This window comes from Klebsiella michiganensis (assembly GCF_002925905.1).
Taxonomy (GTDB): domain Bacteria; phylum Pseudomonadota; class Gammaproteobacteria; order Enterobacterales; family Enterobacteriaceae; genus Klebsiella; species Klebsiella michiganensis.
This window is the reverse complement of the sequence record NZ_PRDB01000006.1, coordinates 1-56887: the sequence shown is the minus strand read 5'-3', so window position 1 is coordinate 56887 and position 56887 is coordinate 1. Positions and strand designations below refer to the sequence as shown.

At 56.0% G+C, this 56887-nt stretch carries 58 protein-coding genes and 3 tRNA genes (1 of these 61 cut by a window edge); 43 read left to right on the top strand and 18 right to left on the bottom strand.

The annotated features are described in order from the left end of the window. Window positions 1-61, top strand: partial view of an FUSC family protein gene (locus CDA56_RS14500; protein WP_103814333.1) — the 3' end only. It extends 1964 nt beyond the left edge of the window; 61 of the gene's 2025 nt are visible here — the last part of the coding sequence; the start codon falls outside the window, past its left edge; it ends in the stop codon at window positions 59-61. Here CDA56_RS14500 and sodC read toward each other — a convergent pair. The 3 genes from sodC to CDA56_RS14485 are packed head-to-tail and all read right to left on the bottom strand — an operon-like array spanning window position 54 to window position 1840. Continuing rightward, the gene (gene sodC / locus CDA56_RS14495; protein ID WP_004119475.1) at window positions 54-575 is read right to left on the bottom strand and encodes a superoxide dismutase [Cu-Zn] SodC; all 522 of its coding nucleotides are present in this window, start codon (window positions 573-575) and stop codon (window positions 54-56) included. The genes CDA56_RS14500 and sodC overlap by 8 nt on opposite strands. A 59-nt stretch (window positions 576-634) precedes the next feature. Beyond that, window positions 635-1531, bottom strand: coding sequence for an aldo/keto reductase (locus CDA56_RS14490; protein WP_032748921.1), 897 nt, complete (start codon window positions 1529-1531; stop codon window positions 635-637). Window positions 1532-1579: 48 nt separating this feature from the next. After that, entirely contained in the window at window positions 1580-1840 is a 261-nt protein-coding gene (locus tag CDA56_RS14485) for a DUF1289 domain-containing protein (RefSeq protein WP_162140793.1), read from the bottom strand. A gap of 121 nt (window positions 1841-1961) precedes the next feature. Here CDA56_RS14485 and CDA56_RS14480 point away from each other — a divergent pair, with 121 nt between their 5' ends. From CDA56_RS14480 to rnt, 4 genes are all read left to right on the top strand, one after another. Further along, window positions 1962-2561 (top strand): TetR/AcrR family transcriptional regulator, encoded by a 600-nt coding sequence (locus CDA56_RS14480; RefSeq protein ID WP_014229601.1) that lies wholly within the window; start codon window positions 1962-1964, stop codon window positions 2559-2561. A 53-nt stretch (window positions 2562-2614) separates the two neighbouring features. Then, window positions 2615-3712, top strand: coding sequence for an alkene reductase (gene nemA, locus CDA56_RS14475; protein ID WP_004851469.1), 1098 nt, complete (start codon window positions 2615-2617; stop codon window positions 3710-3712). A 79-nt stretch (window positions 3713-3791) separates the two neighbouring features. Next, window positions 3792-4199: a lactoylglutathione lyase gene (gloA, locus tag CDA56_RS14470; RefSeq protein WP_004119471.1), complete on the top strand. Its 408-nt coding sequence runs from the start codon at window positions 3792-3794 to the stop codon at window positions 4197-4199. Between the two features lie 106 nt (window positions 4200-4305). Beyond that, window positions 4306-4950, top strand: a complete 645-nt coding sequence (rnt, locus tag CDA56_RS14465; protein WP_014229602.1) for a ribonuclease T — start codon at window positions 4306-4308, stop codon at window positions 4948-4950. 51 nt (window positions 4951-5001) lie between these two features. Here rnt and grxD read toward each other — a convergent pair whose 3' ends face one another. After that, window positions 5002-5349 (bottom strand): monothiol glutaredoxin 4, encoded by a 348-nt coding sequence (gene grxD, locus CDA56_RS14460; protein WP_004102692.1) that lies wholly within the window; start codon window positions 5347-5349, stop codon window positions 5002-5004. A gap of 339 nt (window positions 5350-5688) precedes the next feature. On the opposite strand from grxD, the gene CDA56_RS14455 reads away from it, so the two are divergent. Both CDA56_RS14455 and sodB read left to right on the top strand, forming a co-directional pair. Next, window positions 5689-6543, top strand: a complete 855-nt coding sequence (locus tag CDA56_RS14455) for a C40 family peptidase (RefSeq protein WP_049082853.1) — start codon at window positions 5689-5691, stop codon at window positions 6541-6543. Window positions 6544-6667: 124 nt separating this feature from the next. After that, a complete protein-coding gene (gene sodB / locus CDA56_RS14450) occupies window positions 6668-7249 on the top strand; it encodes a superoxide dismutase [Fe] (protein WP_004851476.1) in 582 nt (193 codons plus the stop codon). Window positions 7250-7305: 56 nt separating this feature from the next. Here the strand turns inward: sodB and CDA56_RS14445 are convergent, their stop codons facing one another. Together CDA56_RS14445 and cydH are read right to left on the bottom strand one after the other, a co-directional pair. Continuing rightward, on the bottom strand, window positions 7306-8472 hold the full coding sequence (locus tag CDA56_RS14445) for an MFS transporter (RefSeq protein WP_004851479.1): 1167 nt from the start codon (window positions 8470-8472) through the stop codon (window positions 7306-7308). Window positions 8473-8636: 164 nt separating this feature from the next. Further along, window positions 8637-8726, bottom strand: a complete 90-nt coding sequence (gene cydH / locus CDA56_RS14440; protein ID WP_049082851.1) for a cytochrome bd-I oxidase subunit CydH — start codon at window positions 8724-8726, stop codon at window positions 8637-8639. Window positions 8727-9022: 296 nt separating this feature from the next. Between cydH and purR the strand changes: the two genes are divergently transcribed. Continuing rightward, window positions 9023-10048: an HTH-type transcriptional repressor PurR gene (gene purR / locus CDA56_RS14435; protein WP_004851481.1), complete on the top strand. Its 1026-nt coding sequence runs from the start codon at window positions 9023-9025 to the stop codon at window positions 10046-10048. An 18-nt stretch (window positions 10049-10066) separates the two neighbouring features. On the opposite strand, the gene punR is transcribed toward purR, so the two are convergent. After that, window positions 10067-10978 carry a DNA-binding transcriptional activator PunR gene (punR, locus tag CDA56_RS14430; RefSeq protein ID WP_004851483.1) on the bottom strand — a complete coding sequence of 304 codons (912 nt, stop codon included), beginning with the start codon at window positions 10976-10978 and terminating at the stop codon, window positions 10067-10069. Between the two features lie 112 nt (window positions 10979-11090). On the opposite strand from punR, the gene punC reads away from it, so the two are divergent. Together punC and cfa are read left to right on the top strand one after the other, a co-directional pair. Beyond that, window positions 11091-12275 carry a purine nucleoside transporter PunC gene (punC, locus tag CDA56_RS14425; RefSeq protein ID WP_104011376.1) on the top strand — a complete coding sequence of 395 codons (1185 nt, stop codon included), beginning with the start codon at window positions 11091-11093 and terminating at the stop codon, window positions 12273-12275. 298 nt (window positions 12276-12573) lie between these two features. Then, on the top strand, window positions 12574-13722 hold the full coding sequence (cfa, locus tag CDA56_RS14420; RefSeq protein ID WP_102803290.1) for a cyclopropane fatty acyl phospholipid synthase: 1149 nt from the start codon (window positions 12574-12576) through the stop codon (window positions 13720-13722). 30 nt (window positions 13723-13752) lie between these two features. Here the strand turns inward: cfa and CDA56_RS14415 are convergent, their stop codons facing one another. Continuing rightward, entirely contained in the window at window positions 13753-14388 is a 636-nt protein-coding gene (locus tag CDA56_RS14415; RefSeq protein ID WP_004851490.1) for a riboflavin synthase, read from the bottom strand. A gap of 229 nt (window positions 14389-14617) precedes the next feature. On the opposite strand from CDA56_RS14415, the gene mdtK reads away from it, so the two are divergent. From mdtK to CDA56_RS14360, 11 genes are all read left to right on the top strand, one after another. Further along, entirely contained in the window at window positions 14618-15991 is a 1374-nt protein-coding gene (gene mdtK, locus CDA56_RS14410; RefSeq protein WP_049080104.1) for an MdtK family multidrug efflux MATE transporter, read from the top strand. A gap of 210 nt (window positions 15992-16201) precedes the next feature. Then, window positions 16202-16278 (top strand) — tRNA-Val (locus tag CDA56_RS14405). 4 nt (window positions 16279-16282) lie between these two features. Further along, window positions 16283-16359 (top strand) — tRNA-Val (locus CDA56_RS14400). Between the two features lie 4 nt (window positions 16360-16363). Continuing rightward, window positions 16364-16440: transfer RNA gene (locus CDA56_RS14395), tRNA-Val, on the top strand. A gap of 444 nt (window positions 16441-16884) precedes the next feature. After that, the gene (locus tag CDA56_RS14390) at window positions 16885-17070 is read left to right on the top strand and encodes a con-10 family general stress protein (protein ID WP_004136767.1); all 186 of its coding nucleotides are present in this window, start codon (window positions 16885-16887) and stop codon (window positions 17068-17070) included. An 88-nt stretch (window positions 17071-17158) separates the two neighbouring features. Continuing rightward, window positions 17159-17656, top strand: a complete 498-nt coding sequence (locus tag CDA56_RS14385; RefSeq protein WP_014229611.1) for a YciE/YciF ferroxidase family protein — start codon at window positions 17159-17161, stop codon at window positions 17654-17656. Window positions 17657-17688: 32 nt separating this feature from the next. Continuing rightward, entirely contained in the window at window positions 17689-18195 is a 507-nt protein-coding gene (locus tag CDA56_RS14380; protein WP_009653688.1) for a ferritin-like domain-containing protein, read from the top strand. 19 nt (window positions 18196-18214) lie between these two features. Then, a complete protein-coding gene (locus CDA56_RS14375; protein WP_075594675.1) occupies window positions 18215-19096 on the top strand; it encodes a manganese catalase family protein in 882 nt (293 codons plus the stop codon). 61 nt (window positions 19097-19157) lie between these two features. After that, complete coding sequence (locus CDA56_RS14370) at window positions 19158-20561, top strand: cytochrome ubiquinol oxidase subunit I (RefSeq protein WP_025105843.1); 1404 nt, start codon at window positions 19158-19160, stop codon at window positions 20559-20561. Continuing rightward, window positions 20561-21571, top strand: coding sequence for a cytochrome d ubiquinol oxidase subunit II (cydB, locus tag CDA56_RS14365; RefSeq protein WP_103814335.1), 1011 nt, complete (start codon window positions 20561-20563; stop codon window positions 21569-21571). Before CDA56_RS14370 ends, cydB begins: the two co-directional genes overlap by 1 nt. Before the next feature lie 8 nt (window positions 21572-21579). Further along, entirely contained in the window at window positions 21580-23205 is a 1626-nt protein-coding gene (locus tag CDA56_RS14360; RefSeq protein WP_103814337.1) for an alpha-amylase family protein, read from the top strand. Here CDA56_RS14360 and CDA56_RS14355 read toward each other — a convergent pair. Genes CDA56_RS14355 through CDA56_RS14340 form a run of 4 tightly spaced genes read right to left on the bottom strand, consistent with a single transcriptional unit; the run spans window position 23202 to window position 25707 of the window. Then, window positions 23202-24194, bottom strand: a complete 993-nt coding sequence (locus CDA56_RS14355; RefSeq protein WP_103814339.1) for an SDR family oxidoreductase — start codon at window positions 24192-24194, stop codon at window positions 23202-23204. The two genes, CDA56_RS14360 and CDA56_RS14355, sit on opposite strands and share 4 nt — an antisense overlap. Window positions 24195-24216: 22 nt before the next feature. Further along, entirely contained in the window at window positions 24217-24735 is a 519-nt protein-coding gene (locus CDA56_RS14350; protein WP_009653693.1) for a 2-oxo-tetronate isomerase, read from the bottom strand. A gap of 12 nt (window positions 24736-24747) precedes the next feature. Further along, window positions 24748-25194, bottom strand: coding sequence for a DUF421 domain-containing protein (locus CDA56_RS14345; protein ID WP_103814341.1), 447 nt, complete (start codon window positions 25192-25194; stop codon window positions 24748-24750). A gap of 9 nt (window positions 25195-25203) precedes the next feature. Beyond that, window positions 25204-25707, bottom strand: coding sequence for a hypothetical protein (locus CDA56_RS14340; RefSeq protein ID WP_032749758.1), 504 nt, complete (start codon window positions 25705-25707; stop codon window positions 25204-25206). A gap of 354 nt (window positions 25708-26061) precedes the next feature. Between CDA56_RS14340 and CDA56_RS14335 the strand changes: the two genes are divergently transcribed. The 5 genes from CDA56_RS14335 (at window position 26062) to CDA56_RS14315 (ending at window position 33661) form a co-directional block, all read left to right on the top strand. Further along, window positions 26062-27060 (top strand): LacI family DNA-binding transcriptional regulator, encoded by a 999-nt coding sequence (locus CDA56_RS14335; protein WP_004851570.1) that lies wholly within the window; start codon window positions 26062-26064, stop codon window positions 27058-27060. A 43-nt stretch (window positions 27061-27103) separates the two neighbouring features. Then, window positions 27104-28771 carry an alpha-glucosidase gene (locus CDA56_RS14330; RefSeq protein WP_227632993.1) on the top strand — a complete coding sequence of 556 codons (1668 nt, stop codon included), beginning with the start codon at window positions 27104-27106 and terminating at the stop codon, window positions 28769-28771. A 7-nt stretch (window positions 28772-28778) separates the two neighbouring features. Continuing rightward, window positions 28779-30176: a PTS transporter subunit EIIC gene (locus CDA56_RS14325; protein WP_025105851.1), complete on the top strand. Its 1398-nt coding sequence runs from the start codon at window positions 28779-28781 to the stop codon at window positions 30174-30176. 117 nt (window positions 30177-30293) lie between these two features. After that, window positions 30294-31868: a carbohydrate porin gene (locus CDA56_RS14320; protein ID WP_103814345.1), complete on the top strand. Its 1575-nt coding sequence runs from the start codon at window positions 30294-30296 to the stop codon at window positions 31866-31868. A 182-nt stretch (window positions 31869-32050) separates the two neighbouring features. Then, window positions 32051-33661: an FAD-NAD(P)-binding protein gene (locus CDA56_RS14315; protein ID WP_139536122.1), complete on the top strand. Its 1611-nt coding sequence runs from the start codon at window positions 32051-32053 to the stop codon at window positions 33659-33661. 37 nt (window positions 33662-33698) lie between these two features. On the opposite strand, the gene CDA56_RS30935 is transcribed toward CDA56_RS14315, so the two are convergent. Both CDA56_RS30935 and CDA56_RS14310 read right to left on the bottom strand, forming a co-directional pair. Then, on the bottom strand, window positions 33699-33848 hold the full coding sequence (locus CDA56_RS30935) for a hypothetical protein (protein ID WP_004851580.1): 150 nt from the start codon (window positions 33846-33848) through the stop codon (window positions 33699-33701). A 21-nt stretch (window positions 33849-33869) separates the two neighbouring features. Beyond that, window positions 33870-34262, bottom strand: a complete 393-nt coding sequence (locus CDA56_RS14310; protein ID WP_014229620.1) for a YdeI family stress tolerance OB fold protein — start codon at window positions 34260-34262, stop codon at window positions 33870-33872. A gap of 373 nt (window positions 34263-34635) precedes the next feature. On the opposite strand from CDA56_RS14310, the gene CDA56_RS14305 reads away from it, so the two are divergent. Continuing rightward, window positions 34636-35520, top strand: coding sequence for an SDR family oxidoreductase (locus tag CDA56_RS14305; RefSeq protein WP_032719241.1), 885 nt, complete (start codon window positions 34636-34638; stop codon window positions 35518-35520). Between the two features lie 21 nt (window positions 35521-35541). Here CDA56_RS14305 and CDA56_RS14300 read toward each other — a convergent pair whose 3' ends face one another. Together CDA56_RS14300 and CDA56_RS14295 are read right to left on the bottom strand one after the other, a co-directional pair. Next, the gene (locus tag CDA56_RS14300; RefSeq protein WP_014838678.1) at window positions 35542-36348 is read right to left on the bottom strand and encodes an MBL fold metallo-hydrolase; all 807 of its coding nucleotides are present in this window, start codon (window positions 36346-36348) and stop codon (window positions 35542-35544) included. 106 nt (window positions 36349-36454) lie between these two features. Next, window positions 36455-37090: a carbonic anhydrase gene (locus CDA56_RS14295; protein ID WP_004119381.1), complete on the bottom strand. Its 636-nt coding sequence runs from the start codon at window positions 37088-37090 to the stop codon at window positions 36455-36457. Between the two features lie 224 nt (window positions 37091-37314). Here CDA56_RS14295 and CDA56_RS14290 point away from each other — a divergent pair, with 224 nt between their 5' ends. Further along, complete coding sequence (locus CDA56_RS14290) at window positions 37315-37944, top strand: LysE family translocator (protein ID WP_032692917.1); 630 nt, start codon at window positions 37315-37317, stop codon at window positions 37942-37944. Between the two features lie 13 nt (window positions 37945-37957). Here the strand turns inward: CDA56_RS14290 and CDA56_RS14285 are convergent, their stop codons facing one another. Continuing rightward, window positions 37958-38728: a DeoR/GlpR family DNA-binding transcription regulator gene (locus tag CDA56_RS14285; RefSeq protein ID WP_004851588.1), complete on the bottom strand. Its 771-nt coding sequence runs from the start codon at window positions 38726-38728 to the stop codon at window positions 37958-37960. Window positions 38729-38821: 93 nt separating this feature from the next. Here CDA56_RS14285 and CDA56_RS14280 point away from each other — a divergent pair, with 93 nt between their 5' ends. From CDA56_RS14280 to CDA56_RS14230, 11 genes are all read left to right on the top strand, one after another. Then, the gene (locus tag CDA56_RS14280; protein ID WP_025105857.1) at window positions 38822-39205 is read left to right on the top strand and encodes a VOC family protein; all 384 of its coding nucleotides are present in this window, start codon (window positions 38822-38824) and stop codon (window positions 39203-39205) included. A gap of 30 nt (window positions 39206-39235) precedes the next feature. Then, window positions 39236-39874 (top strand): CatA-like O-acetyltransferase, family 1, encoded by a 639-nt coding sequence (locus CDA56_RS14275; protein WP_102803295.1) that lies wholly within the window; start codon window positions 39236-39238, stop codon window positions 39872-39874. Window positions 39875-40146: 272 nt separating this feature from the next. Beyond that, window positions 40147-41370: an SfnB family sulfur acquisition oxidoreductase gene (locus CDA56_RS14270; RefSeq protein ID WP_102803296.1), complete on the top strand. Its 1224-nt coding sequence runs from the start codon at window positions 40147-40149 to the stop codon at window positions 41368-41370. A gap of 1 nt (window position 41371) precedes the next feature. Further along, window positions 41372-42046, top strand: coding sequence for a methionine ABC transporter permease (locus CDA56_RS14265; RefSeq protein ID WP_102803297.1), 675 nt, complete (start codon window positions 41372-41374; stop codon window positions 42044-42046). Between the two features lie 22 nt (window positions 42047-42068). Continuing rightward, window positions 42069-42845 (top strand): MetQ/NlpA family ABC transporter substrate-binding protein, encoded by a 777-nt coding sequence (locus CDA56_RS14260; RefSeq protein ID WP_102803298.1) that lies wholly within the window; start codon window positions 42069-42071, stop codon window positions 42843-42845. Between the two features lie 62 nt (window positions 42846-42907). Further along, on the top strand, window positions 42908-43954 hold the full coding sequence (locus CDA56_RS14255; protein WP_048262240.1) for a methionine ABC transporter ATP-binding protein: 1047 nt from the start codon (window positions 42908-42910) through the stop codon (window positions 43952-43954). A gap of 149 nt (window positions 43955-44103) precedes the next feature. Continuing rightward, window positions 44104-45807, top strand: a complete 1704-nt coding sequence (locus CDA56_RS14250; RefSeq protein WP_103814350.1) for an ABC transporter substrate-binding protein — start codon at window positions 44104-44106, stop codon at window positions 45805-45807. Between the two features lie 43 nt (window positions 45808-45850). Next, a complete protein-coding gene (locus CDA56_RS14245) occupies window positions 45851-46810 on the top strand; it encodes an ABC transporter permease (RefSeq protein ID WP_032749772.1) in 960 nt (319 codons plus the stop codon). Beyond that, complete coding sequence (gene opp4C, locus CDA56_RS14240; RefSeq protein ID WP_004851599.1) at window positions 46810-47757, top strand: oligopeptide ABC transporter permease; 948 nt, start codon at window positions 46810-46812, stop codon at window positions 47755-47757. Before CDA56_RS14245 ends, opp4C begins: the two co-directional genes overlap by 1 nt. Next, complete coding sequence (locus CDA56_RS14235; RefSeq protein WP_032719243.1) at window positions 47754-48734, top strand: ABC transporter ATP-binding protein; 981 nt, start codon at window positions 47754-47756, stop codon at window positions 48732-48734. The genes opp4C and CDA56_RS14235 overlap by 4 nt, the downstream gene beginning before the upstream one ends. Further along, the gene (locus CDA56_RS14230; RefSeq protein WP_025105867.1) at window positions 48731-49696 is read left to right on the top strand and encodes an ABC transporter ATP-binding protein; all 966 of its coding nucleotides are present in this window, start codon (window positions 48731-48733) and stop codon (window positions 49694-49696) included. The genes CDA56_RS14235 and CDA56_RS14230 overlap by 4 nt, the downstream gene beginning before the upstream one ends. A gap of 75 nt (window positions 49697-49771) precedes the next feature. On the opposite strand, the gene CDA56_RS14225 is transcribed toward CDA56_RS14230, so the two are convergent. Continuing rightward, entirely contained in the window at window positions 49772-52177 is a 2406-nt protein-coding gene (locus CDA56_RS14225) for a membrane-bound PQQ-dependent dehydrogenase, glucose/quinate/shikimate family (RefSeq protein WP_102803300.1), read from the bottom strand. Between the two features lie 424 nt (window positions 52178-52601). Between CDA56_RS14225 and CDA56_RS14220 the strand changes: the two genes are divergently transcribed. The 4 genes from CDA56_RS14220 to CDA56_RS14205 form a co-directional block, all read left to right on the top strand. Then, window positions 52602-53150: a tyrosine-type DNA invertase gene (locus tag CDA56_RS14220; RefSeq protein ID WP_032749775.1), complete on the top strand. Its 549-nt coding sequence runs from the start codon at window positions 52602-52604 to the stop codon at window positions 53148-53150. Between the two features lie 456 nt (window positions 53151-53606). Beyond that, a complete protein-coding gene (locus CDA56_RS14215) occupies window positions 53607-54125 on the top strand; it encodes a fimbrial protein (RefSeq protein WP_025105870.1) in 519 nt (172 codons plus the stop codon). A gap of 100 nt (window positions 54126-54225) precedes the next feature. Beyond that, complete coding sequence (locus tag CDA56_RS14210) at window positions 54226-54915, top strand: fimbrial biogenesis chaperone (RefSeq protein ID WP_103814352.1); 690 nt, start codon at window positions 54226-54228, stop codon at window positions 54913-54915. Between the two features lie 60 nt (window positions 54916-54975). Beyond that, on the top strand, window positions 54976-56887 hold a 1912-nt coding region (locus CDA56_RS14205; RefSeq protein WP_104011375.1), incomplete at its 3' end, for a fimbria/pilus outer membrane usher protein.

Here is a 56887-nt window from a genome sequence, read left to right as displayed (position 1 = left end):
CGCGCTGTCGCAGCTGGAGCAGGCGCCCATTGCCGGCACCTTAACGGAAAGAACTACTTAATCACGCCGCAGGCGAACCGCTCGCCGCCGCCGCCAAGGGGCTGCGGGCTATCGGACATATTGTCGCCCCCCACATGAATCATCAGCGCCTTCCCTTTAACCTCATCCAGCGTTTTTAAGCGCGGCGCGACCACCGGCTGGGTTGCTTTACCATCGTTATTGACCACCAGGAACGGCAGATCGCCGAGGTGACCGGCGCCGTCGGGACCTTCATGCTTACCGGTTTTTTGCGGATCGTAGTGCCCGCCTGCTGCGCCAGCGGCGACGGCTTTACCCTCTTTAATCGCGGGCTGGCAGCTGCCGTTGGCGTGGATATGGAAGCCGTGCTCGCCGGGAGGCAGCGCCTTCAGGTCTGGCGTAAATTCCAGGCCTTTCGCGGTTTCGCTGATTTTAACGCTACCGATAGCCTGACCGACGCTCTGGCTGGTGACAAGATTGATATCGACGCTTTCACTGGCCGCCTGCGCGCCTGCGCACGCGGCCAGGGTAAGTATGGCGAGAATACATCGTTGCATAACACCTCCTTAATGGCTCTGTCGCTACTAAGTGTAGGCCATTGCGGAGGTGATGGGGTTTACGGAACGTCGTAGCCTAACGCCGCTTTGCGGATACGGAACCACTGCTGGCGGGACATCTTCAGCTTTTCGGCCACCACCGCGGAACGCACGCGCTCCATTTTCCCTGAGCCAATAATCGGCAACGGCTGCGACGGCAGGCGCAGGATCCAGGCATACACCACCTGCTCAATGCTCTCCGCATTCAGCTCCTGAGCAACGCGCGCCAGCTCATCGCGCAGCGGCTGGAAGCTGTCGTCGTTAAACAAACGACCGCCGCCGAGGCAGGACCAGGCCATCGGGCGAATACGCAGCTGCTGAAGCTGATCCAGCGTACCGTCAAGCAGCAGCGGCTGATGAACCGGAGAAATTTCCACCTGGTTGGTCGCCAGGGTAAACGGCAGGCGCGACTGCAGCAGGGTAAACTGGGCGGGGGTAAAGTTCGATACGCCGAAGTGACGAACCTTGCCGCTATGGTGAAGGGCCAGGAAGGCTTCCGCCACTTCATCCGCATCCATCAGCGGGTCCGGACGATGAATCAGCAGCAGGTCAATATGGTCGGTGGCAAGGTTACGCAGCGACTGCTCCGCGCTGAGAACAATATGGTCGCGGTCGGTAATATAGTGGCCGATGGTGTTTTCCGCCCGCGCTTTCGTGGCAATCCCGCACTTGGTGACAATTTCCATCCTGCTGCGCAGATGCGGCGCCAGCTTTAGCGCTTCGCCAAACGCAGCCTCGCAGCGATAGTCACCGTAAATATCGGCATGATCGATGGTGGTAATGCCCAGATCCAGGTGTTGCTCAACAAAGCCCACCAGCGCCTGAGCGGACATATTCCAGTCCATCAGACGCCAGTAGCCCATCACAAAACGAGAGAATTCCGGCCCCTGCGGAGCCATAGCAATACGCTGAACCATAACAGCTTCCTCAATAAAAAAGTGCCCTGAGTATACGCAATTTTAGGCTTAAAACAGTGAGGGTTGCTGCGGTTCTTCCGCACTATCCTGCTTAGCTGCGCGTAATTTGCGCAGTAGCCGCTGACGGCACAGACGCAAAACATCCTGCTTTTGCGCATCGCTCATTTTCTGCCAGTTGAAACGCTCGTCGCGGCTACGCATACACCCCCGACAGTAGCCGCGTTCATCAGACTGACAAATCCCCCGGCACGGACTCTGTACCGGGAAGAATTCCAGTTGTTCAGCCACTTCGCCTCTCCTGCCGCTCATCTCTTTCTTTATTGAAGACGTTTCATCCGCCGTACGCAAATTTTGTTCATCAGCCTCTGCGCCAGGCGGCATTTTTAATTATGACTTGCATTAGACCAATCGGTCTATTACAGTGAACGCCATGAACAAGCACAGTGAATGTAACACCCGCGAACATATCCTGGCCACCGGCGAGCAGCTCTGCATGCATCGGGGGTTTACCGGTATGGGTCTGAGCGAACTGCTGAAAACAGCGGAGGTGCCGAAAGGCTCTTTCTATCACTACTTTCGCTCTAAAGAAGCCTTTGGCGTTGCGCTGCTCGACCATCACTACGCCGGATATCTTCAGCGCCTGGTCGATCATTTTGACCACGGCGAGGGGAACTATCGCGACCGCCTCCTGGCCTACTATCAGCATACGCTGACGCAGTTTTGCCAGCAGGGCATCATCAGCGGCTGTCTGACGGTGAAGCTGTCGGCAGAGGTCTGCGATCTGTCGGAAGATATGCGCACCGCGATGGATAAAGGCGCCAGCCAGATCATCGTTCTCCTCGGCGACGCGCTGGAGAAAGGCCGTCAGGAGGGCAGCCTTGCGTTTGACGGAGACGCCTTAACGCTCTCGCAGGTGCTTTACTCCCTGTGGCTGGGGGCGAATCTGCAGGCTAAAATTACGCGTAGCGCAACGCCGCTGGAAAGCGCCCTTGCCCACGCCAAACGTATTATTGCTGCGCCTGCCGTTTAACAGGCGTTTTTATTTACCCCGTTTCAAGACGACCGGTCTACTCAGGAGTCATTATGTCAGAATCAAAGTTGTTTACCCCATTGAAAGTGGGTGCGGTAACCGTACCGAATCGCGTGTTTATGGCTCCGCTGACGCGTCTGCGCAGCATTGAACCGGGCGATATTCCTACCCCGCTGATGGGCGAATACTACCGCCAGCGTGCCAGCTCCGGCCTGATTATTTCCGAAGCCACCCAGATCTCCGCTCAGGCTAAAGGCTACGCGGGCGCACCGGGCCTGCACAGCCCGGAGCAGATTGCCGCTTGGAAAAAAATCACCGCCGGCGTACACGCCGAAAACGGGCGTATTGCCGTTCAGCTGTGGCACACCGGGCGCATTTCCCACAGCAGCATTCAGCCGGGTGGCGCCGCGCCGGTTGCGCCATCGGCCATTAGTGCGGGCACCCGTACCTCGCTGCGTGATGAAAACGGCCACGCTATTCGCGTAGACACCTCGATGCCGCGCGCGCTCGAAACCGCCGAGATCCCGGGGATCGTTGATGATTTCCGCCAGGCGGTAGGCAACGCCCGCGATGCCGGTTTTGACCTTGTCGAACTGCACTCCGCGCACGGCTACCTGCTGCACCAGTTCCTTTCCCCTTCTTCCAACCATCGTACTGACCAGTACGGCGGCAGCGTGGAAAATCGCGCTCGCCTGGTGCTGGAAGTGGTTGATGCGGCGAGTAAAGAGTGGAGCGCCGACCGTATCGGGATTCGCGTCTCGCCTATCGGCAGCTTCCAGAACGTCGATAATGGCCCGAATGAAGAAGCCGACGCGCTCTATCTCATCGAAGCGCTGGCCAAACGCGGTATTGCTTACCTGCATATGTCCGAGCCGGACTGGGCTGGCGGCCAACCGTACAGCGATGAATTCCGTCAGAAAGTCCGCGACCGCTTCCCGGGCGCTATTATCGGCGCTGGCGCCTACACGGTGGAAAAGGCAAACGATCTGATCGGTAAAGGCCTGATCGATGCCGTGGCCTTCGGTCGCGACTATATTGCCAACCCGGATCTGGTCGCGCGCCTGCAGAAGAAGGCCGCGCTGAATCCGCAGCGTCCGGAAAGCTTCTACGGCGGCGGCGCGGAAGGTTATACCGATTACCCTACCCTGTAATCCCTCCATTGATAGCGGCGGGTTATCGCCGCTATACTCAACGCTCTGATGTATCAAAATAAACTGCATAGGGGACATTATGCGCTTACTTCACACCATGCTGCGCGTTGGCGACCTGCAACGTTCTATTGAGTTTTACACCAACGTGCTGGGCATGAAACTGCTGCGCACCAGCGAAAACACTGAGTATAAATACTCGCTGGCATTCGTGGGTTACGGCGAAGAGAGCGATACCGCCGTGATTGAGCTGACCTATAACTGGGGCGTTGATAAGTACGATCTCGGCAGCGCTTATGGCCATATCGCGCTCAGCGTTGAAAACGCGGCCGAAGCCTGCGAGCGTATCCGCCAGAACGGCGGCAACGTGACCCGTGAAGCCGGCCCGGTCAAAGGCGGCACCACCGTCATCGCCTTCGTCGAAGATCCGGATGGCTATAAAATTGAACTGATTGAAGAGAAAGACGCCGGAAAAGGCCTCGGCAACTGATCGGCTGCGGGCACCCGCGGTGCCTGCTGTTTTATCCCCTTCCTGCTGCAAGCCGCGGCAAAATTTGCCATAATGCGCGCTACTTTTTTCCAGCTAAGAGAATCTGATGTCCGAGAACGTTCAACTTAATGGTCTGTGCGACCGTTTTCGCGGTTTTTATCCTGTGGTAATCGATGTTGAAACCGCCGGGTTTAATGCCAAAACCGACGCCCTGCTGGAGATCGCCGCTATTACGTTGAAAATGGATGAGGAAGGCTGGCTGATGCCGGACGAAACGCTGCATTTTCATGTTGAGCCTTTTGAAGGCGCCAACCTGCAGCCCGAAGCGCTGGCTTTTAATGGTATTAACCCTAACGATCCCGAGCGCGGCGCGGTGAGCGAATACGATGCGCTGCACGCGATTTTTAAAATGGTCCGCAAGGGAATGAAAGAGAGCGACTGCAGCCGCGCGATTATGGTCGCGCATAACGCCACGTTCGATCACAGCTTTACCATGGCGGCGGCAGAGCGGGCTGGCCTGAAACGTAACCCCTTTCATCCGTTCGTGACCTTCGATACCGCGGCTCTGAGCGGCCTGGCTCTGGGTCAAACGGTGCTGTCGAAAGCCTGTATTGCCGCGGGAATGGCATTTGATGGTACCCAGGCACACTCGGCGCTTTACGATACCCAGCAAACCGCCCAGCTATTCTGCGAAATCGTCAACCGCTGGAAGCGCCTTGGCGGCTGGCCATTACCCGTGGCCGAAGAGTAAGCGATAAAAAAAGCGACTTCACCGGAAGTCGCTTTTTTATTGGCAGCCGAATTACTCGGCTTTCGGTTCGTCAGTCTTGTACTTCGCGGCCGTTTCTTTGATCAGCTGCTGCAGTTCGCCGCGCTGATACATTTCAATCACGATGTCACAGCCGCCGACCAGTTCACCGTCAACCCACAGCTGCGGGAAGGTCGGCCAGTTAGCGTATTTCGGCAGCTCTGCGCGGATGTCCGGATTTTGCAGGATATCGACGTAGGCAAAACGTTCGCCACAGGCGGAGAGCGCCTGAACGGCCTGAGCGGAGAAACCGCAGCTTGGCAGCTTCGGCGACCCTTTCATGTACAGCAGGATCGGGTTTTCAGCGATTTGACGTTGGATTTTTTCTAAAGTCGTGCTCATTGTCGTGCTTCCTTAAACTTCTTTACGGCAGTAATTTGTCATTGTAGCGCCCTGGGCGCAGGACCGATAATAACATTTTTTTCACTTGCCACATTTTATCTTCTGTCGGCATAAGTTGCCTTAAAAATATCATTTTATTGCTATACGCGGCAACGCGTTGCGCGTTTTTCACGCGCGGGTACCGCTGACGGAAGCATTTTTTTGCAAATGTTAACCAAACGAGACGTTAGATACAAAAGAGTAGTAACTCTCCACGATTTTATGCTTTAGAATCGATGCGGTTTGTCATTCATCGTCAGGCATCTGTATATGTCTGTAATTTAATCAGGGGATTGCTCAGTGGCGCGTCTTAACAAAATCGCGATTTCGCTCTGTGCATTACTTTTCACATCTATTTCACTTACGCCGCTGGCGCATGCTTCCGGGCATACGCACGCTTCGGCCACGCCAAAAGCGCATCCGGCCAAGGGCACGACCGCAGAGCGTAAGAAAAAAGCAGCCAGTTCTAAAAGTAAAACCACCGCCAAAACCCCCAGCAAGAAAACGTCGACCGCCAGCCGCAGCAAATCAACCGCGTCACGCCAGACTGCCAGCGCCACAAAAAAATGCGTTCTGCGCAAAGGCTATAAAAAACTGTGCGCCAGCTCGACAAGGTCGATAGCGGAAAGCAAGCTGGCAACCGCAAGCGTGCAGAAAAAGTGCGCGGTGCGTAAAGGCTATAAAACCCGCTGCAAACCGGTTGCCGACGAGCCGCAGCTGACCATCGCCGACGCGCATAAAGCTCGGGTACAAAAGGCGCAAAGCACCGCCATGTCCAAGCTGATGGATCAGATTGGCAAACCCTATCGCTGGGGCGGCACCTCTCCGCGTACCGGGTTTGATTGTAGCGGTCTGGTCTATTACGCCTATAAGGACCTGGTTAAAATTCACATTCCGCGCACCGCCAATGAGATGTATCACCTGCGCGACGCCCGTCCGGTGGATCGCGGCGAGCTGCAAAGCGGGGATCTCGTCTTCTTCCGCACCCGCGGGCGCGGCACTGCCGATCACGTCGGGGTTTACGTTGGCAACGGCAAATTTATCCAGTCTCCGCGTACCGGCCGCGATATTCAGATCACCTCATTAAGCGACGATTACTGGGTACGCCACTACGTTGGCGCGCGTCGCGTCATGACGCCGAAAACCATTCGCTAATTGTGCCTTGTCGCTGCGGCGGCAGGGTAACTCTCTCTTTTGCCACATCTTTTAATTTGCTACTATTATTACCCTGCGTAATACATGGTTATTACGCAGGCAAACTATAAAAAGGAGAGTAGCAATGTCGTTCGAATTACCTGCATTACCATATGCAAAAGACGCCCTGGCGCCGCACATTTCCGCAGAAACCCTGGAATACCACTACGGTAAACACCACCAGGCCTACGTCACCAACCTGAATAACCTGATCAAAGGCACCCCGTTTGAAGGCAAAACCCTGGAAGAGATCGTGCGTTCTTCCGATGGCGGCGTTTTTAACAACGCAGCTCAGGTCTGGAACCACACCTTCTACTGGAACTGCCTCGCGCCGAACGCCGGCGGCGAACCGCAAGGCGAACTGGCGGCGGCTATCGCTAAGTCCTTCGGCAGCTTCGCTGATTTCAAAGCCAAATTCACCGACGCAGCGGTAAAAAACTTCGGCGCAGGCTGGACCTGGCTGGTGAAAAACGCCGACGGTAGCCTGGCCATTGTCTCCACCAGCAACGCCGGTACGCCGCTGACCAGCGACGCGACTCCGCTGCTGACCGTGGATGTCTGGGAACACGCTTATTACATCGACTACCGTAACGCCCGTCCGAACTATCTGGAGCACTTCTGGGCGCTGGTAAACTGGAAGTTTGTTGCTGCTAATCTGGCTGCATAAAAGCAAACCGCAGAAGCCTTTCAGCTTCTGCGGTTATTGTATGACTTCACGCAATATTAACGGTTGGCGAACGCCTCTTCCGGCTGCGCCCGGCCGCTGAACAGCACCAGCAGTAGCGCCACGCCTGCGATAATCGCCCCCATCACCGGGACAAAGGCATAGCCCAGGCCGCCAGAGATGACCGCGCCGCCCGCCGCCGCGCCCAGCGCGTTTCCGAGGTTAAAAGCCCCAATATTGACCGATGATGACAGCCCCGGCGCTTCGTGGGCGACGCGCATCACGCGCATCTGCAAAGGCGGCACCACCGCAAAGGTCGCCGCGCCCCAGACCACCATACTGATTGCCGCGCCCACCTGCGATTGCGCCAGCAGCGGGATCGCCAGCATGATAACCATCAGCAGCAGCAGAAAGCCCTTCAGCGTCCCGCTAACGGAACGGTCGGCAAACTTACCGCCAAGGTAGTTACCCAGCGAGAAGCCGACGCCAATCAGCACCAGCATGGCGGTCACAAACAGCGGAGAGGCGTGGGTGATGGTATGCAAAACGGGAGAAATATAGGTATAAAGCGTGAACATCGCCCCTGCCCCCAGTACCGTCGTCAGCAGCGCCGACAGCACCTGCGGACGCATCAGCACGGAAAGCTCCTGCTTGACGTCAGGGCGCTCGCCGGCGCTGCCCTTCGGTAGAGAAAACCACAGACCGATAATCGCAATCACGCCCAGCCCCGCCGTGGCAAGAAACGACATCCGCCAGCCGATGGTTTCGCCCAGCCAGGTCGCCGCGGGAACGCCGCCGATATTCGCTATCGTCAGCCCCATAAACATCGTCGCCACGGCGCTGGCCTGTTTGTGTTTTGGCACAACGCTCGCCGCCACCACCGAACCCAGGCCGAAGAAGGCGCCGTGGTTAAGGCTGGTAATAATGCGCGACAGCAGCAGCGTGGTGTAATCCGGAGCGATGGAAGAGAGTACGTTACCGAGGGTAAAAATCGCCATCAGGAAGATCAGCGCATTTCTGCGCGCGCGGTGGGAGAGCAGCAGAGTCATCAGCGGCGCGCCGACCATCACGCCGATGGCATAGGCGCTAATCAGCATTCCCGCCGCCGGAATCGAAACGTCCACGCCTTTAGCGATAACCGGTAATAGCCCCATCGGGGAGAACTCGGTTGTGCCGATACCAAAGGCACCGATCGCCAGCGCGAGCAGGGGAAAATTGATTTTCATGCAGGGACTCCATCAGGCCGCCTTCCGCGACGGCATCTCATCAGAAGTCAAAAGCATGACATCAATCACAGAAAAACAAAAGTGAACGAAATGGCAAAAGATTTTTGCGAAAATGATAATAATGGCGGAGAGAAAGGGAGAGCGGCCCCTCCCTTATCGCATAATTAGTGCAGTACGGCGGTCAAACCTGCGGCAACAATCAAACCAAGAACAATAATCGTCGTCGTCAGCGAAAACTTTAAATTTGTATCCATCAATTTTTCCCCCTGATTATCCCCACATGAAAAGTGAGCTTGCTCATTTTTACACAGAATAGCGTAAAAATCTTCCGAGATTTAGAGTGATGCACATTTTTGCTCTTCCCCTTTGCCCCAAGATCGGACAAAATCCCACGCTAATTTGAAAGCGTATCGGCCATTGACCCCTTCCTGTCGTTCTGTGTCGTTTTCCCGACGTGATGCCATGCTCAATTTTGGCGCCAGGGTGTGTACAGGCAAACGTTTACGTACCGATAAACAGACGATCAGGTCAAGGTCTGGAGTGAGAAGTAATGGCAACTATTAAAGATGTAGCGAAGCGCGCAAACGTTTCCACTACAACAGTGTCACATGTGATTAACAAAACCCGATTCGTTGCGGAAGAGACGCGCAATGCGGTGTGGGCGGCAATAAAAGAACTGCATTACTCCCCCAGCGCCGTTGCCCGCAGCCTGAAGGTCAATCACACCAAATCTATTGGTCTGCTGGCCACCAGCAGCGAAGCGGCCTATTTCGCTGAGATTATCGAAGCCGTCGAGAAGAGCTGCTTCCAGAAGGGCTACACCCTGATCCTCGGCAACGCGTGGAACGACCCTGAGAAACAGCGCGCCTATCTGTCAATGATGGCGCAGAAACGCGTAGACGGCCTGCTGGTGATGTGCTCCGAATATCCGGAGTCGGTGTTAAGCATGCTGGAAGAGTATCGTCATATTCCGATGGTAGTGATGGACTGGGGCGAGGCAAAAGCCGACTTCACCGACTCGGTTGTCGATAACGCCTTTGAAGGCGGCTATATCGCCGGGCGCTACCTTATTGAACGCGGGCATCGCGATATCGGCGTGATCCCCGGCCCGCTGGAGCGTAACACCGGCGCAGGCCGGCTGGCAGGTTTTATGAAAGCGATGGAAGAGGCGCAGATTAGCGTTCCGGAAAACTGGATTGTGCAGGGCGATTTTGAGCCGGAATCCGGCTACCGCGCCATGCAGCAGATTCTCGGCCAGCACCCTCGCCCAACGGCCATCTTCTGCGGCGGGGATATTATGGCGATGGGCGCCATCTGCGCGGCGGATGAAATGGGTCTGCGCGTGCCGCAGGATATTTCGCTGATCGGTTATGATAACGTGCGCAACGCCCGCTACTTTAGCCCGGCGCTGACCACCATTCATCAGCCTAAAGACTCTCTTGGCGAAGCGGCGTTTAACATGCTGCTGGACCGCATCGTTAATAAGCGTGAAATCTCGCAGTCGATTGAAGTCCACCCTCGCCTGGTCGAGCGCCGTTCCGTGGCCGATGGCCCGTTTGTTGATTATCGCCGTTAACCTTTCCCGCGGCGTCGGTCATTCCGGCGCCCGCAGCCACTCCCGGTTTAGCGTTTCGCTATCGCCAAGGTAATCCAGCAGCCATAGCAGCGCCGGCGAGGCATCGCTTTGCTGCCACGTCAGGCAGCATGCGGCGTCCGGGAAGGGGTTCTCCAGCTCCAGCGCCGTCCATGCGCCGCTATCAAGCCACGGGCGCGCTAAATGCCCGGGTACCATACCGACGCACAGTCCGGCGGAGAGACAGGTTTCTGAGGCATCCCAGTCCGGCACCACCACCCTCTTCTGGTTATCCAGCAGCCAGGTGGTCCGCTTCGGCAGCGAGCGCGAGGTATCCTCCCTGACCAGCGACGGCCAGTTGCGCAGGACGTCATCGCTCAGAGGCCCGGCCATTTTGGCCAGCGGATGGTGGCTCGCGACGACGCAGTCCCAGCTCAGCATTCCCATATCGCGAAAGGCGTAGCGGCCCCCTACCGGAATTGAGCGTGTCGCGCCGATGGCCAGCTCCACGCGACCGTCGGCGAGCGCATCCCAGACGCCGTTGAACACCTCCTGAAAAACAATCAGTTCGACGTCATCAAAATGACGATAGAAATCAACGATCATCTGCCGCATGCGCGTGGGTTTAACGATATTATCCACCGCAATAGAGAGCTGCCCGCGCCAGCCGTTCGCTATCTGCTGGCACTGCTGGCGGGTGATCTGCATTTTTTTGATAACAGAACGCCCCTCCTGTAAAAACCAGACGCCGGCCGGCGTTAATTCCACATCACGATGACGGCGTTCGAACAGCGGTACCGCCAGCCACTCCTCCAGCTGACGCACGGTATAGCTGACGGCCGAGGGTACGCGGTGCAGTTCCTGCGCTGCGGCGCTAAAGCTGCCGTTACGGGCGACAGCATCGACAACTTCAAGCGAGTATTCGGACCACATTTTCTGCCTGCAAAATTTTTGAATTCACCTGACAAATATTAGCGTTTCACAAGCCTTAATGCACTCCCTACACTCTGCGCCATCGTACCTGCAACAATAAAAAGAGAAGATGATGCAACAACCTGGGAAAGGATTTTTAGTCTGGCTGGCTGGACTCAGCGTACTGGGCTTTCTGGCGACCGATATGTATCTTCCGGCTTTCGCCGCCATGCAACAAGATTTGAACACTTCTGCGGCCTCCGTCAGCGCCAGCCTGAGCCTGTTCCTGGCAGGCTTTGCGCTGGGCCAGCTTTTCTGGGGGCCCCTTTCCGATCGCTATGGCCGCAAGCCGGTGCTGTTGAGCGGGCTGGCCATTTTTGCTATCGGCTGTCTGGGGATGCTGTGGGTTCGCGATGCCAACCTGATGCTCGCGCTGCGATTTATTCAGGCCCTGGGGGTTTGCGCCGCCGCGGTGACCTGGCAGGCGATGGTCACCGATTATTATCCAGCGCAAAGAACCAACCGGATTTTCGCCGCCATTATGCCGCTGGTCGGTTTATCGCCGGCGCTGGCGCCGCTGCTCGGCAGCTGGCTGCTGGTCCATTTTGAATGGCAGGCTATTTTTGCCGTGCTGTTCGCGATTACCCTGCTGCTGATGTTGCCCGCCCTGCGCCTGAAGCCAGCGAACAAACCGGTTGCCAGCGCCCAGCAGAAGCTCACGTTTCTCACCCTGCTGCGCTCGCACGAGTATAGCGGTAACGTGCTCATCTACGCCGCCTGTTCCGCCAGCTTTTTTGCCTGGCTGACGGGGTCGCCGTTTATTCTTCATGAAATGGGCTATGGCCCGACCGTTATCGGCCTGAGCTACGTTCCGCAAACTATCGCATTTCTGGTGGGCGGTTATGGCTGCCGCGCGGCGCTGCAAAAATGGCAGGGCCAGCAAATTCTGCCCTGGCTGCTGGCTATTTTCGCCCTCAGCGTCGCCGCCACCTGGCTGGTAGGCCTGCGGGAAAACGCCACGCTCGTTGGTTTGATGATTCCGTTCTGCGCCATGGCGGTGGTGAATGGCGGTATTTACCCTATCGTCGTCGCGCAGGCCCTGAAGCCATTCCCGCAGGCGACCGGCCGCGCCGCTGCGCTGCAAAACACCCTGCAGCTTGGCCTCTGTTTCCTTACCAGCCTGCTGGTCTCGACGCTGATTGCCACCCCGCTGCAAACGACCACCAGCGTGATGCTGGTCTCCATCGTGCTGGCCGGGATGGGCTACCGCATGCAGCACAAAGCCGCGCATCTGGCAACAAAATCGTCACATGCTTAAGGTAATGTGCTGATAGTGCTAAGATCCAGTAGTTAGCTTGCTAAGATATTTTTGTTGAAAGCCTGTTTTTAGCGGCCTATACTGGATCCGGCGTCACATAAATAGAAAACTAATTGATTTTAACGGGAGCAGGATGCATCCCGTTTCACCATGGAAGGCCTTTCGGCAAGGGTTATCTCCCTTCCTCTGTTCTACGTCGGATAGCAGCCTCACGGATTATCCGTGAGATTTCTCACAAAGCCAAAAAAGCGTCTACGCTGTTTTAAGGTTCTGATCACTTGGGCGTGATGGAGAAGCTATGAGTTCATCGTGTATAGAAGAAGTAAGTGTACCAAATGATGACTGGTACCGAATTGCAGTTGAATTATTAGGCCGTGCGGGCATTGAAATTAATGGTCCTGCTCCCTCCGACCTGCGAATTAAAAACCCTCTCTTTTTTAAGCGCGTTTTACAGGAAGGGTCGCTGGGGTTAGGCGAGAGCTATATGGACGGCTGGTGGGATTGTGAGCGGCTGGATATATTTTTCCATAAAGTTTTACGCGCCGGTCTGGAAAATCAGCTTCCCCATCATTTCAAAGATACCTTGCGTATCGCCAGCGCACGCTTATTCAATCTGCAAAGTAAAAAACGATCCTGGATTGTCGGTAAAGAGCATTACGATTTAGGTAACGATCTGTTCAGCCGCATGCTCGACCCCTATATGCAGTACTCTTGCGCTTACTGGAAAGACGCGCAGACTCTCGATGACGCGCAGCAGGCAAAATTAGATCTGATCTGCCGTAAACTTGAGCTTGAGCCAGGGATGCGGGTACTCGATATCGGCTGCGGCTGGGGCGGGCTGGCTTACTACATGGCCAAACATTACCAGGTCAGCGTGGTTGGCGTGACCATCTCGGCAGAGCAGCAGAAAATGGCGCAGCAGCGCTGCGCGGACCTCGACGTTACCATCCTGCTCCAGGACTATCGCGACCTGCACGAAAGCTTCGATCGTATTGTTTCCGTCGGCATGTTCGAACATGTCGGGCCTAAAAATTACGCCACCTATTTTGATGTGGTCGATCGTAATCTGAAACCCGACGGTCGTTTCCTGCTGCATACCATCGGTTCGAAAAAAACCGATCATAGCGTTGACCCGTGGATTAACAAATATATCTTCCCTAACGGCTGCCTGCCGTCGGTGCGCCATATTGCCGAAGCCAGCGAATCGCATTTCGTTATGGAAGACTGGCATAATTTTGGTGCCGACTACGACACGACGCTGATGGCCTGGTATGAGCGCTTCCTCGCCAGCTGGCCGGAAATCGCCGACAACTACTCGGAACGCTTCAAACGTATGTTTAGCTATTATCTGAATGCCTGCGCTGGCGCTTTCCGCGCGCGCGATATTCAGCTCTGGCAGGTGGTTTTTTCTCGCGGGGCCGAACACGGCCTGCGCGTGGCCCGCTAAAAATATCCCCCGCATCGGCGGGGGTATTTTTTACTCGGCCGCCGTTTTCAGTGCCGCCTCTTTCGCCGCCAGCACGCGCTCGACGGTATCGATGACCGCCTGAGTCTGCGGATCGATTTCAATATTCACCCGATCGCCCAGCTTTTTCACCCCAAGCGTGGTGCGCTGCAGCGTTTCCGGAATTAAATGAACGCAAAAGCGGGTTGGCGTCACTTCACCGACGGTGAGGCTAATCCCATCTACGCCGATATAGCCTTTATAGAGGATATATTTCATCAACGTCGGGTCCTGAACCTTAAACCAGATCTGGCGGTTATTTTCCGAGGTGAGAATTTTCACTACTTCCGCGGTGGTCATAATATGGCCGGACATCAGGTGACCGCCAATTTCATCGCTGAATTTCGCCGCGCGCTCAACGTTAACGCTGTCGCCCTCGCCAACCTCGCCCAGATTAGTTATACGCAGGGTCTCTTTCATCAGGTCAAAACTCACTCGCGCGCCGTCTATATGGGTGACGGTCAAGCAGCAGCCGTTGTGCGCCACGGAAGCCCCGGTTTCGAGCCCCGCCAGCATATGCTCAGGCAGCTCCACGACGTGGGTGCGAAAGTTAGGTTTTTCATCGATCGCCACCACTTTGGCGGTCCCCTGCACAATACCGGTAAACATATTTTGCTCCTGTATAAATTCGTGACGGTATCAGTACCGTTTTAGGCTATGACGAACAATAACAGGTGGCAAAACAGGTTGCCAGCGCACAACGTGCAGTGGAATTTTTTCACTGGCTAAATGGCTAATCCTCGCTACAATAGTCTGGCAAATCCCTCTGCTTTTCTTCTTGCTGCCACATATGGCGGCTTTTTTAGTCCTCCAATAACAACAATATAAAGGTGTTTACGTGCAGAAGTATTTTATTGAAGCGCGTCAGTTATTAGCACTGGCTATACCCGTTATACTCGCCCAGGTGGCGCAAACCGCCATGGGCTTCGTCGATACCGTGATGGCGGGTGGCTATAGCGCCACCGACATGGCGGCCGTCGCCATCGGCACCTCTATCTGGCTACCGGCGATCCTCTTTGGCCACGGCCTGCTGCTGGCCCTGACGCCCGTTATTGCCCAACTGAATGGTTCCGGCCGTCGCGAGCGTATTGCTCACCAGGTACGCCAGGGGTTCTGGCTGGCTGGCTTCGTCTCCCTCCTGGTGATGGTCGTGCTGTGGAACGCCGGTTACATTATCAGCTCAATGCATAACATCGACCCGGCGATGGCAGAGAAGGCGGTCGGCTACCTGCGGGCGCTGCTGTGGGGCGCGCCCGGCTATCTGTTCTTTCAGGTCGCTCGCAACCAGTGTGAAGGCCTGGCGAAAACCAAGCCGGGTATGGTAATGGGATTTATCGGTCTGCTGGTCAACATTCCGGTGAACTACATTTTTATCTACGGCCACTTTGGTATGCCGGAGCTCGGCGGTATCGGCTGCGGCGTGGCGACGGCATCGGTTTACTGGGTTATGTTTTTCAGCATGCTCTTCTGGGTGCGCCGCGCGCGTTCGATGCGCGATATTCATCGCACAGAGCGCTTCAGCAAACCGGATTTCGCCGTCATTCAGCGTCTGGTACAGCTGGGCCTGCCGATTGCGCTCGCGCTGTTTTTCGAAGTGACGCTCTTCGCCGTCGTGGCGCTGCTGGTTTCGCCGTTGGGGATCGTTGACGTCGCCGGGCATCAGATAGCCCTCAACTTCAGCTCGCTGATGTTCGTCTTACCGCTCTCGCTGGCGGCAGCGGTGACCATTCGCGTCGGTTTCCGTCTCGGGCAGGGTTCCACGCTGGAGGCCCAGACCTCAGCCAGAACCGGCGTCGGCGTCGGGGTGTGCATGGCCGTTTTCACGGCGGTTTTCACCATTCTGATGCGCAAGCAAATCGCGCTGCTGTATAACGATAATCCCGAGGTGGTTACCCTCGCGTCCCAGCTGATGCTGCTGGCGGCGATCTACCAGATTTCCGACTCCATTCAGGTGATCGGCAGCGGGATTCTGCGCGGCTACAAAGACACGCGTTCCATCTTCTTTATCACCTTTACCGCCTACTGGGTATTGGGACTGCCGAGCGGCTACCTGCTGGCGCTGACCGATATCGTGGTACCGCGCATGGGCCCCGCCGGGTTCTGGTGCGGCTTTATTATTGGCCTCACCTCCGCCGCCGTAATGATGATGCTGCGCATGCGTTTCCTGCAGCGTCAGCCTTCCAGCGTCATTTTACAACGCGCGGCGCGCTAGCCCGTCGCGGAAGAGAAGTCGCTTTCCAACGGCGCTGATTCAGCGCCGTTTTCTCAAGCTGGTGAAGAAATATTCTTTTGCATCAGTAAAATATAACCAATATGGATAAAACTTCTGCGATCGTGAGAAATCTGGAAGAAAAGTGACGTTTGCCTCTTGCCACAACCCCTCCCTCCCGCTAATATGCGTCCCCGTTGCCACTGCAACATTGCGTTCATAGCTCAGTTGGTTAGAGCACCACCTTGACATGGTGGGGGTCGTTGGTTCGAGTCCAATTGAACGCACCATAATGCGTTTATAGCTCAGTTGGTTAGAGCACCACCTTGACATGGTGGGGGTCGTTGGTTCGAGTCCAATTAAACGCACCATAATGCGTCCGTAGCTCAGTTGGTTAGAGCACCACCTTGACATGGTGGGGGTCGGTGGTTCGAGTCCACTCGGACGCACCATTTCACAGCCTCGTGATCTGGTGCCTTTTATCTCCCGCATTGAAATATCCGAAAATTACTCTCAGCACTGGTAATACGCTATTTTCTGATTTTTCCCGGTCGTGTCCTTAATATCTTTCACCATCCCGACAACTTATTTCCTGCGCTTATGTAAATTGACGTAAAGCCCTGCGCCGCGTCTACGCTGCATTTATTAACGCAGCGGCCCCGCCGATATTCCCTCGCGAATAAAAATCTTTCGTTAGATCATAACCCGTTATGCTGACATTCATTAAAAACAAGCGAAACGGTAAAAGCAGCGCAATTCAGAGTATTTCAAAAAATATCACCACAAACTGGTTTGACTGTTCAAAAATAACGACTAAATTTAATTTCTGAACGACAACGGATACGTACCTGAAGCGTATCTTCCTGACATAAACTCAACAACAGAGGTATGAAAATATGGCAGAACATCGTGGTGGTTCCGGTAATTTCGCTGAAGACCGTGATAAAGCATCTGAAGCAGGACGTAAAGGCGGTCAGCACAGCGGTGGTAACTTTAAAAACGATCCGCAGCGCGCATCTGAGGCCGGTAAGAAAGGCGGCCAAAATAGCCATGGCGGCGGGCGTAAATCTGATAATTCCTGATATTAATCGCCTCATTCTCTTGTAACTAAAAGAGTAACCTGCGAGTCTGCGGACTCGCAGTTATTCTCCGTTTATAAAGGTAATTAATATGAATATGAAGAGCATAGAAGACGTTTTTATTCATCTTTTATCGGATACGTATAGCGCAGAAAAACAATTAACCCGCGGCCTGGCGAAACTCGCCAGAGCGGCGTCCAGCGAACAGCTTAGCGCCGCGTTCAAGGCCCACCTGGAGGAGACTCAGGGGCAAATTGAACGTATCGATCAAATTGTCGAGCAAGAGCCTGATATCAAAATTAAACGGATGAAATGCGTGGCGATGGAGGGGCTGATTGAAGAAGCTAACGAAGTTATTGAGAGCACGGAGAAAAATGAAGTGCGGGATGCGGCATTAATTGCCGCTGCGCAAAAGGTTGAACATTATGAAATTGCCAGCTACGGCACTCTCGCCACTTTAGCAGAACAGCTTGGCTATAAAAAAGCGGTTAAACTTTTAGCGGAAACGTTAGAAGAAGAAAAATCAACCGACCTTAAATTAACTGACCTGGCGGTCGGCAATATTAATAAAGACGCCCAAAATAAATAGCCAGATGGTAAACCAATATTAAGGAGTTGATTATGAATTATCTTGAACATTATCACGACTGGCTACGCGATGCGCATGCAATGGAAAAGCAGGCAGAATCTATGCTGGAATCCATGGCGAGCCGCATCGATAATTATCCTGACCTGCGCAGCAGAATTCAACAGCACGTAACTGAAACCAAACGCCAAATTACGGTACTGGAAGAGATTCTGGATCGTAATAATATATCACGCTCGGTGCTGAAGGATTCCATGAGCAAAATGGCCGCGTTGGGCCAATCCATTGGCGGGATGTTCCCTTCCGATGAAATCGTTAAAGGGTCAATTAGCGGTTATGTATTTGAGCAGTTTGAAATTGCCTGTTATACCTCCCTGCTTGCCGCCGCGAATAAAGCCGGCGACACCGCCTCAATCCCCGCCATCGAATCGATTCTGGCAGAAGAGCGGGCCATGGCCGACTGGCTGCTGAAACATATTCCGCAAACAACGGAAGAGTTCCTTCTGCGCTCTGAAGCCGAAGGCGTTGAAGCGAAAAAATAAGCAATAAGGATAAGAGCCTATGTTCCGACACGTTAAGCAGCTTCAGTATACCGTAAGGGTCGCCGAGCCGAATCCGGGACTGGCGAACCTTCTTCTGGAACAATTCGGCGGTCCCCAGGGCGAACTGGCCGCCGCATGCCGGTATTTTACTCAGGGCCTGAGCGATGACGATCCGGGCCGTAAAGATATGCTGATGGACATTGCCACCGAAGAGCTGAGCCACCTTGAAATTATCGGCTCGCTGGTTGGCATGCTCAATAAAGGGGCCAAAGGCGCCCTGGCGGAAGGCGCGGAAAACGAAGCCGACCTGTACCGCTCGCTTACCGCTAACGGTAACGACAGCCATATCACCTCTTTGCTATATGGCGCAGGCACGCCGCTGACCAACTCCGCCGGGGTGCCCTGGACCGCTGCCTATATTGATACGATTGGTGAGCCAACCGCGGATTTACGCTCCAACGTGGCGGCCGAGGCGCGGGCCAAAATCATTTATGAGCGCCTGATCAACGTCACTGATGACCCCGGAGTGAAGGATGCGCTGGCCTTTCTGATGACCCGGGAAGCCGCTCATCAGCTCTCTTTCGAAAAAGCGCTCCAGTCCATCAGAAATAACTATCCGCCGGGAAAATTACCGCCCGTCCCTGAATACGCCAGCACCTACTACAATATGTCAGAGGGCGACGACATTCGCGGTAGCTGGAATAGCGATAGGCACTTCGAATATGTGGCAAATCCACAGCCTGCAGTGGATGGCGGAGAGGGTGGCGCCAGCGTTAAGCTAACGGCCAAACAAAAGGCCCTGGCCAAAGCCATGGCGGAACGAACCCAATCCGACCCGGATGGCGATCCTCTGACCGGCGCAGAGCTCGGCGCAGGCAAGAAAAGCCCTGGTCCTCGATAACCTGCTGTTAATCACTTCCCCCTGCTCAATTCGGGGGGTGTTCTGTGATGGGGTCCGGAATATGTTTGAACTCGACGCGTTTAATCTGGCTCGGCTGCAGTTCGCATTTACCGTCTCTTTTCATATCCTTTTTCCGGCGATTACCATCGGACTGGCCAGCTATCTGGTGGTGCTGGAGGGGATGTGGCTGCGGACAAAAGATGACGTCTGGCGCTCATTGTATAATTTCTGGCTGAAAATTTTTGCCGTTAATTTCGGGATGGGCGTGGTTTCAGGCCTGGTCATGGCTTATCAATTCGGCACCAACTGGAGCGGTTTCTCACAGTTTGCCGGTAGTATTACCGGTCCCCTCCTGCTTTACGAAGTGCTCACCGCCTTTTTTCTCGAAGCCGGTTTCTTAGGCGTTATGCTCTTTGGCTGGAACAAAGTTCCTCCCGGCCTGCACTTCTTCACCACCTGCATGGTGGCGCTGGGCACGCTGATGTCAACCTTCTGGATCCTCGCGTCAAATAGCTGGATGCAGACGCCGCAGGGTTTTACCATTGAAAACGGTCATGTCATTCCCCAGGACTGGCTGGCGATTATCTTTAACCCTTCTTTCCCCTATCGTCTGTCCCATATGGCGATTGCCGCTTTTCTCAGCAGCGCGATGTTCGTCGGCGCCTCCGCCGCCTGGCATCTTCTGCGGGGCAATGATACGCCGGCCATACGTAAAATGTTTTCCATGGCGATGTGGATGGCCCTGCTGGTCGCGCCGGTCCAGGCTATCGTTGGCGATATGCACGGGCTCAACACGCTTGAACATCAGCCGGCAAAAATCGCTGCCATAGAAGGCCACTGGGAGAACAAACCCGGAGAAGCCACCCCGCTGCTGCTGTTTGGCGTGCCCGATATGGATGAAGAACGCACCAAATACGGGCTGGAAATCCCTGCGCTTGGCAGCCTGATCCTCACCCATAGCCTGAACAAGCAGGTCCCGGCGCTGAAAGATTTTCCGCCGCAGAATCGGCCAAACTCCCTTATCGTCTTCTGGTCTTTCCGCATCATGGTCGGCATGGGCATGTTGATGATTGCCCTCGGCGTATGGAGCCTGTGGCTCCGCTACCGGCAGCGTCTTTTTCACTCCCGCGCCTTTCAGTGGTTTGCGCTGGCGATGGGGCCGGCGGGGCTGCTGGCGCTGCTGGCCGGCTGGATCACGACCGAAGCGGGACGCCAGCCCTGGGTCATCTATGGTTTATTACGCACCCGGGATGCGGTCTCTCTCCACAGCACAGCGCAAATGATCGTCAGCCTGCTGGTCTTTATCGTGGTGTACTGTTCGGTGTTTGGCGTAGGTTATTACTACATTATCCGGCTGATTCAGAAAGGGCCTCAGCCCGTCAGCGAATTGACATCGACAACCTCCGGTACGCCGGCTCGCCCCCTTTCCGCCGCAGAGGCCGTGCCTGAAGAGGAGACTCGCTAATGGGCATCGATATCCCCGTTATCTGGTTTGTCATCATAGTGTTTGCCACGCTGATGTATATCGTTATGGACGGCTTCGATCTCGGCATCGGAATCGTCTTCAGCTTTGTGCCCAACGCCAACGAGCGCGACGTGATGATGAACAGCGTCGCCCCGGTGTGGGACGGCAATGAGACATGGCTTGTGCTGGGCGGCGCGGGGCTATTCGGCGCCTTTCCGCTGGCCTACGCCGTCATCACCGATGCGCTAACGATTCCGCTCACCGCCATGTTAATTGGCCTGATCTTTCGCGGCGTCGCCTTCGAATTTCGTTTTAAGGCCACCCCCTCTCATCAAAAATTCTGGGATTACTCATTTGTGGGCGGCTCGTTGTTGGCCACCTTTAGCCAGGGGATAGTCGTGGGCGCGGTCATCAGCGGCTTTGAGGTTGCCGACCGCAGGTTCATCGGCTCAGCGCTGGACTGGCTGACGCCCTTTAGCCTGTTCTGCGGCTTAGGCCTGGTGGTGGCTTATACGCTCCTCGGCACCACCTGGCTTATCATGAAAAGCGAAGGCGCGCTGCAGCAGCGCATGCGTGAGCTGACCCGTCACACGCTTCTGGCGCTGATGGCGGTTATCGCCGTGGTCAGCATCTGGACGCCGCTGGGCTGGCGGTCCGTTGCTGAACGCTGGTTTACCCTGCCTAATTTCTACTGGTTTGTGCCCGTTCCCATTCTGGTACTCGTCTTTAGCCTGTGGATCTGGCGCCTGAGCGCTCATCCCGCGAGCCACGCCCGCCCTTTCCTCCTGACGCTTGGGCTTATTTTTCTCGGCTTCAGCGGTCTGGGCATCAGTCTGTGGCCCAATATCATCCCTCCGCATATCACGCTGTGGGAAGCCTCCGCGCCGCCGGCCAGCCAGCTATTTATGCTGGTAGGAACCCTGCTTATCATTCCGGTGATTTTGGTTTACACCGCATGGAGCTACTACGTATTCCGCGGCAAAGTTTCCGGAAATGAAGGCTATCACTGAGGTGGGCTATGGCTGACTGGCATACGCGGGCCATTATCTATCAGATTGATTCAGCGCTGTTTTACGATCTTAACGGCGATGGCTGCGGCGATATCGCCGGGATCGCCGCGAAGCTGCGCTATATTCGCCGGCTGGGCGCGACGGTGATCTGGATAACGCCCTTCTACCTGACGCCGTTTCTGGATGAGGGTTACGATGTCAGCGACCATCTGCAGGTCGATCCGCGATTTGGCCAACTGGCGGATATCATTGCTTTTATCGAGCAGGCCCGCGAATTAGGCATGCAGGTTATTATTGAATTACTGATCCAGCACACCTCCGACGCTCACCCCTGGTTTCAACAAGCGCGGCGCAGCCGTCGCTCGCCGTTCCGCGACTATTATCTGTGGGCAGATAGCGATGATGACGATACGCCGCCCATGTTTCCCGGCGTCGAAGAGAGCATCTGGTCGTGGGATGACGAAACCGGGCAATATTTTCGCCATATGTTTTACCGCCATGAACCCGATCTCAATCTGGCCTCTCCCGCGGTGATCAAAGAGGTCGAAAATATCGTTATCTTTTGGCTGAAGCTGGGGGTTTCCGGCTTTCGTCTGGATGCCGCCTCGCATTTGACGAAACAGGCCGGACGCGGCGAGGAGAAACGCGGGCTATGGCTCCTGGAGCATCTGCGTCGGCTGGTTGAACGACATAATCCGCAGGCCATACTGCTCGGCGAAGTCGACGTTGAGGTGGCGCAGTATCGCGACTATTTTGGCGATAATAACCGACTTAACATGGTACTTAACTTCTGGCTGAACAAATATTTTTACGTCAGCCTCGCCAGCCAGAGCGCCCGCCCGCTGATCGACGCCATCAAGAAAATGGTGGTGCCTCCTGACGCCTGCTGCTTCGCAAACTGGCTGCGCAACCACGATGAACTGGATCTTGAAGGGATCGGTAACAAGAACAAGCAGACCGTGCTGGATGCCTTCGCGCCGGATAAGGAGATGAACGTTTATCAGCGCGGTATTCGCCGTCGGCTGGCGCCCATGCTGAACGGCGACCGGCGGCGGCTGGCGTTCTGTCATGCCGTGCTTTTTTCGCTGCCCGGCGTACCGATCATGCGCTACGGGGATGAGATCGGCATGGGTGACGACCTGGCGTTGGAAGAGCGCTACGCGGTGCGTACGCCGATGCAGTGGGCCGGTTCAGCGGGCGGCGGCTTCTCCGCAGCCGATCCGCAGACGTTTGTGGCTCCCATGATCGACCGGGGACCGTTTCGCTATCAGAAAGTCAACGTCGCGGATTCCCTGCTGCACCGCCATTCTCTCCTGCACCGTATTATTGATATCGCCAATACGCGGTCAGAATTCCCGGAAATCGCCGTTGCGCCTTTCCGCATCATTAGCACCGATCGGCAGGCGATTCTTGGGATCTGCTACGATGACCACGAGCGCAGCGTCATCGCCTTTCTTAATTTCAGTGATAAACCGCTGCGTTTTACCGCGAAAGGGATCTATGCGGCGGTGTGGACGCCCTGCCTGGCCGACAAAACCTACGCGGACGCGCTCACTCCCGGTAAGCACGCTAAGCTGGAGATTAGCGCATATGGCTATCGATGGTTCTGGACCAACAGTAGCGCGCTGCGTTAGCGTTTTTTACGCGAGATAAACCATTTTGCTAAAAAAAGTACCCCCGCCGCTGCCGCGCCGCCCAGCAGCGCTTTTCCCGGCACGCCGGAAGTGATGGCGGTGGCGCGATATTTCGCCTCAGAGGAAAAACGCCCGTGCGTTTTATGCAATCCGCTGACCGGCTGTTCGAGATAGTCCTGACGGTCGTCGGCATTCAAGCGCCGGGTCATTTGCCCTTCCCACGCTTTTTTGACCATCAGCCGGTCAAGGAAGCCCGGGAAAAGAAATTGCCCAATAATGGACTGAATCGTGCTGCTCCCTACCCAGAGTTCGCGTACGGGCCGGCGCGCGACGTTGAAGATAGCCTGGGCGGCCACTTCCGGCTGAAATACCGGCGGCACCGGGCGCATCGCCCAGGCAAACTTATTGCGCGCCCACTCGAACTGCGGCGTATTCAGCCCCGGCATCTGTACCATCGCAATACTCACGCCGCTATTTTCATGCATCAGCTCCGTACGCACCGCATCGGTAAAACCCCGAATCGCGGCCTTTGCCCCGCAGTAGGCGGACTGTAGCGGAATGGAGCGATAGGCGAGCGCGGAGCCAACCTGGATAATCACTCCGCGATCTCGGGGCGTCATCAGCGCCAGCGCGGCGCGAGTCCCGTTGACGTAGCCGAGGTAGGTGACCTCGGTTACTCGTCTAAATTCGTCGTGGGTCATCGCTCTGAAAGGCGCCAGCACCGCACACATCGCGTTATTGACCCATACCTCGATAGCCCCGAGCCGATTTTCGATTTCGCCGGCGGCGGTCAAGAGCGCATCGGCATTTGCCACATCGGCCTGCACGGTATGCACCCGAACGCCGCAACGAAGGAGCTCCTGCTTCGTCGCCTCAAGGCTTCGGCCATCGCGGGCAATAATGCCGACGTCATAGCCTGCCCGCGCAAAGCGCAGGGCCGTTGCTTTACCGACTCCCGCAGTACCGCCAGTGATCGCCATGACTGCCATATAAACCTCCGCAATAAAAGCGTTACGCGCTCTGCCAGCCGGGCAGTTTCTCGATGAGCATCGCCAGTGAATAGCGTACGGCTTTCTCCACAACATCCTGGCACTCGCCGGAAAACAGCGTTTTATGCGCGTCGATACTGCCGCGAAAGTTCCACGCGAACCAGACGGTCCCCGCAGGGGTCCCGTCATCGCCGCCGTCCGGCCCCGCGTATCCGCTAATGGCGATACTGATATCCGCCCCGGAACGCGCCAGCGCGCCGGTGGACATCTCTTCAACGGTCTGCCGACTGACGGCGCTATATTTCTCCAGCGTTGAGGCGTTGACGTCGAGAAGCTGCTGTTTCGCCCGATCGCTAAAAGTGATTAAGCCAATATCGTAGAATGCGGCCGTATCCGCTTCCGCGCACAGCGCTGCCGCCAGGCTACCGCCGGTGCAGGATTCCGCGGTGGTTAAGCGTAAACGACGGTCAATCAGCGCGCTGGCGACCTGTTTAGTCAGCTCGCCGGTGGTTTTCGCCTGGTTATAAGGGTTATTTGACATAAAAAGACCTTTTTAACTCTCAGCAGGAATAATAGAAATGTGGCCATTCCGTTCCAGTATGGCATATTTGATTTTACTTAATTCCGTAATACCCTGATTCTGCCGCGCGGCGACCAGAATATCATCACAGGAGACGTCCACTTTTTTCAGCTTGTCAATTAACGGCACGCCATTTTCGACTAAAATCACCGGGCAACCATCAAGCGCTGACTCTGCGCCAGCGGAATATTTCTTCATTAATCCGAAAAGCATATCCACGACCACCAGCGTCATAATCGTCAGCATTGCGCCGGTCACCGAATAATCGTTCCCCAGCAGCGCCTGCTGGGTAGCCTCGCTGATAATAAGTAATAAAATCAGATCAAAGCTGGTCATTTGTAATAGCGCCCGGCGGCCGGCGATTTTAAACACCACCAGCAAAATTAAATATATCGCTAACGCACGCAAGACCATCTCCATCGCATCCTCCTAAGGATAAATAAATTGCCAGAAGCGGATTTCGGGTTCGCCGTTTAGCTGCAAAGAGTGGTTTAACTTACCTGGGCGGGTGGGCGTAACGTAGAGCCATATAGAAAAATTATTCATGCTTTTCAGATCATTATAGACCAGAAAGAGCCGGTCGTTCTGACTGTACATCCTGTCTGGCCGGGGCCAGATACTGCCAGGTTCAAAAGAAGAGGTAAAATCACCGCCAAGGCTAAAAATATATTTATCCGCGACCCGCGGGTGGGCGGTAATCTTTAGCCTGAATTCAGTTTGCAAACGACCGAAGCGGTCATAGGCCACCGTTAAATTGCGCTGCGCAGTTGTTTTTTCGGCAGTGCTAAAATATCCTCCAGAAAAGAGACCCAAAAGGGCTGCCAGTATGATCGCCAATAATATTCCGAGGCCTATCTGGCGGGCAGCGCATTCAAAATTAAGAAAAAATTCGTTCTCTTTAATCCCGGGCAGCCTCTCTTTTTCACTTGCCATTTTTCACCTCACCGTTGCGCTTATTATCGGAGCGCCAGTTTAAGAAATAGCAACCCGGTTTAATATGTCAAGTTCGTCGCGCCAAAGCCGGAATAATAGCTAAACGGGACATCTCGCTTGTTATTCGTTGAGCATCTCCCCCGCATCCATCCGGAGGAAGATGTTTCCATTTAGCGCGGCGGGTGCACGGATGTTGTCTCGAGCTTAGGCCGTTGACCGCGACAACATCCGTACCGCTCAGCAGGCGTGTCGTTAACTTTATTGTGAGTCAGGTCATGTTTTATAAAAATGAGGTTGACCCGGCTCCTGCGCGAAAATATTTTATGCCCATGTGATATCGATTTCATAAGAACCATGGCAACCATAAAAGACGTCGCTGTAAAAGCCGGCCTGTCGGTCACGACGGTATCCCGCTTCCTGAACAATCATCCTTATATCTCTGAAGATAAAAAGGAAAAAATCCTCGCGGCCATGAAAGAGCTGGATTACGAGCCGAGCACCGTCGCGCAGCAGATGCGCGGGGTGAAAACCCACCGGATTGGCGTGCTTATCTCAAGGATAACCAACCCTTTTTTTGCCAGCCTGGTCGACGCCCTTGAAGTTACGGCACGAAAAAACGGCTATTCGGTGCTGATCGTCCAGAACCACAATAGCGCGGGCGAAGAAGAAAACTGTCTCGATCTGCTGAAGAAAAAAATCATCGACGGGCTGATCTTATGCGCCGTAGAGAGTGACAAAGACGTCATTGAGCAATATCAGAAATATGGCCCCATCCTGCTGTGCAACACCAGCATAGATAATACCACTTTGCCCGTCGTCAGAATGAACGATGAACTGGCAACCTATAACGCCGTCAGCTGGCTGCTTAACAAAGGGTATAAAAAAATCGCCTACTCCACCGGTGGCGCATTCCAGCAAAAGGGCCACGGCAGCAGAAGGAACCGCGGCTTTATTGCCGCTATGCAAGACGGACAGCAGGCGGTTAACGAGCGGTTTATTTTTCGTCATGTCCACACCTGGCGCGACGGGCAGCGCCTGGCTGAGCAAATTCTGCAGATGACGAAAAGCGAACGTCCCGATGCGATTTTCGCCGGCAGCGATGAGGTCGCCTGCGGCCTGATTTCCGCGCTATCGGCCCACGGCGTCAGCGTTCCCGGCGAACTGGCGGTCATGGGCTTTGATAACCTTCCCGTGGCGGAGATGGTGCATATTCCGCTCACTACCGTTAGCCAGCCCATTGAGCAGCTGGGCCGCATCTCTGTAGAACGCCTGCTGTCCCTGATCAACCACACGCAGTATCGCTATGACGAGGAAGACCTGAAATCGGAACTGGTTATCAGAGCCTCGGCGTAATTTTTTTTCACTCAATATGGTATCGATTTCATACTCAGGAGAAATGATGAATCAATCACAACAAAGCGCATGGTGGAAAGAATCGGTTATTTATCAGGTGTACCCAAAAAGCTTCTATGACAGCAATAACGATGGCGTTGGCGATATCCCGGGTATTATCGCTAAACTGCCGTATCTGAAAACGCTGGGCATCACCCTGATTTGGGTCTCGCCGTTCTACCGCTCGCCGGGAGCAGATAACGGCTACGATATCGCGGACTACTATGCGGTGAATCCCGATTTAGGCCAGATGCAGGACGTTGATAACCTGATTAAACAGGCTGGCGAGCTGGGCATTGAGGTAATGGTCGACCTGGTGGTTAACCATACCAGCGATGAACACCCCTGGTTTCAGGCCGCGCTGGCCGACCCTCAATCGAAATATCGTGATTATTACATCTTTAAACCCGCCGCGGCGGGCGGCGCGCCCAATAACTGGCGATCGATTTTTGGCGGCAGCGCGTGGGAAAAAGTCGCTGGCGAGGAGTGCTACTATCTGCACGTTTTTCATAAAAAGCAGCCGGATCTCAACTGGGAAAACCCGCAGTTGCGCGAGGAAATCTACGCCATGATTAACTGGTGGCTGGATAAAGGCATCGCCGGTTTTCGCATCGATGCAATTACCTTTATTAAAAAAGATCAGGACTACGCCTCTCTGCCCGCAGACGGTATTGATGGTCTGGCATCGATTAAAGCGAAATCGCGCAACCGTCCGGGCATCGAGCGCTTTCTCCATGAGCTAAAAGAGCGCACTTTCCGTCGTCACCGCTGCGTAACCGTGGGCGAAGCGCCGGGCGTGCCTCTGGAAGAGTACGACAGCTATATTGGGCCAGACGGCTACTTTAATATGATTTTCGATTTTCACGCCGCCGATATTGATGTCGAAAACGGTTCTGAATGGTTTAAGCAGCGCGACTGGAACGTTCGCGAATTCAGGGAGGCGCTATTTGCCAGCCAACGGGCCTTTTGCCAGGCCGGCTGGGGAACGACGTTTATTGAAAACCACGACCAGCCCCGCGCGCTGTCCAAGCTTATCCGCGACGCGGATTATCAAAATGACATCGGTGCCAAAGCGCTGGCCGCGATGTACTTCTTTATGGCCGGAACGCCGTTTATTTATCAGGGCCAGGAGCTGGGGATGAAAAATTTCCGCCGACAATCGATCGCGGAATTTGACGATATTTCCAGTATTGATAACTACCACCGCGCCCTGGCGGAAGGTTTCTCTGAACAGCAGGCGTTAGGCTTTATCAACCAGCGCTCGCGGGACAATTCGCGAACGCCCTTTCCGTGGTCAGATAGCGCCAACGGCGGATTTAACCGGGGCGCGCGGCCCTGGCTGGCGTTTTCCGCAGCTGAATTCAGCGTCAACGCGCAAAGCCAGATAAACGATGCGGATTCAGTATTCGCGTTTTACCAAAAGATGATCGCCTTGCGAAATAAGCACTATCCGCAAACGCTGATCTATGGTTCATTCGCCGCCATAGAAGACGTTGACGATCGCATCATTGCCTACGAACGGAGAACGGCGACCGCGCGTTTTATCTCGATAACCAATTTAAGCGCACAGCCTCTGCCCTTTACGCTCCCGGCGGGTGAGATTGTCCTCAATAATTATGCCAACGCTGAGACTCCCCTGAAACCCTATCAAACCCTTCTCGTTAAGGAATGAGTCAAATATGAACAACTATAAAAATATCGCCGTTGAGATCGTGAATATCATCGGCAAGGAAAATATTGCCTCAGCCACCCACTGCGCCACCCGTTTACGTTTGCAGGTAAAAGATCGACAGAAAATTGATGACGATAAAATCCGCAATATTAGCGAAGTCAAAGGCGTATTTTTTAATGCTGGCCAGTATCAGATAATCCTCGGAACCGGGATCGTCAATAAGGTTTACCAGGCGTTTGTTAACGAATTCCAGGTGGCCGAAATCAGCAAGGATGAAATGACGAAGCAGAGTACGGGCCGGTTACAACGGGGAATTCGCAATTTATCGGACGTGTTTGTGCCGATTGTCCCGGTACTCGGGGCCACCGGCCTGTTTCTCGGCCTGAAGGGGGTCATTTTTAACGATACCGTCCAGGCGTGGTTTGGCGGCAGCGTTCATCAGGTTCCGGTGGCGCTGCAAACGCTGACCACGGTGCTTTGCGACACCGCTTTCGCCTTTCTGGCGGCGTTTATTTGCTGGTCGGCGTTTAAGAAATTTGGCGGTACGCCAATAATCGGCTTCTTAATCGGCCTGATGCTGGTCTCCCCCGCGCTGCCGAACGCCTATGACGTGGCGTACGGCAACAGCAGCCCGATTTATGTATTGGGTTTTATTCCTCTGGTCGGCTATCAGGGGTCTATTCTGACCGCCCTGATCACCGGCATTATCGGCGCTAAGCTGGAAATTTTTTTCCGCCGGGTGATGCCCAACTCGATGGATCTGATTTTTACGCCGTTTATCGTCATCCTGATTGCGGTGGCCATCGCTTTACTGGTTTTAGGGCCGCTGGTGCATGCATTTGAACATTATGCCGTGATGGCTATTCAGCAATTTCTGACGTTGCCTGCGGGTATTGGCGGTCTGTTAATCGGCTTCATCTATCCCATTGCCGTGATGACCGGGATGCATCATATGTTTATTATGATTGAAACCTCGCTGATTGCCGGTACCGGGTTTAATCCATTAATTACGGTGTGCGCGATGTACGGTTTTGCCAACGCCGCCGTATGTCTGGCTATTTCACTGAAGGCGAAAAATATCGCGTTTAAAACCGCCGGGATTTCCGCGACCATTACTCAGCTATTAGGCGTTTCGGAACCGGCTTTATTCGGTATCGTGATGCAATCCGGGCTACGGGCGATAATGGTGATGCTCACCAGCTCGGCGCTGGGCGGCATGGTGCTGTCGCTATTGTCGATAAAAGCGAACTCATACGGTCTGGCGGTCCTGCTGTCGCCGCTGATGTATCTCTACGATCGCTATCAGTTTGTTACCTATATCACCGTCGGACTCGCGGTCTTTATTTTTGCCTTTATTATCACGTTCATTTTTGTCAAAACCGATAAAGCGACCAAAGAGGCCTGAAAAAAATAAAGCCCAACTATTAATTTAACACCCCAATAAACATCCCATTTTAATGGCACAGTAACCTGTGCTCTGCGTCCGCGCGTCCAGAGCACAGCTACCCCTGTACAGGTATTAATGATGAAAGCCTATATGCTTACGCTCTGCGCGCTGGCTTTGCCAGCATCCGCCGCTGCGGCGGATACGACCCTGAATGAAATTAACGCCCGACTCGAAAGGCTTGAGGCCGAATTAAAACAGTCGCGCATCCAATTACAGGATGCGACGCGAAAAATAGACGCGGCGGAAAAAAGAGCGGCCAGCGCCGAAAAAAACGCGGCGCGCGCGCAAGAAAGATTACAGTTTGTCGAACAGCAAACCGAGCAAGACCTGGCGCGAATAAAAAGCAAACCGTCGCAGCCTCTTATCGCACAAGAGAAGGATCGGGAGATTAAATTCGGCGGCTACGCGCGCAGCGGAATATTGACCAGCAAAGGCACCACCAGCACCGTAGGCCCCTCTCTGACGCCTGCGGGCAGTACCGGCGGCAGCGTCGGACGCCTGGGCAATGAATCAGATACCTACGTAACCGCCGATATCAACTACCGGCGAAAATATGATAATAACAGCCAGCTGCGTTATTACATGAAAATCGCCGAGTGGGATAAAACGTATAATACCGACAGTTCATTCAACGGTCAGATGAACGTACGGCAGGCGTTTGTCGAAATGAGCGATATGCCTTCGTTTAGCGGCGCATTTAAACAGGCCACGCTGTGGGCCGGCAAGCGTGAAGACCGGGATAACTTTGATATTCACTGGCTTGATTCCGATATGATGAATTTAATCGGTACCGGCGCCGGTATTTATGACGTGAACTTGTGGGGCGATATCAAAACCAATCTCGCCGTATACGGGCGTAATTTCAACGATATCGATACGATGGACAACGTTGAATATAACAACATGACCGGCGCGGATAACACCTATATTCAAAACTACACCTTCTCGCTGAATAACCGGCTGGACAGCTGGCAGTGGATGCTCAACGGGTTATACTCGCAGGACAACGATAAACGCATTAACGATGGCCTGGCGTCGGATAAAGCGACCTCGCAGGGGTTCAACACCATGCTGGCGTACCATGGCGACAGCTTCTACGGCCTGCGTCCCGGCAGTACCAAAACGGCCCTGCTTTATGGCCGCGCGCTGGGAGCGGAGGTTCGCGGCCCGGGCTCCGACGGCTATCTGATAAACCCGGCATGGACCGTCAAGTTTGCCTCTTACGGGACAACGTCCCTCACCGACAGGCTGAGCTTCGCGCCGCTGATCGTCGCCCAAAGCAGCAATAGCCGCTATATCGATTCAGACCATTACGACTGGGTGACCCTGAACGCGAGAATAATTCAGCAGATTAATCAGAACTTCGCCCTGCAGTACGAAACCAGCTATCAGTATATGGATATCGATCCGAAAGGCTTTAATGGCAACAGAGCTGCCAGCGGCAGCTATTACAAGCTGACGTTTGCTCCTACTTTCAAGATGCAGAACGTGACGGACTTCTTTGAACGCCCGGAAATCCGCTTTTTTGCCACCTGGATGCGCTGGGACAAATCGCTGGATGACTACTCCTCGACGGACACCTTCGGCAGCGCCGGATACCATAGCGCGGGGACGTTATTCTTCGGCGCCCAGCTCGAAACCTGGTTCTGAAAGCCTGCCTCTTTGACTAACCCCGAGGAAGAGGCGCGCCAGTAATTGGCCCTCTTCCTCATTTTGAACCACAATTATTGGGCCAGATTTCCGTTACCCGGAAATGATCTATCGTGGAGCTTTTCAACTGGCGGAAGGCCACCGACAACAAATGTGATAACAACAACGGCGGGTCAGTCATTATGAAGAAAATTGCCATTATCGGCGCAGGTCCAACCGGAATTTATACCCTGTTCTCATTACTCAAACAGGGCGAGCCGCTGGACGTGTCAATTTACGAGCAGGCCGAGGAAGCGGGCGTGGGCATGCCCTACAGCGATGAAGAGAATTCGCGCATGATGCTGGCCAATATCGCCAGCATTGAAATCCCCCCCATTCAGAGCACCTATCTCGACTGGCTGAAAGCCCAGAGCAGGACGCACCTTGCGCGCTATGGCGTGGATTACGACGCTTTGCACGATCGTCAATTTTTACCGCGCATCCTGCTGGGTGAATACTTTCGCGACCAGTTTCTTGCGCTGGTCGGAGAGGCCAGGGAGCAGGGCTTTCGCATCCGGATCAATGAGTCCTGCCGGGTCAGCGACCTGCAGGCGACCGAAGAAGGGGTCAGACTGTGGGTCGAGGATGAGCCGGTCGCTGAAGCCTTTGACCTCGCGGTGATCGCCACCGGACACGTCTGGCCCGATGAAGAAGAGTCGACCCGCACCTGGTTTCCCAGCCCGTGGTCTGGCCTCATGGAGGCCAGCATTCCCCCCTGCCGGGTGGGCATTATGGGCACCTCGCTAAGCGGAATTGACGCCGCGATGGCCGTCGCCGTCCAGCACGGTCGGTTTATCGGGTCTGACGATGACGCCCTCGCCTTCAGGCTGGACGAGGCAAGCGAGGCGCTAAGCATCGTGCTGATGTCGCGCTCCGGCATTTTGCCGGAAGCGGATTTTTACTGCCCCATTCCCTGGGAGCCGCTGAGCATCGTCAGCGAAAGCGCGATGGAACAAGCCATCGCCGCGGGCAGCGACGGTCTGCTCGATCGCGTCTTTGAGCTGGTGGCGCAGGAAATCACGCTTGCCGACCCCCTATGGAGCGAAAATATCGCCCTTCACAGCCTTAACGCCGACAGCTTCAGCGAGGCGTGGTTTGCTAAACGCCAGAAGCATAATCCGTTCCACTGGGCGCTGGATAACCTTGAAGAAGTTGAGCGCAACAAGCGCGCGCGATATACGGTTCCCTGGCGCTACGCGATCCTGCGGCTGCATGAAGCCGTTCAGGCGATGGTGCCTCACCTTAATGACCATGACCGGGAGCGTTTCAAAAATGGCCTTGCGCGGGTCTTTATCGACTGCTATGCCGCCATTCCTTCGGAGTCTATCCGCCGGCTGCTGGCGCTGCGCGAAGCGGGCGTCATCAGTATTCTCGCCTTAGGGCATGACTATGAGATGGCGGTAGAGCAGGAAAAAACGGTGATTACCAGCGAACAAAATCGCTATACGTTTGATGTGTTTATTGATGCCAGAGGGCAAAAGCCACTGAAAAATAAAGATCTTCCCTTCCCGCATTTAAGGGAGCAGCTGCTGGCGACCGGAGAAGAGATTCCTGAGGTCGGAGACGACTATACGTTGCGGGAACCACCCGAAGTACGCGGGCGCATCGCGTTCGCCGCCATTCCCTGGCTGATGCACGACCAGCCTTTCGTTCAGGGTATCACCGCCTGCGCGGAGATCGGCGCGGCGATAGCGAAAGCGATATCCCAGCCGGCAAGCCGCTCGCGCAGGCGTTTGTCCCCGCTCGATCTGTAGGAAAGAAAAATAGCCGCCCGTTGACGGGCGGCTATTGTTAACGCTTTTCAGGCTGGGGATGCCAGGGATCTTTTTTATGATCTTCGCTGTCGTCTCTTTTACGCGGCACTTCCCCCTGCTCGCGCGGGTCCTCTTTCGACGGATGACGGCCCCGCTTATCCGGGTCGGCTGGATGCTGTACGGACATCAATTCCTCCTGCTTGAGCGGTTATTTCTGGATCCGGTCCACCCGCACTACCGGCGGCGTCATTTTTTTATCGAGGCTGCCGTTGATGCTGATCATCTGATCGGGCTTCACTTCGCGGCCATCAAAAACCGCGGCGGGGATTATCACTGCAATGGTGTCGGTTTTATCGCGAAAGCTGTAGCGGTCATTACCGTGCTGCTCGATAAGATTGCCGCGTAATGAGATGGTTGCCCCATCGTGCATTTCCAGGGCCTGGCGCACGGTCATAATTCGCCCGTCCTCCGTCCCGCGGTAGCCATCGTCAATTTTATGCGGTGGCGGCGGAGCGGCATCTTTTTTAAATCCCCCGTCATCCGCGGCATAAACGCCCTGAGCCATCAGCGCACAGAAAATAACGGACAGTAATTTTTTCATCAACCATACCTCCGGCATATTTTTGTCTTGTCTTAATAAGTCTGGTTGCTGATGATCATTTTCACAAGTTCCGTACCTGATGAATCGCCCGGGAAATATTTTTTACGACTTCACCGCCCGCGTAAATATGAGCGCCGGGCAGCATTAAAAAGGCGCTAAATATACCGTCGGGCTTGCGATAGAATAATCCTAAAATGCCAAACGACGCTGGTGCCTCTCATTTTGAAAAGTTTCCCGGCAATCAGTAAATTACCGTTGGGAAAGGAATCAAAGCGCCAAAATTATAAAAGCGAAGCCGTTCAATTATTCTTCAATATTCCACGGCAGGCTGACCAGGCAACTACGCTTACTCTTTTAACACGAGGAGGTCAGTATGAGCGACAACGCTAACAATACCGAGAAGTATCCCCGTCCCCCCTTTGTTGACCAGCCGCAATCGCCGCCGGGTCTTGCCGAAGAGATGAAGCCGCAGCCGGATCACGGTGAGCTGAGCTATGTCGGTTCCGGTCGGCTCGCCGGTAAGCGCGCCCTGATTACCGGCGGCGATTCCGGGATTGGGCGCGCGGTCGCGATCGCCTTCGCCCGCGAAGGCGCCGATGTGGCGATAAACTATCTGCCGGAAGAGGAGTCCGATGCGGAAACCGTAGTTGCCCTGATTCAGGCCGAAGGACGTAAAGCCGTCGCGATTCCGGGAGATGTGCGCGACGAATCCTTCTGCGAAACCCTGGTGGAACAGGCCGCCAGCGAACTCGGCGGGCTGGATATTCTGGTCAATAACGCCGGACGCCAGCAATATTGCGAATCACTGGAAGAACTCACCACCGCCGACTTTGACGCCACCTTCAAAACCAACGTTTATGCGGCCTTCTGGATCACCAAAGCCGCCCTGCGTCATCTTAAAGAACACAGCACGATTATTAATACTTCATCCGTCCAGGCCTTTAAGCCGAGCCCCATCCTGCTGGACTATGCGCAAACCAAAGCCTGCCTGGTGGCGTTCACGAAATCGCTGGCCAAACAGCTGGGGCCGAAGGGTATCCGGGTAAACGCGGTCGCCCCCGGTCCCTACTGGACGGTGCTGCAGTCAAGCGGCGGCCAGCCGGATGAGAAGGTGCGTCAGTTCGGCGCCGATACGCCGCTGGGGCGTCCCGGGCAGCCGGTGGAGATTGCGCCGCTGTACGTTACCCTTGCCTCTGATGCCTGCTCCTTCACCTCCGGCCAGGTGTGGTGCTCCGACGGCGGCGACGGCGTGCTGTAAATCCCTCGCGGCGGCGCGCCCTCAGCGGTGCGCCGTCGTCTTAAGACAGGCGAGGTATTTCTGCGCTGAGTCTAAAACGATCTGCCGGGCATTTTTGGGGACGTTCTGCCCCTTAAAGGCGCCGTACAGCGCCCCGAAAGGCGTATCGCCCAGACGTTCAACGATCTTCTCCACGCTGGCGGCCGCCAACGGCAGCAAATTGGGATAGCTCCACATAAACGAAACGGCGCGCCCCCCCGGCGTCACCTGGATAATATCGCCCGCCAGCATAATACCGTCATCTTTCGCCCAGTGCAGAACGGTTCCTCCGGCGAAATGACCGCCCAGGCGCAGCAGCCGCACCGCCGGGAGGATCTCCAGCGCATCTCCTTCCCATAGCGTGATGGCCGGGCTATCGCGCATAATCCATTCGCGATCGCTGGCGTGGAGATAAATTCGCGCATTAAAGGCGTCGGCCCAGTCCTGCATCGTGGTGTAGTAATGAGGATGGGAGATGGCGATCGCGTTTATCCCGCCCAGGGCGGTAATCAGCGTTTTGCTGGCGGCATCAAGATTGGCGATGCAGTCCCAGAGAATATTCCCCTGCGGCGTTAGCAGCAGAAAGGCGCGCTGATCGATTGCAAATTTCGGTACCGTCCTGACGCTCAACAGCCGATCGTTATGCTGCTGCCACGTATTCGTATGCGTCTCGGTCAGATCGTCTGGCTTGATCCAGACCTGCCCGCTGGCCGGGACGTACTGGCGTTCATCCTCACAGATACGACAATGGTTCAGGGTGTTGCCGCGATCGTCATAAGACGTCCCGCAGGTTGCGCACAGCTTAATCATCACTTCTCCTTAAGAAATCATTCAGGAAGCCGTAATGAGTATGGCAGACAGGAAATTTATGGCAGGAGGTGGGCATCTCAGGGCTTCCGTGCCCTGAAAGAGAAGTTTATTCGAAATAAACGTCAGGGTTTTCCGACAGCGACACAAAGGTTTTGCTGTTTTTATCCAGCGCGCGAATGTCACCGCTTTCAATATCGTAGAACCAGCCGTGCAGACGCAACGTGCTATCCCGCAGACCCACGGCAACCGACGGGTGGGTTTTAATATTGTTCAGCTGGGCGATAACGTTTTCCTGCACCATACCGTTGACTTTATCGGTCTCGTTGGCCCAGGTTTTCTTCTCCACGACGGCTTTCGCTGCATCGGAGTAGCGCAGCCAGTGGGACACGGCAGGCATGGGGTCCAGGCACTGACAGGTGGCGATGGCTTTCATCGCGCCGCAGTTGGAGTGGCCGCAAATGACGATATCGGTCACGCCCAGGGCCACGACTGCATACTCGATCGTCGCGGAAACCCCGCCCGGCTCAGGACCGAAAGAGGGCACGATATTCCCGGCGTTACGGATCACAAACAGCTGGCCCGGCTCCTGCTGGGTCACCAGCTCCGGCACCAGGCGGCTATCGGAACAAGAGATAAACAGCGCTTTAGGATTTTGGCTGGAGGCCAGGCTGCGGAAGAGCTCTTTACGTTGCGGGAAAATCTCTTTCTGGAAGTTGAGGAAGCCCTCAATGATATGTTGCATAGCAGTGTCTCTTTTCTCTGTTTTAATGACGATATGACAAAGATCACATTTAGCCAGTTTATCACCGACGCGCGAAATGGGAATCGTTATTCGAACAGGCGATGAAACATCGCGCCGTAAAGTCGGGTGACAGCACGCTAAAGATTGTTTATTTTTTGACGGTGAAACAATCATGAGCGGGAGCCGGATGCGACTTTAGCGCTCAACATCAACCAGGAGCGTTTATGTTTTTATCCAGCCTGATGGCCATTGCCGCCGTACTCATTATGGGCGTGATCAGCCCCGGCCCAAGCTTTATTTACGTGGCCCGCAACGCCGTTGCGCGCTCAAGGATGCATGGTCTGGTCACCGCGCTGGGAACCGGGACGGGGGCGGCTATCTTTTCGATTATGGCCATGATGGGGCTGCAAAAAGTGCTGACCGCGGTGCCGGAAATGTTTATTGGCCTGAAGGTCGCGGGCGGCCTCTATCTGCTCTGGCTGGGGTATAAAATCTACCGCGGCGCGGCGCGGCCGATGGATTTTGCGGCAGGCGGCATGGCGGCGGAACATTCCCTGCTGAAAACCTTCCGCGATGGCCTCTATACCCAGCTCAGCAACCCAAAAACGGCGCTGGTGTTCGCCTCTATTTTTACCGCCCTGCTGCCGGAGCGCATCCCGCTGGCCTTTTACTATATCGTGCCGCTGATGAGCTTCCTGATTGACGTCAGCTGGTATTCGCTGGTAGCCCTGGTGCTCTCTTCCGCGCGACCGCGCAGCGTCTACCTGCGCATGAAGCGTAAGATCGATATCGTCACCGCCACGGTGCTGGGCGCGCTCGGCCTGCGCCTGATTGCCACTTCGCTGTCAAAGTAGGCCAGCAAACCGTTTAAACGGTATAAATACGAATATCGTGTTCGCTAAACGCGTCGCGATATTCGCGACTGATATTCTCCTCGACCACCAGCACGTCAATGGCGCTGCTTTCGACCACCACAAAGCGCGCCACCGCCGGGATTTTGTCCGAGGTCAGGCCGACGATGATTTCGCTGCACTGTTTTATCACCGCTTTTTTGAATTCACAGTCGGCGTAGTCAAAGCCCGTCAGACCTGACTCAGGCGCCATGGCGCAGCCGCCGATAAATCCCTGATCGAAGAGCATGCCCTGAATCTGCGCCACGGCGGAGGCGCCCACGCAGCCGCCGCTGGCCCGCTGGATCTGACCGCCAAGCATCACCACGTCATACAGCGGTTTTTTGAGCAGTACGGCAGCGATCTCGGGAGAATTCGTGACCACCGTTAACGCCAGCTCCGCCGGCAGCGCTTCCGCCATCGCCAGGTTGGTGGTGCCGGTATCGATAAAAATGCAGCCGCCGGGCTTCACCAGCTTTGCGCACTTCTGCGCGATCCTGCTTTTTGTCGCCGTATTTTTTTCTTTGCGCTCGCTATAGTCCCCCGCCTCCGGCAGGGTCATCACCGCGCCGCCGTAGACCTTTTTACAGTACCCTTCGCGGCTAAGTTCATGTAAATCACGGCGAATAGTATGCTCGGAGACGTTAAGCCGGCTGGCGAGTTCGGCGCAAACCACCCTGCCGTTCTCCTGCAGGATCTGGCAAATAAGCGCTTGTCGTTGTTTAGGAAAAGCAGCATAATCGAGCACAAATAACTCCTGATAAAATCTTTATCGAGCAACAAAGTGCATGATCGTGCATTCAGCCCCTGACTGTCAATACACCCTATAAAGAGGTTTGCTATGAAAATTGCCCACATCGCCCTATGGACCCGCCAGCTTGAGCAACAGGCCCGCTTTTGGGTGGCCTTCTTCGACGGCGAGATTAATGAGAAGTACTGCAGCCAAACCAACCCGGGCTTTGAGTCCTTTTTTGTCAAGATTGGCGACGGCATTGCCATTGAGCTGATGACCAAGCCGGGGCTTGTCGCGCAGACGGCGGATAACAACCACACCGGCTGGGTACACCTGGCGATTACCGTTGGCGGCGCTGAAAAGGTCGATACGCTGGCAAACCGCGCCGCCGCGCAGGGGATTCTGGTCTCGCCGCCGCGGACCACCGGCGATGGCTATTATGAAGCGGTGATTAAAGACCCCGATGGCAACCTGATTGAAATCGTCGCATAGTATCAGGCACTGACTCAACAGGAGACGCCCGTGGCCAACTATCGCGTAATCGACAAACAAAACTGGCCGCGAAAAGATCATTTTGATTTTTATCGCGGTTTTGCCAACCCCAGCTTTAATCTCTGCGTTCCTGTCGAAGCGCAGCGGCTATATGAGTGCGCGAAAGATCGCGGCGTCTCGTTTTTCCAGCTGGCGCTCTACGCCCTGGTTCGCGCGGCGAACGGGGTGCCGCAGCTGAAACAGCGGCAGTTGGGTGACGATATTATCGAATATGACCAGCTGGCGGTAATGACGCCGGTGATGACCGCCCAGGAAGGCTTTCGCCAGGTCTGGTGCGACAACGCCGCCGATTTTGCCGCCTTCAGCCATGCCGCCACGCCGAACATTGAAGCGGCGAAACATACCGCGCCGGCACCGCTTATCGTCAACGGCGAGAATTTCTTCTGCGCCAGCTGCCTGCCGTGGCTGCATTTCAGCGCCATCACTCACGCGGAGTATTACGTCGGCGCGGCGGTGCCTGCCCTCACCTGGGGCAAGCTGAAAAACGGCATTATCCCGGTGGCGGGCAAATTCAATCACGCCTTTGTTGACGGCCTGCACGCCAGCCGCTTCTTTGCCCGAGTCGAAGAGGGGTTCGGCGAGCCGGAGACCCTCTGGCAGGCAGAATAAATATCGTCCCTGTCATTCCCCTGCCCCGACCTTTCCCGGGGTGGCTTCCCCTCCCTGCGCTGCTGCAAATCCAACACGCGGGTTGCCTCAGGTTGCAATTGCAGCAGCCCGCGCGCTTTCCACAAAACCTATCTCACTGATTAATAAACATTAAAAATGAAATGCGTTCTGGCATAGCCTTTGCTTTAGCTGTCATATAACCCACAGGAATTATTAACTATTTAGATAGTTATTTTTTGCATATACCGTTTATTGAACCGTGAGATGTGACTATGCCCGACGAAAAACAGACCCTTCACTATTGCCGCCAGACGCCGAAGGCATACGTTATCCGCAGCGATGACGAAGCGATCGCCATCGCCCATGAGATCGCGGCGGTACTGCAGCCCGACGCGGCGCAACGCGATCGCAGCGGCAGCGTGCCGCCGGAGATTATCGATACCTACTCCAACAGCGGCCTGTGGGGGATTACCGTCCCGCGGCAGTGGGGCGGCGCCGAGGTTTCTGCCGCGACGCTGGCTCAGGTGATTGCGATTATTTCCGCCGCCGACCCGTCGCTGGGGCAAATCCCGCAGAACCACTACTGCCTGCTGGAGGATATTCGTCTGCAGGGCAGCGAAGCGCAGCAGGCCTTTTTCTTCGCTCAGGTGCTGAAAGGCTATCGCTTCGCCAATGCCCTTTCTGAGACCGGCGGTAAGACGGTGCTTGATATCCGCACCCGCCTGGAGGCCAGCGATCGCGGTCTGCGCATCACCGGTCGTAAAGGATACTGCACCGGATCTCTTTACGCCCACTGGATCGGCATTCTGGCGCTGGATGCGGAGAATAACGCGCAGCTGGCGTTTGTTCCGCGCGAATCTGCAGGGCTGACGGTCATCGACGATTGGGCCTGCCTCGGCCAGCGCACCACCGCCAGCGGGACGGTCCTGGCGGAGGATCTGGCCGTCGAGCCTTTCCACCTGTTCCCGACGTGGAAATCCTACGCGACGCCAACCCTTGCCGGGCCGTTTGCCCAGCTCACCACCGCCGCCATCGATCTGGGGATCGCCCGCGCGGCGCTTAGCGATACGGTAAGCTTTGTCAGCGAATTCGCCCGGCCGTGGATTGATGCCGGCGTTGAGCGCGCCAGCGAAGATCCGCTGACTATCTATCAGATAGGCCAGCTTGACAGCCGCCTGGCGGCCGCCGACGCGCTGCTGGAGCGGGCCGGGAAGGTGCTCGACCGGTATAAATACGATCTGAGCGAGGATAACGTCGCCCAGGCGTCTATCGCCGTGGCGCGCGCCAAGGTCTTTACCACCGAAGCGGCGCTGGAAGCCGCCAGCCGCCTGTTTGAGCTTAGCGGCACTCGCTCGACCAGCATCGCCCTCAATCTTGATCGCCACTGGCGCAACGGGCGCGTCCACACCCTGCACGACCCGGTGCGCTGGAAATATCAGCTGCTGGGCAACTGGGTGCTCAACGGCATTCGTCCGCAACGCCATGACTGGAACTGAGATGAACCGCGCGCTGGCTTTTTTCGCGAATATCGACTGGGGCGACGTGACGCAGGCCAGCGTCGATACCTTGACCATGCTGGGCTGGTCGCTGGGCTTTACCGTGCTGATTGGCCTGCCGCTGGGGATTGTGCTCTATCTCAGCGGCCAGCCTCGCCTGCTTCACGCGCCGCGCCTCTATCGCCTGCTGTCGCTGGGGGTCAACGTCCTGCGATCGCTGCCGTTTATCATTTTATTGATCGTGATGATCCCGGTGACGACGCTGATTACCGGCACTTCGCTCGGCGTTGAAGGCACCATCCCGCCGCTGGTTGTCGGCTGCGCGCCCTTCTTTGCCCGGCTGGTTGAGACCGCGCTGCGCGAGGTGGAGCACGGCCTGGTGGAGGCCAGCTGGTCGATGGGCGGCAACACCTGGCAGCTTATCTGGCACACCCTGCTGCCGGAGTCGCGCGCCGGGCTGATTGCCGCCGTGACCGTGACCGCGATTTTACTGGTGGATTACACCTCGATGGCCGGGGTCATCGGCGGCGGCGGGCTGGGCGACCTGGCCATCCGCTTTGGCTATCAACGCTTCCAGACGGACGTCATGGCGATTACCGTTCTGCTGCTGATTGCGCTGGTGCAGATAGTACAAATGAGCGGCGATCGTCTGGTGAAGGCGATGAGCCGCAAATAACAATAGCTTCAGGAATAAGACAATGAAAAAAACAATCCTCGCAGCGGGGCTTCTGGCCCTTTTCTGCCTGTCCGCCAGCGCCAATGAGACGCTGACCGTGGGCGCAACGCCGGTCCCCCATGCCGAAATTCTCGAGTTCGTGAAGCCCGAGCTGGCGAAACAGGGGGTCGATCTGAAAATTAAAGTCTTTAACGACTTTATCCAGCCTAACCAGCAGCTGGCGGAGAAAAATCTCGACGCCAACTACTACCAGTACCGCCCTTTCCTTGATAACTACAATCAGACCCGCCATACCCATCTGCTTCCGGTGGTCGGCGTGCATATTGAACCCTTTGGCGCTTATTCGAGTAAATATAAAACGCTCAAAGAGGTACCGGATGGCGCCACCGTTGCCATTCCGAACGATCCGGTGAATACCGGTCGCGCGCTGGTGATGCTCAGCAATGCCGGGCTGATTACCCTGAAAAACCCGCAGGATCCGCAGTCGGCGACCAAAGATATCACCGCTAATCCGCACCATTTTAAAATTCGCGAGCTGGAAGGCGCAATGCTGGCGCGGGCGGTGAATCAGGTCGATCTGGCGTTTATCTTCGCCAACTATGCGCTGGAGGCCGGAATTGATACCGACAAGGCGCTGCTGGTGGAAAAAGGCAGCGATCTGTACGTCGAGTATCTGGTGGCGCGTCCCGACAACATCAACGATCCCGGCATTCAGAAGCTGGCGAAAGCCCTGAACTCAGACCGCGTGCGCAGCTTTATTCTCACCCGCTATAAAGGCAAAATTTTGCCCGGTTTTTAATCGCCGGATGTTCATCGGCAGCCTGCGGGCTGCCGCTTAATTTCGTTAACAGAGCCGCTATCGTGACGCAAAAACCCAACGCCACAACGCATATTCAGCTAAGCCAGATAAGTAAAGCCTACCCCAACGGCGTGCAGGCGCTGCGGGATATTAATCTGCAGATCGCGCAGGGAGAAATCTTCGGCATTATCGGGCGCAGCGGCGCCGGAAAATCAACCCTGCTGCGCCTGTTCAACCGCCTGGAAAATGCCGATAGCGGTGAAATTATCATTCACGGCGAGCATACGCGGCACTACTCCCGCAGCCAGCTGCGCGACCTGCGCCGCCGGGTCGCGATGATCTTCCAGCACTTTAATTTGATGGCCACCAAAACGGTGGCGCAGAACGTTGAGCTGCCGCTGAAAATGGCCGGGGTACCGCGAGCGGAGCGGCGGCGACGGGTCGATGAGATCCTGGCGCTGGTCGGCCTCAGCGCCCTGCGCGACAGCTGGCCGGCTAAACTTTCCGGGGGACAAAAGCAGCGTACCGGCATCGCCCGCGCGCTGGTTACGCAGCCGGAGATCCTGCTGTGCGACGAAGCCACCTCGGCCCTCGACCCGGAAAATACCCTTGCGGTGCTGAAACTGCTAAAAGAGATTAATCAGCGCCTCGGTCTGACCATCGTACTGATCACCCATGAGATGGACGTCATTCGCACCCTCTGCGACCGGGTCGCGGTGCTTGAGCGCGGAGAAATTATCGAACAGGGGGAGGTGTGGCGAGTATTTGGCCATCCCCGGCACGAAGTCACCCAAAGCCTGCTCGGCACGCTGCACCATGACCGCCCGGACGAGCGTCCGCCGCTGAGCGGAAATCAGCAGCTGGTCACGCTGCATTTTGACGGCAGCAGCGGACATGAACCCAACTTACAGCATATCGCCGCCCTGCTGGGCGACGATGCTCGCCTGCTTTACGGCAGCTGCGAGCAGATTCAGGGACGGGTGATTGGCCAGCTGCGGGTACGCCTGGCGACACCGCTGGCAAATCAGCGCTTAGCGCAGCATGCCGGCTGGGTAGCAGACCGCCTGACCTTCTCCGGCGAACCGACAGCAGAGAATGCTGGCGCTTAGCGCAAAAATGACAGATTAATGCTGAATTATTGCTAATGCTAAATCGCTATAAGCCATAGCTTTTCGGTGTTAGACAGTGCGCGGTGCGCCTCTTATCTTTCGTCATGATTTGTAAATATTTTACGCAATTCTTTGATGAGGGAGCACTTTTGTCCAGACTACTGCACGGGTTAAAAACCAAACAGACGCGGTTCGCGCTTGCTCTGAAAATCGCGTTGCTCGGCGGCGCGGTGGCATTTTCTTCGGTCGCCATCGCCGACGACATTTTAAAAGAAGGGATCACCCCGGCCAGCGATGCCAGCCAGATCCCCGCGGCCGCGAAGCTGCGCAAAGATACCGTCGTGGCCGGCATCTCCGAGCCGCAGGGCATTTTTAACCCCTACTTCTTCGTCAACGGCTGGGATGAGAACGTCACCAACGTGATTTTCGCTCGCCTGATCGATTGGGACAGCCACGGCAATCTGGTGCCGGGCCTCGCCGAAAGCTGGACGGTGAGTCCGGATAACAAGGTCTACACCATCAAGCTGCGCCCCAACCTGACCTTTAGCGACGGTTCGCCGCTGACCGCCGACGATGTCGCCTTTACCCTTACCGTGCTGCTGGATCCGAAATACGACGGCGATACCAATATCACGCTCGCCAATATTGCCGGCGGCGCGGAGTACAAAGCGGCGAAAGCCGATAGCGTCAGTGGTCTGAAAGTGCTTGACCCCTTAACGCTGCAGGTGACCACCACCCAGCCGGGCGCGACGACGCTGGCAAAAATTGGCGGCCCGGTCCTATCCAAAGCCTATTACGGCAAAGGCTACCAGCGCGGCAACCTCGACTATCTGCGCACCCTGCACGGCAAACCGCTGGGCAACGGTCCCTACGTTTACGACAAATACATCCCCGGCCAGGAGATTCGTTTCCACGCCAACAGCCATTTTTATCGCGGTACGCCGCCCACCCCGCGCTTTATCTATCGCGTGACCAACCCGTCAACCAACTTCCAGCTCTTCCAGACGGGCGAAACCGACTACGACGCCTTTACCTCGCGTCCTGACGATATCGAACAGCTGAAAATGCTCGGCTTTGCCAACATCAACCTTTACGGCTCCAGCGACTACAGCCAGGTGGAATTTAACGTCCGCCGCCCGGCGCTGAAGGACGTGAAGGTACGCCAGGCGCTGATTTACGGCCTCGACCGCCAGAAGCTGATTGATGTGGTCTACCAGGGCTACGGCAAGGTGGCGATTGAGCCTATCGCGCCGATCTCCTGGGCCTGGAACGCCGACGGGGTAAACCCGTATCACTACGACCCGGCGCAGGCGAAAAAGCTGCTTGACGAAGCCGGCTGGAAACCGGGGCCGGACGGTATCCGCGTTAAAGAGGGCAAACGCCTGGAGTTAACGCTGCTGGTGAGCAAGAAAGTGCTCAACGATGCGCTGATCCCCATCGCCAAAGAGAACTGGCAGCAGATTGGCGTCCTGTTAAAACCGCAGGTCGTCGATTTCAACGCCCTGATGGCGCAGCGTAAGTCGGGTAATTACGATCTGGCGTCGTTCAGCACCAGCACCCTTAACGACCCGCATGATGGCGTGTGGGATTTTTACAGCGCGGAAGCGAAAGAGTCCGGCTATAACAACCCGCAGGTCGATAAGCTGATTACCGAAGGTAACTCGGTGCTCGACGTCGAGAAGCGTAAGCCTATCTACCACCAGCTGTATCAGGTACTGGCGCAGGACCCGCCGGTGATCCTTCTCGGCTACCGTGAAATTCTCTCGGCGAGCAGCGCCCGGGTCACCGGCTTCAAACCGGATATCTACAACGGCCTGACCGGCAGCCTGCCGGATGTCAAAATCGTTAAGTAAATCCCCGGCCGCCGGGATGACCGGCGGCTGACGTGAGAATGTCATGAGAAATTTCATCCTGAGACGGCTGCTGCAAACGCTGCCGATGCTGCTGCTGGCCTCCTTTATTATCTTTATGCTGTTTGCCAAAACGCCGGGCGATTTTATCGACGGCAATATCACCCTCACCGCCGCCCGCGCCGCCGAACTGAAAGCCATTTACGGCCTGGATCAGCCGCTGCTCACCCGCTATATCCACTGGCTCGGCCAGCTGCTGCGCGGCGATCTCGGGTTTTCGCTGCAGTACCAGATCCCGGTCAGCCAGCTGCTCAACCAGTACATCTGGAACTCTTTCCTGCTGGCCAGCGTGGCGCTGGTATTTTACTGGGGAATTGGCCTGACGGTGGGCGTGGTCTCAGCGCTGAAGCCCAATTCTGCGTTCGATCATCTGGTGAGCGTCGCGGTGTTCGCCGCCATGTCGTTCCCGACCTTTTTTCTCTGTCTGCTGCTCATCAAGTGGTTCGCCGTCGACCTGCACTGGCTGCCGGTGGGCGGCATGACCAATACCGGCAGCGACGATCGCGGCTGGGAGTATGTGCTGCAGGTCGCCGCCCATCTGGTGCTGCCGGTACTGGCGCTGGTGATGCTCCAGGCGGGCAGCCTGACCCGCTATTTTCGCGCCAGCATGCTCGACGTGGTGAAAATGGATTTTATCCGCACCGCCCGCGCGAAAGGGATGCGCGAACGCACGGTTATCCTGAAGCACGCCCTGCGTAACGCCCTGCTGCCGATCATCACCCTGCTCGGCTTCGAGCTGCCGGGGCTGTTCTCCGGGGCGATCATTACCGAAAAAGTGTTTAACTGGCCGGGGGCCGGGCATATTCATATCGATTCGCTGGCCGCCCGCGACTACCCGGTGTTAATGGGCTTTACCCTGTTTCTGGCGGTGCTGACCATTCTTGGCAACCTGATTGCCGATGTGCTTTACGCGTGGGTCGACCCGCGCATTCGCGTGAGGTCCTGATGCTCAGCTCTCTGTTTTCTGCTAACCGACGCCTGCGCAAGGCGGAAATCCCGGCGCTGGCGCAGGTGACCCCATCCCCCTGGCGTCAGGCCTGGCAGGCGCTGCGCCGCAATCGCCTGGCGATGCTGTGCCTGCTGCTGCTGGTCGTAATGGCCCTCTGGTGCATACTGGGGCCGCTGTGGTCGCCGTGGAAAGACGATGCCACCGACGCGCTGATGATTAACAGGCCGCCCGGCGCGGAACACTGGCTGGGTACCGACTTTCTCGGTCGCGATATTTACACCCGCCTGCTGCTGGCCGGGCGCATTTCGCTGATCATCGGCCTGCTGACCATGCTGCTGTCGGTCACCCTTGGCTATCTGCTCGGCGCGCTGTCGGGCTACGCCGGCGGCCTGACCGATAAACTTATTATGCGTTTTGCCGATCTGGTGATGACTATCCCCGGCCTGCCGCTGCTGATTGTCGCGGGCGCGATGCTCTCGGAGCTCGATTTCTCACCGGACTCACGCATCTATATGGTGGTGATTATGCTGAGCCTGCTGGAGTGGCCGAAGCTGGCGCGGCTGGTACGCGGGCAGTGCCTCTCCCTGCGCGAGCGCGACTTTATGCTGGCAACCCAGGTGCTGGGACTGTCGGCGCGACGCCGTCTGTTTGGTCATCTGCTGCCGAATACGGTACCGATTCTGGTGGTCATGGCGACCATGGCGGTGGCGAACGCCATCCTCAGCGAGTCGGCGCTCAGCTACCTCGGGCTTGGCGTGGTACCGCCGACGCCGTCGTGGGGCAATATGATGGACGCCGCCAACAGCCTGATCGACTTTCAGCGCCGGCCCTGGCTGTGGATGCCGCCGGGGATCGCCATTTTTATCACCGTCATCGCCATTAACGTGCTGGGCGACGGCCTGCGCGACGCCATGGACCCTAAAATGAAACAGAGGCTGAAATGAGTCGCGCATTAATCACCTTTAATCAGCTTTCGGTCTCTTTTGCCGCCGACAAAAACCGGGTACGCGCGGTACAGGATGTGTCGTTCACTATTCGCGCCGGGCAGACCGTTGGCGTGGTCGGCGAATCCGGCTGCGGCAAAAGCGTCACCGCCATGTCGTTAATGGGCCTGCTGCCACCGCAGGCGGCGCGCATTGACGGCGGGGAAATTCTTTTTGAGGGCCAGGACCTGCTGCGGCTGAAAAACGCCCGTATGGCCGACCTGCGCGGCAATCAGCTGGCGATGATTTTTCAGGAGCCGATGACCGCCCTGAATCCGGTACTCACCGTCGGCGAGCAGCTCTGCGAACCGCTGATTCGCCACCGCGGCGAGCCGCCGAAGGCCGCATGGCAACACGCTACCCAGCGCCTGACGGATGTCGGGCTGGCGCGCGCGGAGAGCCTGATGGCCAGCTATCCGCATCAGCTTTCCGGCGGCATGCTGCAGCGGGTGATGATTGCCATGGCGCTGAGCTGCCAGCCGAAGCTGCTGATTGCCGATGAGCCGACAACCGCCCTGGACGTCACCGTGCAGGCGCAGATCCTGCGCCTGCTGCGCGACCAGGCGCGGGCCAACCGGATGGCGATGATGCTGATTACCCACGATCTCGGGGTTATCGCGCAGATGGCCGAGCACGTTGTGGTGATGTACGCCGGGCGTATCGTCGAGCAGGGCGCGACCGCCGCGATTCTGCGTCACCCGCAGCATCCCTATACCCAGGGGCTGATTGCCTCGCGGCCGGTGCCGGGGGCGCGGCGCCGACGCCTCTATTCAATCCCCGGCCAGGTGCCGGACCTCGCCGCCCTTCCCGCCGGATGTGCCTTTGCCGAGCGCTGCGCAAAAGCCACCGCGCGCTGCCGACAGAGCATTCCGCCGCTGTCAGGGCAAGACCGGCAGGCCGCCTGCTTTTACAGTGAACTTTCGGAGTCCGTGACATGAGTCATGAATACGTGATTGAAGTGGATGGGCTGAAAAAACACTTCCCGCTGCGCGATGGGCTGTTCGGTCAGCAGACCGGCGTACTGCGGGCGGTGGATGGCGTGAGCTTTAAGATTCGCCGGGGAACGATTTTTGGTCTGGTGGGCGAATCCGGCAGCGGGAAAACCACCGTTGGCCGTACGCTACTGGGGCTGTATGAGAAGACCGCCGGCAGCGTCAAGTTTCGCGGTCAGGAACTTGCCGAACTGCCGCCGCGGGCAATGCGCGCGCTGCGGCCTAAAATCCAGCTGGTGTTTCAGGACCCCTACAGTTCGTTAAACCCGCGCATTCGCATCGGCGACGCCATTGGCGAAGCGATGCTGGAGCACAAGCTCTGTCGCCGGGCGGAGCTGTATGACAAAACCCTTGAGGTGATGCGCATCTGCGGGCTGGCGCCGCAGCATTACAACCGCTTCCCGCACGAGTTTTCCGGCGGCCAGCGTCAGCGCATCGGCATTGCCCGGGCGCTGATCTTAAACCCGGATTTTATTATTGCCGATGAGCCGATTTCGGCCCTCGATGTGTCGATTCAGGCGCAGATTATTAATCTGTTTTCCGATCTGCGCGACGATCATGGGGTGACGTTTTTGTTTATCTCCCACGATCTCGGGGTGGTAGAACATCTCTGCGATGACGTGGCGGTGATGTATCTCGGGCAACTGGTGGAGACTGCCAGCCGCGATGCGCTATTCAGCCGGCCTTTGCATCCCTACACCCGGGCGCTGCTGGCGGCGGTACCGACCCTCGATCCGGACAGCGAGCCGGTCGCGGTGGTACAAGGTGAAATTCCCGACCCGTCCCGGCCGCCTTCCGGCTGTCGCTTTTCCTCCCGCTGCCCGCAGGCCAGCGACCGCTGCCGTCGCGATATTCCACTATTAAGGGAGGTCGCCGACGGCCACCACGTCGCCTGTCACGCGGTTTAGCGCCAGCCAGGCTTCGGACCATAAAAAAACCGCCCACAGGGGGCGGTTACTTGCGCAAGAGCGAAACGGCTGCGGCTACTCTTCCAGCGCGAAGGCAATAATATCATCGCCCACGTCCGGCGAGTGGCTGGCGCCCCCGGCGGAGATCACCACGTACTCTTTACCACTTTTCGGTGATTTATAGATCAGCGGCGCCGCCACTGCCCCAACCGGCAGACGAGCGCGCCACAGCTCTTTACCGGTGGCGGAATCCAGCGCGCGCAGGTAGTTATCCTGAGTTCCCGCGAAGAACACCAGTCCGGAAGCGGTTGACGTCGGGCCGCCCAGCGTCGGCATACCCAGCGGGATATGCATGTGCGTTTTCAGCCCCAGCGGACCGGTATCCTCCACCGACCCCATCGGCACCTGCCACAACAGCTGGCGAGTGTTGAGATCAATGGCGCTCATGGTGCCAAACGGCGGGGTATTACAGGGAACGCCCAGCGCCGACTGCAAAATATCGATCCGCACGCCGCCGTATGGCCCGGCAATTTGCGGCCGCACGGTTCCCATAAAGCCGGGCACCTCGTCGGTGGAGACTTTATATTTCGCCATATCCTCTTTGCGCACCAGCGACATTCTCAACGGCATCCGCATATCGTTGACGAACAGCGTTCCTGTGCGCTCATCGATAGTGATACCGCCCCAGTTCATGCCGCCCAGCAGGCTTGGCCACTCGATGTACGGCTTCTCTGACGGCGGCGTGTACATGCCAAGATAAGTCGACGCTTTGAAGTCGATACGGCACATCAGCTGATCGAACGGCGTCACGCCCCACATCGATTTCTCGGTGAGCGGCTCGACGCCCAGCTGCGGCATGCCGGTGGAGAAAGGTTGGGTGGCGGAGAGATGCTCGCCTTCCGCGCCGTCATGGGCGACAGGCTGCTCTTCCACGCGGGTCACCGGCTTACCGGTACGCCGGTCGAGTACGTAAATCTGCCCGGTTTTGGTGGTCTGGATCAGAACCGGAACCTCTTCGCCCCGCTCGTTTTTCATATGGAACAGTACCGGCTGCGACGGCAGGTCATAGTCCCAGATATCATGATGCACGGTCTGGAAGACCCACTTCGTCTCGCCGGTGCTGGCGTCCACCGCCACCACGGAAGATCCGTATTTCTCTTTGGCCGCGTTGCGATCGCCGCCCCAGTAGTCCGGCGGACCGTTACCGGTCGGCAGATAAATCAGGTTCAGCTCTTTGTCAAAGCCCGGCACCGTCCAGACGTTCGGCGTTTCGAGGGTATAGACGCGACCTTTTACCGGGTCGGTAACGTTTTCCGGCTGGCCGATGTCCCACGCCCACACCACGTTTCCGTTACGTACGTCAAACGCGCGTACCACCCCGGACGGTTCACCGTGCACGATATCGCGCACCCAGCCGCCGAGCACCGCAATATGCCCCATAATCACCGGCGTTGAGGTCGGGTGGTAGCGTTTGCTGTTTTCGGTATTGTCCATACCCTGTTTCAGATCGACGCTACCGTGATCGCCGAAGTCATCGCACAGTTCGCCGGTTTTGGCGTTCAGGGCGATCAAACGGGCGTCGACGGTAGACACCAGGATACGCTGCGGGCACTGCTGCAGCGCCGGGCTGGCCTTCTCTTCTGCGCTCAGCGAATCATCGCTTTGTACATCGTAATAGCCGACCCCGCGACAGGTGACGTGTTCGGCGGTACTTGCGTGCGGGTCAAAACGCCAGCGCGCTTTCCCGGTATCCGCATCCAGCGCCGTAACCACGTTCAGCGGCGTACAGGAGTACAGCGTGTCGCCAATTTGCAGCGGGGTATTTTCATCGACGCCAATCCCGGCGCCGGTTAGCCGGCGGCCGGTGTGATACGTCCAGGCGACTTTCAGGTTTTTGACGTTTTGCGGCGTGATCTCATCGTACGGCGCAAAACGGGTGCCGGAGGCATCGCGGCCGAAGAACGCCCAGTTATCGCTTTTGGCAGCCAGGGTCGGCGTGCTGTCGTCGATCGCTTTCACCACGCCGTGATGAATACCGCCGTGCGGGTAGAAGGCGGAAACCAGCGTCGCCAGCAGCAGGAGGAAAATCGCCGAGGCGCTCCAGTTGGCGTAGCGTCTGCACGCAGGCGGGATCGGCAGCGTCGCCGCCAGCCACAGCGCCAGCATCAGCATCAGCGCGGGAACGACCAGCCGGGGGATCAGGCCCCAATAGCTGAGCTGCACTTCATACAGCGCCCAGCAAAGGGTCAACAGGAAAGTCAGAATGGCAAAAGGCAGGACATAGCGGCTGCGGACAAGATAGCCGACGGCGATAAGCAGATAAGCGAGACCGGCTAACAGATACCAGGCGCTGCCGCCGAGAGAGAGGAGTTTGCCCCCCCAGATAGTGAAAAAGAGTCCAGTGCCAAAGCTCAGTAATGCAAAAAGTACCCGGTAAACGGTAAAGAACAGGCCCCTACCGCTACCTTGTTGTTCGTCCATATTTCATCCCATACGACGTCAGTCGAAAAAACCAAAACATCTCATATAAACAGCGCGTTATCAGACCAAGAAAAGCGCATACCGCATATCATGTTGGTTGGACGCTCTCGGACAGAGCGAAGAACGTAAGGAATTATATGTATTTGTAAAAATAATGTAAAACTATCAGGCATTAAATGTTTAAAATTTTTTAATTTATAAAAGTAAGTTGAACGAATGATGGGTTATAACGAAAGCCGCAAAGCCCGCGTTGCATCCGCTGTTAAGCCCGTTTCGATCCAGGCGAATCAGTCCGATCGTCTTGCTATCCTCCCCCCGCTGTTTAATCATACCCGGCGCGTTCATTTGACCGCTTACATCGGGCGAAGCCATTCGCCTTGACACCTGAAGGGGAAAAATTTCATGGCTGTTCAGGAGATTAAACATGAATAAACGAAAATATCTCACCGAAACTGAGATAAAAAAAATCATCAACGAGGCGTATAAGGGAGCGAACCCGGAGAGGGATCGTTGTTTAATCTGGATGTGCTTCATTCACGGCTGCCGCGTCAGCGAAATTCGCCACTGGCGGCTATCTGACCTTGACTTGCATAACCACTCAATTTACGTCAAACGGCTTAAAAATGGGTTTTCCACAACGCATCCTCTCTTTTCCAGCGAGATGACGTTTATCCGTGAATGGCTGTCGGTGCGTAAAAACTATCGCAACAGCGACAGCGACTGGCTATTTCTTTCGCAAAAAGGAACGCCGCTATCGCGTCAGCGGATCCACGTATTGATTAGCCACTATAGCCAAAGTGCGGGTTTAAGGATTGCGGCCCATCCGCATATGCTGCGCCACGCCTGCGGTTTTTCGCTGGCCGATAAGGGCATGGATACCCGGCTAATTCAGGATTATCTCGGTCACAGAAATATTCAGCATACGGTGCTTTATACTGCGAGCAATGCTGCAAGATTTAAAAATATATGGTGACGCAATAACCAATATATTTCTTACTTGACATAATGTATCAGATTGTCACTAACATAATAAATCGCCAATAACCTGTCAACCAGTAAGGTTTTTCGCATCTCGAAAAATTAAAAACATTAATTATCAATAGATTAGAAACTGACGCGCATTTTCCAGCAAACCCTGACCTCAGACGTCACCCTCCGAAACACCAGATTATTTACCATCCAATCCTGAATTTATGGTTTTTAATATTGCAAAAAACGCCATCCCTGGCATCTACATCTAAAAAATCAACAAACAAAATAGATAAAACTAAACATGACACTTTGATACAAAATGTCTTCTGCAGAAATAAACCTCAGCGTCACTGAATCTATTTCAGCACGACATCTGGCTATCAGATTAATAAAGGCTCATGAGAAATTTATTTCTGTGAGGCTATTACCTTTCTATATTGCATATAAGGACTACCTTATGAACAAGAGTCTTATTGCTGTTGGTCTGTTAGCCGGTGTCATGTCCGCCTCCGTATTCGCGGATGATGGCCGTATTAATTTTTACGGCTCCATCACCGATAGCGCCTGTACCGTGATCAATAATATGACCAACCCGCTGTCGGTTATGATGGGGAATGTCTCCAGCAAAGCCTTCAACGGCGCGGGCTCCACGGCCTCGGCGACCAAATTTATTATTGAGCTGAAAGATTGCCCGAAATCCGCTAAGTCGGCCACGGTAAAATTCGACGGCACGGCGGACAGCAGCGTCGGCACTATTCTGGCGCTCACCCAAGAGCCTGGCGTGGCACAGGGCGTCGGGATCCAGTTAATGGACAATAAAAACGTCGTCGTCCCATTATATACCGCCTCGTCCGCTTACCCGCTGCAGCCGGGCGAAAATAGTCTCGCTTTCGTCGCCCGCTATTATGCGACATCAAGCACCGTAAACGCAGGGTTCGCTAACTCTACCAGCACATTTACCCTCAATTACAACTAACGGATATTTCGTCGGCGTATTTCTGTTGCGCTGGCGTTATTTCCGCGGACCGGCAGCGGCCGGTCCGTCCCTTTTCGTATTTGTGGAGTCAATAGCTATCATGCATAAAGGATATAGAATATTTCCCCTTCTCCTCCTGGTGCTGGCGAGCGAATTAGCGGCGGCGATAGAAAGCGGCGGCGTCACAATTGGCGGCACGCGACTGATTTTTGACGGCGGCAAAAAAGAGGCCTCTTTAAGCGTCAGCAATTCGGATACCGGCCCATATCTGATCCAGTCGTGGGTGGAGCCGCGCAATAACGATCCGGCCAGGCCGCCGTTTATTATTACCCCGCCGCTGTTCCGCCTCGACGGCAATCAGCAAAACCTGCTGCGGATCGTCAATACCGGCGGCCAGCTCCCTACCGATCGCGAGTCGCTTTATTGGCTAAACGTCAAAGCTATTCCGACAAATACCGCCCCGGAAGACGCGAACACGTTGCAAATCGCCGTAAGAACGCGCCTCAAGCTTATTTATCGTCCCAAAACGCTGAAGGGTATCCCGGAAGAGGTGACCCATAAGCTGAAATGGAGCCTGACGGGCAGCAGGCTAACGGTATCGAATCCGACGCCGTTTTACATGAATTTCAACGAGGTCACGGTGGGCAATCATCCCATTACCGAAGCCACCTTTGTCGCACCAATGAGCTCAGCCACGTTTGCTACCCCTGGCAAGGTGACCGGCCTGGTGTCATGGAAAATCATTAGCGACTTTGGCGGCGTGGGAAAAAGCCACACGCAGGTTCGCTAACCCGCCGCTGCCGACGGTTTGCGCTGCGGCGATTTGCCGTCAGCTAAGGAGCATTTCAGGATGAACAAAAGAACCTCAAGCGACTCGCCCTTGAATTTAGCTTACCTTATCGCCGCCCAGATTGCCCTGATTGTGGGGATAAGCCCCTCAGCTAACGCCCGGGAACGGTTCAACCCCGCCCATCTGGAAACCGGCGCAGGCGGGCTGGCCACCACCGATCTCTCCGCCTTCGAGGAGCATGGCGGGCAGCAGCCCGGACGCTACAGGGTGGATATTTATGTCAATGACAGCAAGGTGGATACCCGGGACGTTGAGTTCCGCATACAGCAAAACGCGCAGGGACAGAACACATTACAGCCCTGCCTGTCCCTGAACGATTTGGCCTCATGGGGCGTCATGATCCAGCGTTATCCGACGTTAGGCCAGCCCGATGCCAGCTGCGCAAGGCTGTCGGCGATTCCTCAGGCCAGCGCCGACTTTCGTTTCTCGCACCAGCAGCTGCTGTTAAGTTTTCCCCAATCTTCCCTTACCAACGCCGCGCGCGGCTGGGTCGATCCAGCGCGGTGGGATGACGGCATTCCGGCGGCGCTGGTCAATTACAGCGTCAGCGGCGCCAACAACCGGGACAAAAAAGGCGGCGGCGGCGGCGGAAACGCGCAGTACATTAATTTACGCCCCGGTCTTAATATCGGTCCCTGGCGATTGCGTAATTACACCACCTGGAACCGCAACAGCCAGAACGGTGAAAGCGGCACCTCAACAAAATGGGATACCGTTTATACCTACGCCCAGCGCGATATACGCTCGCTGAAGAGCCGACTGACGCTGGGCGATAGCACCACGCCTTCCGATATTTTCGACAGTATTCCGTTTCGCGGCGGCCAGCTGGCGTCTGACGACGATATGCTGCCGGAGAGCCTGCGCGGCTATGCCCCCGTAGTGCGGGGGATCGCCCGTACCCATGCCCAGGTCACGATCCGACAAAACGGATACATCATTTATCAGACCTACGTTTCGCCCGGCAGCTTCGAAATCACCGATATGTACCCCACCGGCGGTTCCGGGGATCTGTACGTCACCATCAAAGAGTCTGACGGCAGCGAACAATTCCTCGTGGTGCCCTACGCCTCGGTCCCGGTGCTGCAGCGCGAAGGCCGGTTAAAATACGCCATGACCACCGGCGTTTACCGCGCCTATAACAACGGCATCGATAAAGCCCCGCTGGCCGCTGGCACGGCGATTTATGGCCTTCCCGCCGGCTACACCGTATACGGCGGCGGCCAGTTCAGTAACAGATACCAGGCGTTAGCGTTGGGCATAGGTAAAAACCTGGGCTCCATTGGCGCCCTGTCCACCGATATCACCCAGGCCTGGTCGCAGCAAAAAAATCGACCGCGAGAAGAAGGCCAATCCTGGCGTATTCGCTACAGCAAAAACCTGGTGCAGACCGGGACTAACTTCACCTTCGCTGGCTATCGCTATGCCACCAGCGGCTACTGGGATATGCAGGACGTTCTTAATACCTGGCGCGATGGGCGGCGCTACGTGATGCCGGAACGCAGGCGCAACCGCGCCGAGTTAACCGTCAGCCAGAACCTGTTTCAGATACCAGGCAACCTCGCGCTTAGCGCCATCGTGGAAGACTATTGGGATACAAACAAACGCATGGAGTCATATAGCGCGAGCTACAACGGTTCGTATAAAGGCATCAGTTTCGGTCTGAGCTACAGCTATAACATTCACTCTGCGGAACGCTACGGCCAGCGCTCCGGGCGCATCTACGACCGCGATGGGCTGTTTGCGCTCACCATGAGTATTCCTCTGGAGAAATTATTCGGCGGCCATCCCACCTACGTCAGCTACATGATGAATACCAGTAAGCAGGGGAATACCACCAATAATCTGAGCCTGGGCGGTACCTTATTGGCCGATAACAATCTGAGCTGGAGCGTCATGCAGGGCTATGGTTCTC

Coding starts and splice junctions, on each gene's coding strand:
- CDA56_RS14370 (WP_025105843.1), top strand. CDS start 19,158: ATGTTTGAACTCGACGCGTTTAATCTGGCTCGGCTGCAGTTCGCATTT.
- CDA56_RS14350 (WP_009653693.1), bottom strand. CDS start 24,735: ATGTCAAATAACCCTTATAACCAGGCGAAAACCACCGGCGAGCTGACT.
- CDA56_RS14390 (WP_004136767.1), top strand. CDS start 16,885: ATGGCAGAACATCGTGGTGGTTCCGGTAATTTCGCTGAAGACCGTGAT.
- CDA56_RS14480 (WP_014229601.1), top strand. CDS start 1,962: ATGAACAAGCACAGTGAATGTAACACCCGCGAACATATCCTGGCCACC.
- CDA56_RS14210 (WP_103814352.1), top strand. CDS start 54,226: ATGCATAAAGGATATAGAATATTTCCCCTTCTCCTCCTGGTGCTGGCG.
- purR (WP_004851481.1), top strand. CDS start 9,023: ATGGCAACTATTAAAGATGTAGCGAAGCGCGCAAACGTTTCCACTACA.
- CDA56_RS14305 (WP_032719241.1), top strand. CDS start 34,636: ATGAGCGACAACGCTAACAATACCGAGAAGTATCCCCGTCCCCCCTTT.
- CDA56_RS14225 (WP_102803300.1), bottom strand. CDS start 52,177: ATGGACGAACAACAAGGTAGCGGTAGGGGCCTGTTCTTTACCGTTTAC.
- CDA56_RS14490 (WP_032748921.1), bottom strand. CDS start 1,531: ATGGTTCAGCGTATTGCTATGGCTCCGCAGGGGCCGGAATTCTCTCGT.
- grxD (WP_004102692.1), bottom strand. CDS start 5,349: ATGAGCACGACTTTAGAAAAAATCCAACGTCAAATCGCTGAAAACCCG.
- CDA56_RS14260 (WP_102803298.1), top strand. CDS start 42,069: ATGAAAAAAACAATCCTCGCAGCGGGGCTTCTGGCCCTTTTCTGCCTG.
- CDA56_RS14300 (WP_014838678.1), bottom strand. CDS start 36,348: ATGATTAAGCTGTGCGCAACCTGCGGGACGTCTTATGACGATCGCGGC.
- CDA56_RS14295 (WP_004119381.1), bottom strand. CDS start 37,090: ATGCAACATATCATTGAGGGCTTCCTCAACTTCCAGAAAGAGATTTTC.
- CDA56_RS30935 (WP_004851580.1), bottom strand. CDS start 33,848: ATGTCCGTACAGCATCCAGCCGACCCGGATAAGCGGGGCCGTCATCCG.
- cydH (WP_049082851.1), bottom strand. CDS start 8,726: ATGGATACAAATTTAAAGTTTTCGCTGACGACGACGATTATTGTTCTT.
- CDA56_RS14220 (WP_032749775.1), top strand. CDS start 52,602: ATGAATAAACGAAAATATCTCACCGAAACTGAGATAAAAAAAATCATC.
- CDA56_RS14310 (WP_014229620.1), bottom strand. CDS start 34,262: ATGAAAAAATTACTGTCCGTTATTTTCTGTGCGCTGATGGCTCAGGGC.
- CDA56_RS14280 (WP_025105857.1), top strand. CDS start 38,822: ATGAAAATTGCCCACATCGCCCTATGGACCCGCCAGCTTGAGCAACAG.
- CDA56_RS14335 (WP_004851570.1), top strand. CDS start 26,062: ATGGCAACCATAAAAGACGTCGCTGTAAAAGCCGGCCTGTCGGTCACG.
- CDA56_RS14415 (WP_004851490.1), bottom strand. CDS start 14,388: ATGTTTACCGGTATTGTGCAGGGGACCGCCAAAGTGGTGGCGATCGAT.
- CDA56_RS14245 (WP_032749772.1), top strand. CDS start 45,851: ATGAGAAATTTCATCCTGAGACGGCTGCTGCAAACGCTGCCGATGCTG.
- cfa (WP_102803290.1), top strand. CDS start 12,574: ATGAGTTCATCGTGTATAGAAGAAGTAAGTGTACCAAATGATGACTGG.
- gloA (WP_004119471.1), top strand. CDS start 3,792: ATGCGCTTACTTCACACCATGCTGCGCGTTGGCGACCTGCAACGTTCT.
- rnt (WP_014229602.1), top strand. CDS start 4,306: ATGTCCGAGAACGTTCAACTTAATGGTCTGTGCGACCGTTTTCGCGGT.
- CDA56_RS14265 (WP_102803297.1), top strand. CDS start 41,372: ATGAACCGCGCGCTGGCTTTTTTCGCGAATATCGACTGGGGCGACGTG.
- CDA56_RS14375 (WP_075594675.1), top strand. CDS start 18,215: ATGTTCCGACACGTTAAGCAGCTTCAGTATACCGTAAGGGTCGCCGAG.
- sodC (WP_004119475.1), bottom strand. CDS start 575: ATGCAACGATGTATTCTCGCCATACTTACCCTGGCCGCGTGCGCAGGC.
- cydB (WP_103814335.1), top strand. CDS start 20,561: ATGGGCATCGATATCCCCGTTATCTGGTTTGTCATCATAGTGTTTGCC.
- CDA56_RS14320 (WP_103814345.1), top strand. CDS start 30,294: ATGATGAAAGCCTATATGCTTACGCTCTGCGCGCTGGCTTTGCCAGCA.
- nemA (WP_004851469.1), top strand. CDS start 2,615: ATGTCAGAATCAAAGTTGTTTACCCCATTGAAAGTGGGTGCGGTAACC.
- punR (WP_004851483.1), bottom strand. CDS start 10,978: ATGTGGTCCGAATACTCGCTTGAAGTTGTCGATGCTGTCGCCCGTAAC.
- CDA56_RS14340 (WP_032749758.1), bottom strand. CDS start 25,707: ATGGCAAGTGAAAAAGAGAGGCTGCCCGGGATTAAAGAGAACGAATTT.
- CDA56_RS14235 (WP_032719243.1), top strand. CDS start 47,754: ATGAGTCGCGCATTAATCACCTTTAATCAGCTTTCGGTCTCTTTTGCC.
- CDA56_RS14380 (WP_009653688.1), top strand. CDS start 17,689: ATGAATTATCTTGAACATTATCACGACTGGCTACGCGATGCGCATGCA.
- CDA56_RS14445 (WP_004851479.1), bottom strand. CDS start 8,472: ATGAAAATCAATTTTCCCCTGCTCGCGCTGGCGATCGGTGCCTTTGGT.
- CDA56_RS14290 (WP_032692917.1), top strand. CDS start 37,315: ATGTTTTTATCCAGCCTGATGGCCATTGCCGCCGTACTCATTATGGGC.
- CDA56_RS14330 (WP_227632993.1), top strand. CDS start 27,104: ATGATGAATCAATCACAACAAAGCGCATGGTGGAAAGAATCGGTTATT.
- punC (WP_104011376.1), top strand. CDS start 11,091: ATGCAACAACCTGGGAAAGGATTTTTAGTCTGGCTGGCTGGACTCAGC.
- CDA56_RS14270 (WP_102803296.1), top strand. CDS start 40,147: ATGCCCGACGAAAAACAGACCCTTCACTATTGCCGCCAGACGCCGAAG.
- CDA56_RS14315 (WP_139536122.1), top strand. CDS start 32,051: ATGAAGAAAATTGCCATTATCGGCGCAGGTCCAACCGGAATTTATACC.
- sodB (WP_004851476.1), top strand. CDS start 6,668: ATGTCGTTCGAATTACCTGCATTACCATATGCAAAAGACGCCCTGGCG.
- CDA56_RS14485 (WP_162140793.1), bottom strand. CDS start 1,840: ATGAGCGGCAGGAGAGGCGAAGTGGCTGAACAACTGGAATTCTTCCCG.
- CDA56_RS14385 (WP_014229611.1), top strand. CDS start 17,159: ATGAATATGAAGAGCATAGAAGACGTTTTTATTCATCTTTTATCGGAT.
- CDA56_RS14230 (WP_025105867.1), top strand. CDS start 48,731: ATGAGTCATGAATACGTGATTGAAGTGGATGGGCTGAAAAAACACTTC.
- CDA56_RS14215 (WP_025105870.1), top strand. CDS start 53,607: ATGAACAAGAGTCTTATTGCTGTTGGTCTGTTAGCCGGTGTCATGTCC.
- CDA56_RS14355 (WP_103814339.1), bottom strand. CDS start 24,194: ATGGCAGTCATGGCGATCACTGGCGGTACTGCGGGAGTCGGTAAAGCA.
- CDA56_RS14360 (WP_103814337.1), top strand. CDS start 21,580: ATGGCTGACTGGCATACGCGGGCCATTATCTATCAGATTGATTCAGCG.
- CDA56_RS14325 (WP_025105851.1), top strand. CDS start 28,779: ATGAACAACTATAAAAATATCGCCGTTGAGATCGTGAATATCATCGGC.
- opp4C (WP_004851599.1), top strand. CDS start 46,810: ATGCTCAGCTCTCTGTTTTCTGCTAACCGACGCCTGCGCAAGGCGGAA.
- CDA56_RS14345 (WP_103814341.1), bottom strand. CDS start 25,194: ATGGAGATGGTCTTGCGTGCGTTAGCGATATATTTAATTTTGCTGGTG.